This is a genomic window from Pseudocitrobacter cyperus (assembly GCF_039889165.1).
Lineage (GTDB): Bacteria > Pseudomonadota > Gammaproteobacteria > Enterobacterales > Enterobacteriaceae > Pseudocitrobacter > Pseudocitrobacter cyperus.
The window spans coordinates 1-48,789 of record NZ_JAYMYY010000012.1; the positions used below are offsets into that span (position 1 = coordinate 1).

44 protein-coding genes and 2 tRNA genes are annotated in these 48,789 nt (G+C 49.7%); 32 read left to right on the forward strand and 14 right to left on the reverse strand.

Translation table 11 applies throughout. From position 1 onward, the window contains the following. The first annotated feature begins 154 nt into the window (after positions 1 to 154). On the forward strand, positions 155 to 958 hold the full coding sequence (dkgB, locus tag VSR74_RS22185) for a 2,5-didehydrogluconate reductase DkgB (RefSeq protein WP_347796701.1): 804 nt from the start codon (positions 155 to 157) through the stop codon (positions 956 to 958). Here the strand turns inward: dkgB and yafC are convergent. Beyond that, on the reverse strand, positions 955 to 1,866 hold the full coding sequence (yafC, locus tag VSR74_RS22190) for a DNA-binding transcriptional regulator YafC (RefSeq protein WP_347796702.1): 912 nt from the start codon (positions 1,864 to 1,866) through the stop codon (positions 955 to 957). The genes dkgB and yafC overlap by 4 nt on opposite strands. 105 nt (positions 1,867 to 1,971) lie before the next feature. Between yafC and VSR74_RS22195 the strand changes: the two genes are divergently transcribed. The 3 genes from VSR74_RS22195 (at position 1,972) to VSR74_RS22205 (ending at position 4,943) form a co-directional block, all read left to right on the forward strand. After that, positions 1,972 to 3,147: an MFS transporter gene (locus VSR74_RS22195; protein WP_347796703.1), complete on the forward strand. Its 1,176-nt coding sequence runs from the start codon at positions 1,972 to 1,974 to the stop codon at positions 3,145 to 3,147. A gap of 143 nt (positions 3,148 to 3,290) precedes the next feature. Continuing rightward, positions 3,291 to 4,094, forward strand: coding sequence for an endonuclease/exonuclease/phosphatase family protein (locus tag VSR74_RS22200; RefSeq protein WP_347796704.1), 804 nt, complete (start codon positions 3,291 to 3,293; stop codon positions 4,092 to 4,094). A 78-nt stretch (positions 4,095 to 4,172) separates the two neighbouring features. Beyond that, positions 4,173 to 4,943: a class I SAM-dependent methyltransferase gene (locus VSR74_RS22205; RefSeq protein ID WP_347796705.1), complete on the forward strand. Its 771-nt coding sequence runs from the start codon at positions 4,173 to 4,175 to the stop codon at positions 4,941 to 4,943. A gap of 48 nt (positions 4,944 to 4,991) precedes the next feature. Here the strand turns inward: VSR74_RS22205 and mltD are convergent, their stop codons facing one another. Both mltD and gloB read right to left on the reverse strand, forming a co-directional pair. Next, complete coding sequence (gene mltD, locus VSR74_RS22210; protein WP_347796706.1) at positions 4,992 to 6,359, reverse strand: murein transglycosylase D; 1,368 nt, start codon at positions 6,357 to 6,359, stop codon at positions 4,992 to 4,994. Positions 6,360 to 6,430: 71 nt separating this feature from the next. Continuing rightward, positions 6,431 to 7,186, reverse strand: coding sequence for a hydroxyacylglutathione hydrolase (gloB, locus tag VSR74_RS22215; protein WP_347796707.1), 756 nt, complete (start codon positions 7,184 to 7,186; stop codon positions 6,431 to 6,433). Positions 7,187 to 7,218: 32 nt separating this feature from the next. Here gloB and VSR74_RS22220 point away from each other — a divergent pair, with 32 nt between their 5' ends. Next, positions 7,219 to 7,941, forward strand: a complete 723-nt coding sequence (locus VSR74_RS22220) for a class I SAM-dependent methyltransferase (protein WP_347796708.1) — start codon at positions 7,219 to 7,221, stop codon at positions 7,939 to 7,941. Here the strand turns inward: VSR74_RS22220 and rnhA are convergent. After that, positions 7,938 to 8,405, reverse strand: a complete 468-nt coding sequence (gene rnhA / locus VSR74_RS22225) for a ribonuclease HI (RefSeq protein WP_347796709.1) — start codon at positions 8,403 to 8,405, stop codon at positions 7,938 to 7,940. The genes VSR74_RS22220 and rnhA overlap by 4 nt on opposite strands. Positions 8,406 to 8,468: 63 nt before the next feature. Here rnhA and dnaQ point away from each other — a divergent pair, with 63 nt between their 5' ends. Both dnaQ and VSR74_RS22235 read left to right on the forward strand, forming a co-directional pair. Then, positions 8,469 to 9,200, forward strand: a complete 732-nt coding sequence (dnaQ, locus tag VSR74_RS22230) for a DNA polymerase III subunit epsilon (protein WP_347796710.1) — start codon at positions 8,469 to 8,471, stop codon at positions 9,198 to 9,200. A 131-nt stretch (positions 9,201 to 9,331) separates the two neighbouring features. Beyond that, positions 9,332 to 9,408: transfer RNA gene (locus tag VSR74_RS22235), tRNA-Asp, on the forward strand. 45 nt (positions 9,409 to 9,453) lie between these two features. On the opposite strand, the gene VSR74_RS22240 is transcribed toward VSR74_RS22235, so the two are convergent. After that, positions 9,454 to 10,224 (reverse strand): amidohydrolase, encoded by a 771-nt coding sequence (locus VSR74_RS22240; protein ID WP_347796711.1) that lies wholly within the window; start codon positions 10,222 to 10,224, stop codon positions 9,454 to 9,456. Positions 10,225 to 10,407: 183 nt separating this feature from the next. Between VSR74_RS22240 and ivy the strand changes: the two genes are divergently transcribed. Continuing rightward, positions 10,408 to 10,854 carry an Ivy family C-type lysozyme inhibitor gene (ivy, locus tag VSR74_RS22245; RefSeq protein WP_347796712.1) on the forward strand — a complete coding sequence of 149 codons (447 nt, stop codon included), beginning with the start codon at positions 10,408 to 10,410 and terminating at the stop codon, positions 10,852 to 10,854. Positions 10,855 to 10,898: 44 nt separating this feature from the next. On the opposite strand, the gene fadE is transcribed toward ivy, so the two are convergent. Further along, positions 10,899 to 13,343 (reverse strand): acyl-CoA dehydrogenase FadE, encoded by a 2,445-nt coding sequence (gene fadE / locus VSR74_RS22250; RefSeq protein WP_347796713.1) that lies wholly within the window; start codon positions 13,341 to 13,343, stop codon positions 10,899 to 10,901. A gap of 239 nt (positions 13,344 to 13,582) precedes the next feature. Between fadE and lpcA the strand changes: the two genes are divergently transcribed. Both lpcA and VSR74_RS22260 read left to right on the forward strand, forming a co-directional pair. After that, the gene (lpcA, locus tag VSR74_RS22255) at positions 13,583 to 14,164 is read left to right on the forward strand and encodes a D-sedoheptulose 7-phosphate isomerase (RefSeq protein ID WP_347796714.1); all 582 of its coding nucleotides are present in this window, start codon (positions 13,583 to 13,585) and stop codon (positions 14,162 to 14,164) included. Between the two features lie 42 nt (positions 14,165 to 14,206). Beyond that, positions 14,207 to 14,974, forward strand: coding sequence for a class II glutamine amidotransferase (locus VSR74_RS22260; RefSeq protein WP_347796715.1), 768 nt, complete (start codon positions 14,207 to 14,209; stop codon positions 14,972 to 14,974). Here VSR74_RS22260 and dpaA read toward each other — a convergent pair. After that, on the reverse strand, positions 14,945 to 15,685 hold the full coding sequence (dpaA, locus tag VSR74_RS22265) for a peptidoglycan meso-diaminopimelic acid protein amidase (RefSeq protein WP_347796716.1): 741 nt from the start codon (positions 15,683 to 15,685) through the stop codon (positions 14,945 to 14,947). The two genes, VSR74_RS22260 and dpaA, sit on opposite strands and share 30 nt — an antisense overlap. 550 nt (positions 15,686 to 16,235) lie before the next feature. Here dpaA and VSR74_RS22270 point away from each other — a divergent pair. The 9 genes from VSR74_RS22270 (at position 16,236) to VSR74_RS22310 (ending at position 23,899) form a co-directional block, all read left to right on the forward strand. Beyond that, the gene (locus tag VSR74_RS22270; protein ID WP_347796717.1) at positions 16,236 to 17,579 is read left to right on the forward strand and encodes a Na(+)-translocating NADH-quinone reductase subunit A; all 1,344 of its coding nucleotides are present in this window, start codon (positions 16,236 to 16,238) and stop codon (positions 17,577 to 17,579) included. A 3-nt stretch (positions 17,580 to 17,582) separates the two neighbouring features. After that, positions 17,583 to 18,821: an NADH:ubiquinone reductase (Na(+)-transporting) subunit B gene (locus tag VSR74_RS22275; RefSeq protein WP_347796734.1), complete on the forward strand. Its 1,239-nt coding sequence runs from the start codon at positions 17,583 to 17,585 to the stop codon at positions 18,819 to 18,821. After that, the gene (locus VSR74_RS22280; protein WP_347796718.1) at positions 18,814 to 19,608 is read left to right on the forward strand and encodes a Na(+)-translocating NADH-quinone reductase subunit C; all 795 of its coding nucleotides are present in this window, start codon (positions 18,814 to 18,816) and stop codon (positions 19,606 to 19,608) included. The genes VSR74_RS22275 and VSR74_RS22280 overlap by 8 nt, the downstream gene beginning before the upstream one ends. Next, a complete protein-coding gene (locus VSR74_RS22285; protein WP_347796719.1) occupies positions 19,601 to 20,239 on the forward strand; it encodes an NADH:ubiquinone reductase (Na(+)-transporting) subunit D in 639 nt (212 codons plus the stop codon). The genes VSR74_RS22280 and VSR74_RS22285 overlap by 8 nt, the downstream gene beginning before the upstream one ends. Positions 20,240 to 20,242: 3 nt before the next feature. Further along, complete coding sequence (gene nqrE / locus VSR74_RS22290; RefSeq protein ID WP_347796720.1) at positions 20,243 to 20,839, forward strand: NADH:ubiquinone reductase (Na(+)-transporting) subunit E; 597 nt, start codon at positions 20,243 to 20,245, stop codon at positions 20,837 to 20,839. A 12-nt stretch (positions 20,840 to 20,851) separates the two neighbouring features. Next, positions 20,852 to 22,075, forward strand: coding sequence for an NADH:ubiquinone reductase (Na(+)-transporting) subunit F (gene nqrF, locus VSR74_RS22295; protein ID WP_347796721.1), 1,224 nt, complete (start codon positions 20,852 to 20,854; stop codon positions 22,073 to 22,075). A 2-nt stretch (positions 22,076 to 22,077) separates the two neighbouring features. Further along, the gene (gene nqrM, locus VSR74_RS22300; protein WP_347796735.1) at positions 22,078 to 22,293 is read left to right on the forward strand and encodes a (Na+)-NQR maturation NqrM; all 216 of its coding nucleotides are present in this window, start codon (positions 22,078 to 22,080) and stop codon (positions 22,291 to 22,293) included. Between the two features lie 104 nt (positions 22,294 to 22,397). Further along, a complete protein-coding gene (dinB, locus tag VSR74_RS22305) occupies positions 22,398 to 23,453 on the forward strand; it encodes a DNA polymerase IV (RefSeq protein WP_347796722.1) in 1,056 nt (351 codons plus the stop codon). 2 nt (positions 23,454 to 23,455) lie between these two features. After that, positions 23,456 to 23,899, forward strand: coding sequence for a GNAT family N-acetyltransferase (locus VSR74_RS22310; protein ID WP_347796723.1), 444 nt, complete (start codon positions 23,456 to 23,458; stop codon positions 23,897 to 23,899). A gap of 37 nt (positions 23,900 to 23,936) precedes the next feature. Here VSR74_RS22310 and pepD read toward each other — a convergent pair whose 3' ends face one another. After that, entirely contained in the window at positions 23,937 to 25,394 is a 1,458-nt protein-coding gene (gene pepD / locus VSR74_RS22315) for a cytosol nonspecific dipeptidase (RefSeq protein ID WP_347796724.1), read from the reverse strand. Between the two features lie 252 nt (positions 25,395 to 25,646). Here pepD and gpt point away from each other — a divergent pair, with 252 nt between their 5' ends. From gpt to crl, 3 genes are all read left to right on the forward strand, one after another. After that, entirely contained in the window at positions 25,647 to 26,105 is a 459-nt protein-coding gene (gene gpt / locus VSR74_RS22320) for a xanthine phosphoribosyltransferase (protein WP_015965764.1), read from the forward strand. Between the two features lie 106 nt (positions 26,106 to 26,211). Next, complete coding sequence (gene frsA / locus VSR74_RS22325; RefSeq protein WP_347796725.1) at positions 26,212 to 27,456, forward strand: esterase FrsA; 1,245 nt, start codon at positions 26,212 to 26,214, stop codon at positions 27,454 to 27,456. 57 nt (positions 27,457 to 27,513) lie between these two features. Beyond that, on the forward strand, positions 27,514 to 27,915 hold the full coding sequence (gene crl / locus VSR74_RS22330) for a sigma factor-binding protein Crl (RefSeq protein ID WP_347796726.1): 402 nt from the start codon (positions 27,514 to 27,516) through the stop codon (positions 27,913 to 27,915). A 74-nt stretch (positions 27,916 to 27,989) separates the two neighbouring features. Here crl and phoE read toward each other — a convergent pair whose 3' ends face one another. Beyond that, positions 27,990 to 29,054 (reverse strand): phosphoporin PhoE, encoded by a 1,065-nt coding sequence (gene phoE / locus VSR74_RS22335; protein ID WP_347796727.1) that lies wholly within the window; start codon positions 29,052 to 29,054, stop codon positions 27,990 to 27,992. Between the two features lie 298 nt (positions 29,055 to 29,352). Here phoE and proB point away from each other — a divergent pair, with 298 nt between their 5' ends. From proB to VSR74_RS22355, 4 genes are all read left to right on the forward strand, one after another. Further along, a complete protein-coding gene (proB, locus tag VSR74_RS22340) occupies positions 29,353 to 30,456 on the forward strand; it encodes a glutamate 5-kinase (RefSeq protein ID WP_108474712.1) in 1,104 nt (367 codons plus the stop codon). Positions 30,457 to 30,466: 10 nt separating this feature from the next. After that, positions 30,467 to 31,720 (forward strand): glutamate-5-semialdehyde dehydrogenase, encoded by a 1,254-nt coding sequence (proA, locus tag VSR74_RS22345; RefSeq protein ID WP_347796728.1) that lies wholly within the window; start codon positions 30,467 to 30,469, stop codon positions 31,718 to 31,720. A gap of 115 nt (positions 31,721 to 31,835) precedes the next feature. After that, positions 31,836 to 31,911: transfer RNA gene (locus VSR74_RS22350), tRNA-Thr, on the forward strand. A gap of 87 nt (positions 31,912 to 31,998) precedes the next feature. After that, a complete protein-coding gene (locus tag VSR74_RS22355; RefSeq protein ID WP_325875180.1) occupies positions 31,999 to 33,939 on the forward strand; it encodes a site-specific integrase in 1,941 nt (646 codons plus the stop codon). A gap of 281 nt (positions 33,940 to 34,220) precedes the next feature. Here VSR74_RS22355 and VSR74_RS22360 read toward each other — a convergent pair whose 3' ends face one another. Further along, positions 34,221 to 35,075: a hypothetical protein gene (locus VSR74_RS22360; protein WP_347796729.1), complete on the reverse strand. Its 855-nt coding sequence runs from the start codon at positions 35,073 to 35,075 to the stop codon at positions 34,221 to 34,223. 341 nt (positions 35,076 to 35,416) lie between these two features. Beyond that, a complete protein-coding gene (locus VSR74_RS22365; protein WP_130028675.1) occupies positions 35,417 to 35,749 on the reverse strand; it encodes an NIPSNAP family protein in 333 nt (110 codons plus the stop codon). Positions 35,750 to 36,863: 1,114 nt separating this feature from the next. On the opposite strand from VSR74_RS22365, the gene VSR74_RS22370 reads away from it, so the two are divergent. The 4 genes from VSR74_RS22370 (at position 36,864) to VSR74_RS22380 (ending at position 41,408) form a co-directional block, all read left to right on the forward strand. After that, entirely contained in the window at positions 36,864 to 37,673 is an 810-nt protein-coding gene (locus tag VSR74_RS22370; RefSeq protein WP_001570724.1) for a DUF6602 domain-containing protein, read from the forward strand. 138 nt (positions 37,674 to 37,811) lie between these two features. After that, entirely contained in the window at positions 37,812 to 38,369 is a 558-nt protein-coding gene (locus tag VSR74_RS22375) for a recombinase family protein (protein WP_347796730.1), read from the forward strand. Between the two features lie 42 nt (positions 38,370 to 38,411). Continuing rightward, positions 38,412 to 38,615 (forward strand): recombinase family protein, encoded by a 204-nt coding sequence (locus tag VSR74_RS23285; RefSeq protein ID WP_225627637.1) that lies wholly within the window; start codon positions 38,412 to 38,414, stop codon positions 38,613 to 38,615. Positions 38,616 to 38,891: 276 nt separating this feature from the next. Beyond that, a complete protein-coding gene (locus VSR74_RS22380) occupies positions 38,892 to 41,408 on the forward strand; it encodes an AAA family ATPase (RefSeq protein WP_347796731.1) in 2,517 nt (838 codons plus the stop codon). Positions 41,409 to 41,448: 40 nt separating this feature from the next. On the opposite strand, the gene VSR74_RS22385 is transcribed toward VSR74_RS22380, so the two are convergent. Next, positions 41,449 to 41,946, reverse strand: a complete 498-nt coding sequence (locus VSR74_RS22385; RefSeq protein WP_347796732.1) for a hypothetical protein — start codon at positions 41,944 to 41,946, stop codon at positions 41,449 to 41,451. A 239-nt stretch (positions 41,947 to 42,185) separates the two neighbouring features. Between VSR74_RS22385 and VSR74_RS22390 the strand changes: the two genes are divergently transcribed. Together VSR74_RS22390 and VSR74_RS22395 are read left to right on the forward strand one after the other, a co-directional pair. Continuing rightward, on the forward strand, positions 42,186 to 42,650 hold the full coding sequence (locus VSR74_RS22390; RefSeq protein ID WP_024185272.1) for a helix-turn-helix domain-containing protein: 465 nt from the start codon (positions 42,186 to 42,188) through the stop codon (positions 42,648 to 42,650). 315 nt (positions 42,651 to 42,965) lie between these two features. After that, positions 42,966 to 43,823, forward strand: coding sequence for an HNH endonuclease (locus VSR74_RS22395; RefSeq protein WP_001358293.1), 858 nt, complete (start codon positions 42,966 to 42,968; stop codon positions 43,821 to 43,823). A gap of 213 nt (positions 43,824 to 44,036) precedes the next feature. Here the strand turns inward: VSR74_RS22395 and VSR74_RS22400 are convergent, their stop codons facing one another. Beyond that, positions 44,037 to 44,264 carry a DUF4942 domain-containing protein gene (locus tag VSR74_RS22400; protein WP_411914279.1) on the reverse strand — a complete coding sequence of 76 codons (228 nt, stop codon included), beginning with the start codon at positions 44,262 to 44,264 and terminating at the stop codon, positions 44,037 to 44,039. A gap of 442 nt (positions 44,265 to 44,706) precedes the next feature. Next, positions 44,707 to 48,717 carry a tetratricopeptide repeat protein gene (locus tag VSR74_RS22405; RefSeq protein WP_347796733.1) on the reverse strand — a complete coding sequence of 1,337 codons (4,011 nt, stop codon included), beginning with the start codon at positions 48,715 to 48,717 and terminating at the stop codon, positions 44,707 to 44,709. Positions 48,718 to 48,789 lie beyond the last annotated feature (72 nt).

Here is a 48,789-nt window from a genome sequence, read left to right on the forward strand (position 1 = left end):
AGAAGCCCTGAGTTAACGCTCAGGGCTTTTTTTCGTCTACAGATTGATTATTGCGTTCTCAGCAAAAATCCTCTGCATTTTTCACTCTTTTTCTCCCTCATCCGTATCGCCATAATCCTCTTACTATCAAAACAAAGGAATTAAGAGGAACACTATGTCTATCCCTGCATTTGGTCTTGGTACTTTTCGTCTGAAGGATGATGTAGTCATTGCTTCAGTAAAAACCGCACTGGAATTGGGTTATCGTGCTGTCGACACTGCGCAAATCTACGATAACGAAGCCGCCGTGGGTCAGGCGATTGCTGAAAGCAGCGTACCGCGTGAAGAGATCTTCATCACCACCAAGATCTGGACCGAGAATCTGAGCAAAGAAAAGCTGATCCCAAGCCTCAAAGAGAGCCTGAAAAAGCTTCGCACCGACTATGTCGATTTAACGCTGGTTCACTGGCCATCGCCAGGTGATGTCGTCTCTGTCGCCGAGTTCATGCACGCGCTGCTGGAAGCGAAAAAGCAGGGACTGACGCGCGAAATCGGTATCTCTAACTTTACAATCCCATTGATGGAGCAGGCGATAAGTGCGGTTGGCGCCGAGAATATCGCGACTAATCAGGTCGAGCTTTCTCCGTATCTGCAAAACCGGAAAGTAGTGGATTGGGCGAGTGAGCACGGTATTCACATCACCTCTTACATGACTCTGGCTTATGGTAAGGCATTGAAAGATGAGACCATTGTGCGTATTGCCACAAAACATAATGCGACGCCAGCACAGGTGATCCTGGCATGGGCGATGGGGGAAGGCTACTCAGTGATCCCATCCTCGACCAAACGCGAGAACCTGGCGAGCAACCTGTTGGCTCAGGATCTGCAACTGGATGCAGAAGACAAGAAAGCGATCGCCGCACTGGATTGCAACGATCGTCTGGTGAGCCCGGAAGGCCTAGCGCCGAACTGGGACTAACTCTCCTGTATGCGGGTGGCGAAGCTGCCCGCATGTTCACTCAGAAAGTCGATAAACGCACGAATACGCGGGCTGACTGCTTTATCGCTATAGTAGACCGCGCTGAATGGCATCTCGACCGGCACCCGCTGTTCGGCGAGCAGTTCAACAAATTCTCCCCGTTCTAACTCCTTCGCAATCATATAATCCGACAGACAGGCTATCCCATTACCGTTGAGGCACAATTGTTTGATCGTTTCTCCGCTATTGGAAGAGAGGCCGCAGGTGATCTCATGTAGCTGCCCGTCGCAGCAGGAAACAGGCCAGGTATTTAAGGTTGCGGGTTCCGTAAAACCTAAGCAGAGATGTTCCTTAAGGTCGGCGACGCTCTCAGGTTTGCCGTTTCGGGCAATATAATCCGGCGAGGCGACAATCTTGCGGTAGCTGGTAAACAGTGGTCGTGCGCGCAGGCTTGAATCGCTTAATGCCCCCGCGCGAATTGCCACATCGACCTTTCTCTCAATAAGGTTGATGAATGTCTCAGAGGAGACCAGTGAAAGGGTAATTTCCGGATAACGCTCGCGAAAAGGCTTAATTAGCGGCGTCAGAAAATTAAGCGTCACGGGCGTCGCTGCATCCACACGTAGCAGGCCACGCGGCACGCGACGTGTCTCCATGACTTCGTCTTCAGCCGCCGCCATCTCCTGAAGGATCACCTGCACTCTACGGAAGTAGCGCTCGCCTTCTTCCGTCAGGCTGAGCTGACGAGTGGTTCGGTTGAGCAGGCCAACTCCCAGCTTCGATTCCAGTTTTTTAACGGCCCGGCTGACCGCCGAGTTGGCTTGCCCGAGTTGCTCTGCAGCGCGGCTAAAGCTGCCACTCTCGACAACGGCAACGAAGATCGCGATTTCTTCTGAGGTAGCTTTCATTATTGCACCTGATGCAAAATTTAATTGATATTTTGATGGTTTTTGTTATTAAAGCATCCCGGCATACTTCGTGTCATCTTAATACTGAATGATATGGAGTTAATTATGCCTCTGGCGTTGCTTGCGTTGACCATCAGTGCCTTTGCGATAGGCACAACAGAATTTGTGATTGTGGGCCTGGTTCCGACAATCGCAGAGCAATTATCTATTTCATTACCCTCTGCCGGCCTTCTGGTTTCTATTTATGCGCTGGGCGTGGCGGTTGGCGCTCCGGTACTGACGGCGCTAACAGGAAAGTTGCCGCGCAAACAGTTGCTGCTGGGGCTAATGGTACTGTTTACACTGGGTAATCTACTGGCCTGGCAGGCTCCGGGATATGCCACGCTGGTATTGGCTCGTCTGATGACCGGTCTGGCGCATGGTGTCTTCTTCTCTATTGGCTCAACCATTGCAACCAGTCTGGTGCCGAAGGAGAAAGCGGCATCAGCCATTGCCATCATGTTTGGCGGCCTGACCGTCGCGCTGGTGACCGGTGTGCCGTTGGGTACCTTTATCGGTCAGCATTTCGGCTGGCGTGAAACATTCCTCGCGGTCTCTATGCTGGGCGTAGTTGCCTTAATCGCCAGTGCGATTCTGGTGCCGAATAACATTCCCAGCCGTGCGCCAGCCAGCCTGCGCGAACAGGTTAAGGTGCTGACGCATCCGCGTCTGCTGATGATCTATGCGGTGACCGCGCTCGGTTACGGTGGCGTATTTACGGCGTTCACTTTCCTTGCGCCGATAATGCAAAACCTGGCCGGTTTTACGCCGAGTGCGGTGAGCTGGATCTTGCTGGGATACGGGGTTTCGGTGGCAATTGGCAATATCTGGGGCGGCAAACTGGCGGACAAACATGGTGCGGTTCCGGCGCTGAAATTCATCTTTGCTGCGCTGATGGTTTTGCTGCTGGTCTTCCAGTTCACCGCCTCGATGCAGTATGCCGCGCTGGCGACGGTGCTGGTGATGGGGATATTTTCTTTCGGTAACGTTCCGGGTCTGCAGGTCTATGTGGTACAGAAAGCGGAGGAGTACACGCCTTCAGCGGTTGACGTGGCTTCCGGGCTTAACATCGCCGCCTTTAACATTGGCATCGCACTGGGTTCAATTATCGGCGGCCAAACGGTAGAGCATTATGGCCTGGCGCAAACCCCGTGGATCGGCGCAGTGATTGTTCTGGTTGCTCTGTTGCTGATTGGCCTGAGTGGACGTCTGGATAAGTCACCTCGCGCAGTATTAAGCTAATACGAAACGAGTAAGCACTTGCTTACAGAAGTTCACACAGCTTTATCGCGATTGGCGTTGAAACTGTAAGCAAAAATCCCTATAACTGAAGAACCAGTCTGGCAACAGGCCGGTTCTTTCGTTATTGAGGTTAAAAAAAGAAAGTGCGAAAAAATACCTATGCTATGCGTTACATCGCCGGACAACCTGCGGAGCGAATTTTGCCTCCGCCTGGGATGTATGCAGGTATGGGGCAGGCACTGCCCGCAGGAATGCCCTTAAGCACTGAAGAAAATATACGCGTTTTGGTGTGGAACATCTTTAAACAACAGAGGGCCGAATGGCTGTCTGTGCTGAAAAATTTTGGTAAAGATGCCCACCTGATGCTGCTTCAGGAAGCGCAAACCACCCCTGAACTGGTGAAGTTTGCAACGACTAACTATTTAGCTGCGGATCAGGTTCCTGCATTCGTTCTGCCTCAGCATCCTTCGGGGGTTATGACGCTCTCTTCCGCTCAGCCGGTCTATTGCTGCCCGTTGCGCGAGCGTGAACCTATCCTGCGCCTGGCAAAATCCGCGTTAGTGACCGTTTACCCACTTCCGGATGCGCGCCTGTTGATGGTTGTTAACATTCATGCGGTCAATTTCAGCCTCGGCGTTGACGTTTACAGTAAACAGTTGCTGCCAATTGGCGATCAGATTGCGCACCACAGCGGCCCGGTGATTATGGCCGGTGACTTTAATGCATGGAGCCGTCCCCGTATGAATGCGCTCTATCGCTTTGCCCGTGAAATGTCGCTGCGCGAAGTACGTTTTTCTGACGATCAGCGCCGTCGTGCGTTTGGTCGCCCCCTCGATTTTGTCTTCTATCGCGGCCTTAACGTGCATGATGCATCGGTACTGGTGACCCGTGCATCTGACCACAATCCGCTACTCGTCGAATTTAGTCCCGGCATACCTGTCAAATAGAGGTGCGTCAGGTCTGCCATGGGCAGACCTGATCCTTCAGCGCTGCCCTTTATCTTCCACACAACAAAGGACAGTAAAATGACAACACAATCTCACCATGACAACGTTGAAAAGCAGTTTGGCTCACAGGCGCAGGCCTATTTAACCAGCGCAGTGCACGCGTCCGGGCGCGATCTGCAACGCCTGAAACACCGGCTGGCGGATTTCCCTGAGGCTCACGTACTGGATCTGGGCTGTGGGGCGGGCCATGCGAGCTTTGCCGCCGCTGGTGAGGTGAAATCCGTCACGGCATATGACTTATCCAGTCAGATGCTGGAGGTCGTCGCACAGGCGGCAAAAGAGAAGGGGCTGGAGAATGTCTCAACCCGACAGGGCTACGCCGAATCTTTACCCTTTGATGATGCGAGTTTTGATGTGGTAATAAGCCGCTATTCTGCACATCACTGGCACGATGTCGGCCAGGCGCTGCGGGAAGTTAAACGGGTACTGAAAGCGGGCGGGACGCTGTTGATGATGGATGTGATGTCTCCGGGGCATCCCGTGCGTGATATCTGGCTGCAAACGGTGGAGGCGCTGCGTGATACTTCTCACGTTCGCAACTACGCCAGCGGTGAGTGGTTGACGATGGCGGCGGAGGCCGGTCTGGCGGTGGATAATCTGATTACCGACCGCCTGCCGCTGAATTTTGCATCCTGGGTGGCGCGTATGAGAACGCCTGCCGCATTATGTGATGCGATTCGCGTATATCAGGAGAGCGCTTCAGCGGAAGTCAAAGCGTGGTTTGAATTGCAGACTGATGGTTCCTTTACCAGCGACACCATCATGTTTGAAGCGCATAAAGCGCGATAGAAATAAAAAGGCACCGTGATAAACGGTGCCTTTTTTACGCCTTGCCGATCAGGAATCCGGACGGTCGTTGTTTTTAACGAACAGCGTTAGCTGATCGCCGGGTTTCAGGTTAGCGGTATCGTCATTCCAGCGCATCACATCTTTGATGTTCACACCGTGACGTTTAGCAATACTGGACAGTGAATCACCCTTACGCACACGATAGGTAATGCTATCGCTGTTGTTCGCAAGCTGTGCTGCGCTGCTACCTGCTCCCACCGTTAAGCTCTGACCAATCTTCAGATTGTTGCCGCGCAGGTTATTCCACTGCTTCAGGTCTTTTGCTGTGACGCCAAGGCGCGATGCAATACCTGATAGCGTGTCACCTGAGCGCACTTTATAGCTGCGGCTCTGTAACGGCGTATTATCAGCAACCAGCGTTGGCTGGACGGCTGCAATTTCACCTGAAGCCAGCGACTCACGCAACTGGTCAGCATGTTTCTGTGGCACCATCACATATTTCGGGCCACTTGCGCCCAGCGTGGAGCCTTTTACGCCCGCATTGAACGTCTTCAGCTTGGTGACTGAAATTCCTGCCATATCGGCCAGTTGTTTCATTTCAACAGGGCTATCAAGACGCACTCGCGCCAGTGCACGGCTTTCATCTGGTGTTGGCAGTCGCACACCGTAACGTTTACTGTTTTTGAGAATATCGCTCAAAGCCAGCATTTTCGGTACGTAAAGCTTAGTTTCCTGAGGCAGCGGCAGCGACCAGAAATCGGTGGGTTTACCACGCGCTTTGTTCGCTTTCATTGCCTTCATTACGCGGCCTTCACCGCTGTTGTACGCCGCCACGGTTAATAACCAGTCACCGTCAAACATTTTGTTAAGACGCTGCATCATATCCAGCGCTGCTGTTGTGGAAGCAACAACATCGCGACGTGCGTCATAACTGCGGGTCTGTTTCAGACCATAATTGCGCCCAGTGCTCGGAATGATCTGCCAGATGCCTGCGGCATTGGCGCCAGACGTTGCGTGCGGGTCAAAAGCGCTCTCCACTATGGGTAGTAATACCAGTTCCATCGGCATGTTACGTTTCTTAACTTGCCCGGCTATCCAGTACATATACGGCTCTGCCCGTAAAGTTACATCGTGGAGATAGCTCTTATTTCTTAAGTACTTCTGTTTCTGTTCGCGAATCCGGTTGTTTTCCGGAATGCCCATCTTTAGCTCGTCGCCAATGGAAGCCCACAAGTCCTGATCCTGCGCTGCGAATGTCCCATCGTCCATCCATCGCGCCTGACTTGCAAACTTACCCGCTTCTCCTTGACTAGCCGCAGAAAGGCTCTGTGCGTGCTGCTGGATATTGCCGTCGTGCTTAGACGCCTGGCAACCCACGAGCAGGACAGAGGCGAGTAATATCGCTTTTGCCTTCATGTGTATGTCAATAGTTGCTTAAAAGACGACCGATCATAACGGCGAACTTTTCAAAACGCAACCGTGAAGTATCAGAAGTTGTCTTTCTTTGCCCTTAACCATGCAAAACGCTCAGAAGGTTGTAGCAATTTTGTTTCTTTTGAAATTTCATTAATAAAATCAGCATCATCTGTGCGTAAAAAAATATTATTACGACGCTCATTTTTCAGAGTTACGGGGAGTGTCTTTTGATTTTTAGCCCGTAACTCCTTAACTTCTCGATAGTATTCATTTATTGATAAATCATGAGGCAAGATACTTAATGCAAACTTCATATTTGATAAAGTGTACTCATGTGCACAACAAATTAACGTATTGTCAGGGAGCGCGGATATTTTTTTAAGTGATTGATACATTTGAGATGCGGTGCCTTCAAAGAGCCTTCCGCAGCCGCCGGAAAACATCGTGTCGCCGCAAAATAGATAAGGCATGTTAAAGAAACAGATATGTCCTAAAGTGTGACCTGGCGTGGCGAAAATACAAAATTCATGTCCGAGAACGGACACTTTATCCCCATCAGCGACCACTTTGGTGGTTCCCTTATCTTGCGTTTCGGCAGGGCCATAGACCTCAATATGTGGAAAGTGCTGACGTAACCCGGCCACGCCGCCGACATGATCGGCATGGTGATGCGTCAGAAAAATGGCTTCCGGCTGCCAGTTGTTTTCTTTAATTGCACGGAGAACCGGTGCGGATTCGCCAGGATCGACAATCAGGCAACGGCCTGCGTCGTCGCTCAGAACCCAGATGTAGTTGTCCTGAAATGCGGGAATACTGTTAAGATTCATAAATTACCTCTTAAAACGAACGGAAGGTTGTGATGAAACCGGCAAGGATACCTCAGACAGTCGCAGCACCCGGTCATTGGGCTGAAATGCCCTGGGGTGAGTATTATCGCGAGGCGCTGGAGCGTCAACTGAAACCCTGGCTTACGAAACTCTATGGTTTTCATTTGCTTAAAATTGGGAACCTGAGCGCAGAAATTAACACAGAAGCGTGTGCTATCTCTCATCAGGTTAATGTTTCTCTTGCCGGCAACCCGATCCAGGTCAAAGCCGATCCGCTGTGCTTACCGTTTGCGGAAAAATCGGTGGATGCCTGCCTGCTGGCTCACTCCCTCCCCTGGTGTTCCGATCCCCATCGCATGTTGCGTGAAGCTGACCGGGTTTTGATTGACGATGGCTGGCTGATTATCACCAGCTTTAACCCCATGAGTCTGGTGGGGCTACGGAAGCTGGTTCCTGTGCTACGTAATAAAACGCCTTACAACAGCCGGATGTTTACCCTGACACGTCAGCTTGACTGGCTGGCGCTACTCAATTTTGAGGTTCTTCATCAGGGGAGGGTTCAGGTGCTTCCCTGGACGAAGCAAGGGGGGAAACTGCTAAGTACGCATCTCCCTGCGTTAGGGTGTGTGCAATATATCGTCGCGCGCAAGCGGACGATCCCGCTGACCCTGAACCCGATGAAGCAGAATAAAGCCAAAAGTCGCATCCCACAGGCGGTCGGGGCGACCCGGCAATATAAGAAGCCAAACGCTTAAGCGTCGGGCTGGTAGCCCTTATCTTCCTGAGTGGGGGAGGAGGCGGCGGTACGGGCCAGTTCATCGCAGCGTTCGTTTTCCGGATGTCCGGCGTGGCCCTTTACCCACATCCAGCGAATTTCATGCTGACCTAACGCCGCATCGAGACGCTTCCAGAGATCGACATTCTTTACTGGTTTTTTATCAGCGGTTTTCCAGCCGCGCTTCTTCCAGTTGTGGATCCACTGTGTGATGCCCTGGCGCACATACTGACTGTCGGTGCTTAATACCACTTCGCAATGTTCTTTCAGGGCTTCAAGCGCGACAATGGCCGCCATCAGCTCCATGCGATTGTTGGTCGTCAAATAATAGCCTTCGCTGAAGGTTTTCTCTTTCTGACGATAGCGTAAAATGGCGCCGTAGCCGCCAGGCCCTGGATTACCGAGGCAAGAACCATCGGTGAAAATTTCTACCTGTTTAAGCATCTCTGGTAGACTTCCTGTATTGAAATCGACACGTAAACGACAAGTCTGACATAAATGACCGATATGAGCACTGCAATTACACGACAGATCGTCCTCGATACCGAAACCACGGGTATGAACCAAATCGGGGCTCACTATGAAGGCCATAAGATCATCGAGATCGGCGCCGTTGAAGTGATCAACCGTCGTCTGACCGGTAATAACTTCCACGTTTACCTCAAGCCTGACCGGCTGGTGGATCCGGAAGCGTTTGGCGTTCACGGTATTGCGGATGAGTTTCTGCTGGACAAACCCACCTTTGCCGATGTCGCTGATGAATTTATCGAGTACATTCGCGGCGCAGAGCTGGTCATCCATAACGCATCGTTCGATATCGGCTTTATGGACTACGAGTTCAGCAAACTCAATCGCGGCATTCCGAAGACCAATACCTTCTGCAAAGTGACCGATAGCCTGGCGCTGGCGAGGAAAATGTTCCCCGGAAAGCGTAACAGCCTTGATGCGTTGTGCTCGCGCTATGAAATCGATAACAGCAAACGTACCCTCCACGGCGCATTACTCGATTCCCAGATCCTGGCCGATGTTTACCTGTTAATGACAGGCGGGCAAACATCAATGGCATTTTCAATGGAAGGGGAAGAGCAGCAGCAGACTGGCGATGTCGGGATTCAGCGTGTTACCCGCGCTGGAAGCAAACTCCGTGTTGTTTTTGCCTCTGACGAAGAGCTGCTGGCACATGAATCCCGCCTCGACCTGGTGCAAAAGAAGGGCGGAAGCTGCCTCTGGCGTGCGTGAAACGTCCTGTTTTTGCTGTGAAAATGGTCATGTGGGCGATTTTTGCAGCAAACGATGCAAAACGTCGTAAAAAGCGTTGACGGAGCAGAGGGGAACCCGTAATATTCGCCTCGTTCTCAAGGGAACACAGCGGAGCGGTAGTTCAGTCGGTTAGAATACCTGCCTGTCACGCAGGGGGTCGCGGGTTCGAGTCCCGTCCGTTCCGCCACTATTCAAAAGGCCTGAATCAGCAATGATTCAGGCCTTTGTCGTATTATCCCCACTCAAATCCATCCGCATCCCGCCATGCCGGAAACTTCTCTCTGTATTCCTCTAAGGCCGTCATCGACAGCTCAGCATCAATGCGCGTCGCCTGGTGTGCTTCGGCAGTAGCGATAATCTCGCCCTGCGGATTAATCACCCGACTGTCTCCGCGGTAGTGGTGGCCGTTGCCATCTGTGCCGACGCGGTTGCAGCCTGCGACATACGCCTGGTTCTCAATCGCGCGGGCGACCAGCAGCGCTTGCCAGTGCAGGGAGCGTGGCGCGGGCCAGTTGGCGACGTAAAGCGCGAGATCGTAATCGTTGCGGTTGCGCGACCACACCGGGAAACGCAGGTCGTAACACACCTGCGGCAGAATGCGCCAGCCTCGCCATTCAAATACCACACGTTCATTGCCTGCTTCATAGTGATGATGTTCATCCGCCATGCGGAACAGATGGCGCTTATCATAGAAATGTACGCTGCCTTGCGGCTCAACCAGTAAAAAACGGTTCACCGGGCCGCGCGCGGTTTGCAGCGCCGCGCTGCCTGCAATTAAAGCATCGGTACGTTGCGCCTGCTTGTGCATCCATAAAATCACCTCCTCCTCAGAGGGCGACTGTTTGGCTGCTTCCATTGCAAAACCGGTGGTAAACATCTCTGGCAGAACGATGACATCGCGCCCGGTCATTTCTTCCAGTTGCCTGTCAAAATGACGCAGGTTAGCTGGGCCATCCATCCACACTAACGGTTGCTGTAAAAGCGTAATTTTCAAACCTGGCACGGCGGGTAACTCCTGTATTGCAGGGTGATTTTATAACTTTAATACCTTATCAGGCCGCTGGCGCTTCGCGGAATATTTCGATAGAAAAAGCTGTTATTGGAAATATCTGATTTGCATTTGGCTGTGTTGCCGCTCACTCTTAAGGGGATGAACAACAAGGGCAGGATAAGCCCGGGAGGAATGATGTATAAGGCAATAACCGCTGTCGCTGCGCTGGTCTTTGCAACCAGCGCCATGGCGCAGGAAGATGTAACCATCAGCAGTCTGGCAAAAGGTGAAACGACCAAAGCGGCGTTTAACCAGATGGTAAAAGGTCACAAACTGCCGGCGTGGGTGGTCAAAGGGGGCACTTACACCCCTGCGCAAACCGTCACTCTTGGCGATGAGTCCTGGCAGGTGATGAGCGCATGCAAACCGCATGATTGTGGTACTGAACGTGTGGCGGTGCTGTGGTCTGAGAAGTCTAAGCAGATGACTGGCCTGTTCTCGACCGTCGATGAAAAAACATCGCAGGAAAAGCTGACCTGGCTGAATGTGAACGATGCGCTTTCTATCGATGGGAAAACGGTGCTGTTTGCGGCGTTGACCGGCAGCCTGGAAAACCATCCGGACGGGTTTAACTTTAAGTAACCGTCGCCATCAAAAAAACGGAGCCTTTCGGCTCCGTTTTCACATCATGCCGCTTCAATCTTGCGGACTTTCTCCGGCAACTTTACCGGTTTAGTCGCCAGCGCGTCGGCGTCGAAATCGTCCACGTTAATACTGCGCAGACGGCTCTCTTCAGCCTTAATCAGAATATCGGCTTCTTCCTGATCGATAAGCCCTTTCGCCAGCGCATTACGTGCCAGTTCATCCAGTCGGGTAAACGGCAGGTTTTTGCCAATCTCTTTGCAGATCCGCTGGTGGATAGGGTCTGCGGCCATCACGTCGATCAGCGCCTCTTCCAGCAGACCCACCGGGTTATGCTCGCTCGGCGTCAGGTACTGACCACGGCCAATACGGGAGCGCGTGGCACACGGTGTTTGCAGGATCTTCGCCACCTGATGATCCAGCTTATCCGACGGCGCATGATAATGGCGACCGGTCGGGAAAATAACCACGCTCAGCGCACCGGCCACAAAACGATTCGGGAAGTTCTTCAGCAAATCATCAATTGCCTGCTCAGCCTGATACAGCGCATCCTGTACGCCCCAGTGAACCAGCGGTAAATCGGCTTCATTACGCCCTTCGTCGTCATAGCGTTTCAGCACCGCAGAGGCAAGATAGAGTTGGCTCAGTACATCGCCCAGACGCGCGGAGATACGTTCACGGCGTTTCAGGCTGCCGCCCAGCACCGCCATTGATACGTCAGAGAGTAATGCGAGGTTAGCACTCAAACGGTTCAGATGTTGATAGTAGCGGCGCGTCTGGTCATGTGTCGGCGTGGCGCTGGTTAAGCCGCGCGTCAGGCCAAGCCAGAAGCTGCGCACCTTGTTACTGCCAACGTGGCCGATGTGTTTAAACAGCAGGTTATCAAACGCTTTCACGTCTTTATTCTGTGCGGCGGCCATTTCATCCAGCACATAGGGATGGCAGCGAATCGCGCCCTGGCCGAAGATCATCATGCTACGGGTCAGGATATTCGCGCCCTCGACGGTGATAGCAATCGGTGCGCCCTGGTAAGCTCGGGCGAGGAAGTTGCCTTCACCGAGCATAATGCCTTTACCGCCGGCGATATCCATTGCATCAATAATTGACTGCTGACCACGGTGGGTACAGTGATATTTCACAATCGCCGACAGCACCGCCGGTTTTTCGCCAAGCATAATGCCGTAGGTAATTAACGATGCAGCCGCGTCCATTACGTAGGCGTTGCCGCCAATGCGCGCCAGTGGCTCTTCAATCCCTTCCATTTTCCCGATGGAGACTTTGAACTGACGGCGGATATGCGCATACGCCCCGGTCGCCAGTGCGACGGATTTCACGCCGCCCGTCGAGTTTGACGGCAGGGTGATCCCACGGCCAACAGACAGACACTCAACCAGCATACGCCAGCCCTGTCCGGCCATTTTCGGGCCGCCGATGATGTAGTCGATAGGGACGAAGATATCCTGACCACGGGTCGGGCCGTTCTGGAACGGCACGTTCAGCGGGAAGTGGCGGCGACCAATCTCGACGCCCGGCGTGCTGGTCGGAATCAACGCACAGGTAATGCCCAGATTCTCTTCGCCGCCCAGCAGTTTATCCGGGTCGGTGAGTTTAAAGGCCAGCCCCAGCACGGTGGCGATAGGCGCCAGCGTAATGTAGCGTTTGTTCCAGGTCAGGCGCATACCGAGCACCTGCTCGCCCTGCCATTCGCCCATGCAGACGACACCGGTATCCGGAATCGCGCCCGCATCGGAACCCGCTTCCGGGCTGGTCAACGCAAAGCAGGGGATCTCCTGACCCCGCGCCAGACGTGGCAGGTAGTGATTTTTCTGCTCTTCAGTGCCGTAATGCTGTAACAGTTCACCCGGCCCTAATGAGTTCGGCACGCCCACGGTGATCGCCAGAATACCCGACACACCGGAGAGTTTTTGCAGCACGCGCGCCTGAGCATAGGCAGAGAACTCCAGCCCGCCGTACTCTTTCTTAATGATCATCGCAAAGAAGCGATGCTCTTTCAGATACGCCCACAGTTCCGGCGGTAGATCCGCCATTTCATGGGTAATTTCGAAGTCGTTTGCCATACGGCAGGCTTCTTCTACCGGGCCGTCGATAAACGCTTGTTCTTCCGCCGTCAGGCGTGGCTGCGGATAGTTATGCAGCTTTTTCCAGTCCGGATTACCGCGGAACAGGTCGCCTTCCCACCAGGTGGTGCCGGCATCAATCGCCTCTTTTTCAGTACGCGACATCGGCGGCATCACTTTGCAGAAGGTACGGAACACCGGCGCTGAGATCATCGCGCGGCGCATGGAAGGAACATTGAAAGGCACCAGAATAATGGCCAGCGGCACCAGCAGCCAGATGTTCCACAGCCCTGCCGCGCCAAGCGCCGCAGTCCAGGCCAGTAAAATCAGGCTGCTCAGAGTCAGGCTGACGCGGTGATAGAAGAGCACACCGAGTAAAGCAATGGTTGCAACAATACTCAAAATCATCATAGAGAAATGCTCCCTGTCTTGTAGGAGGTCTGACCACTTGTGATAGTATTGTTCTAGTTGATGTGATTTCTTTTAGCAATGTGATTACAAAATAATTACAACCTTGCTCACATTGTTGTCGCTTTCCCTGGCACAGAAAATCAAAAGCCACCGTTAAGTGGTGGGCTTTAGCTTCTCGCTGCTGATGCTATCCGGTACACTGTTAAAAAGTTATTTCACCCATACTGAAGGATTACCTCATGTACCAGGATCTTATTCGTAACGAATTGAACGAAGCGGCAGAAACGCTGGCTAACTTCCTGAAAGATGAAGCCAATATCCACGCGATTCAGCGTGCGGCGGTGCTGCTGGCCGATAGCTTCAAGGCGGGTGGTAAGGTGCTTTCCTGCGGCAACGGCGGTTCCCATTGTGACGCGATGCACTTTGCTGAAGAGCTTACCGGCCGCTACCGTGAAAACCGTCCAGGTTATCCGGCTATCGCGATTTCCGATGTCAGCCATATCTCCTGCGTGAGCAATGATTTCGGTTATGAATATGTTTTCTCCCGTTACGTTGAATCCGTAGGCCGCGCAGGTGACGTTCTGCTGGGGATCTCCACGTCCGGTAACTCCGGCAACGTGATTAAAGCGATCGAAGCGGCGCGCGCGCAGGGGATGAAAGTGATCACCCTGACCGGTAAAGACGGCGGTAAAATGGCCGGCTCTGCGGATGTTGAAATCCGTGTACCGCACTTTGGCTATGCTGACCGCGTACAGGAAATTCACATCAAAGTGATCCATATCCTGATTATGCTGATCGAAAAAGAGATGGTTAAGGCGTAAGAACGACGGGGCTTCGGCCCCGATAAGCTGTGGGGGTGTAGAATGTGCGAACTGCTCGGGATGAGCGCGAATGTGCCAACCGATATCTGCTTCAGTTTTACCGGGCTTGTCCAGCGCGGCGGCGGCACCGGGCCGCATAAAGATGGCTGGGGGATCACCTTTTACGAAGGCAAAGGGTGTCGCACGTTCAAAGATCCTCACCCAAGCTACCAGTCGCCTATCGCCAAACTGGTGCAGGAATATCCCATAAAATCCTGTTCGGTGGTGGCGCACATTCGCCAGGCTAACCGCGGCAACGTGGCGCTGGAAAACACGCACCCCTTCACCCGCGAATTGTGGGGGCGCAACTGGACGTATGCGCACAACGGCCAACTTGACGGTTATAAATCGCTGGAAACCGGCAACTTCCGTCCGGTCGGCGAAACCGATAGCGAAAAAGCCTTCTGCTGGTTACTGCATAAACTCACTGAGCGCTATCCGCGCACGCCGGGCAATATGCCCGCGGTATTTGAATATATCGCGACGCTTGCTGCACAACTGCGCGAAAAAGGCGTGTTCAACATGTTGTTGTCGGATGGGCGTTATGTGATGGCGTTTTGCTCCACCAACCTGTTCTGGATCACCCGTCGGGCGCCATTTGGCGTGGCAACGCTGTTGGATCAGGACGTGGAAATCGATTTTCAGCAGGAGACAACCGCCAACGACGTGGTCACCGTGATTGCGACCCAGCCGCTGACGGGCAATGAAACCTGGCAAAAGATTATGCCAGGCGAGTGGCGTTTATTTTGCCTCGGGGACAGAATAGTTTGACACCAGTTGCGGCTGCACCACTTCGTGGCTCAGCGGCTTGCTGACGACATAGCGCCCGTCGACGACAGAAACGATAGGCGGCTTATGAGTCTGCTGGAAGTAGTCATACCCCGGCTTCAGTTGCTGCCAGAAATCTTTATAGGTGGAGTATTTGTGACGTTCCATATTGGCATCGCTCATGCGGAACGGATAAATACTCACCTGTACGCTCTGCTGGCCGAAGACTAACGCTCCGGTTACGAACTGGAAGATCTCATCAATGCCTGAATCGGTCATCGCATAGCAACCCACCGACACGCATGCGCCGTGGATCATCAAATATTTCCCTTCATAACCGTGCGCGCGGTCATAGGCGTTCGGGAAACCAATGTTAATGGCTTTATAGAAGCGGCTGTCTGGTTTGAGCTGGCTGCGCTGCACGGAGTAAAACCCTTCCGGGCTTTTGAAGTCTCCCTGGCGACGTTTAGGCCCCAGGCCGCCAGAGTAATTACAGATGCGGTAGCTATCAAGGAGCTGATACGTCTCGCCCATCTTGACGTACAGGTCAAGGGTGCGCTCTTCTTTGAAGATTTGAACGTAAACCGGTGAACCCATTAACTGTTGCTTATATTCTTTACTGACCGGCGTCGTCGGGCTGTTGCTGCTCAGCAACCCGGCAAACGAGATGCACGGCATCAGAAGCATCGCAATGAAAAATGCGATTTTGCGCATACTACATGTTCCTTGATAAACAAAAATCACATGCCAGGAAGGCAAGAGAGAGACAAAATCAGAGTTATCTGTCTTTTGAGCGCTCACATTAGCATCACGGCAGTTTTTCGCAAGAGGGGACGATTGTGTTTACAATTCAGTTTTACTTAATCTGCGTCCCGCCTGACTAATAAGCGTAGCACCATCAAACATATACGTTTGAACTGCCTTTTATAGCCTATTTCTGCCCCGCATTCTCTCAGAACTTTGCGCAATAGCTCGCATTTTATGGGCGAAGTTGGAGTATCTGCTGCGAAGCAAACACATATGGTGTTAAGATTCGCCAACGTTATCATTCTGGGGTAAGTATGCCTTTAGTAAATGGCTTTCCTGTCTGATTCGTTCCCCAACGTCTGACAGACATCCTCAGGTGATAAAAGTGTAAGAAAGGATGCGTTTCTCTCATCATCGCCCATCATGGAATGAGCCGGGGGTTAATACCGTCAATCCTTTCTTTTGTATCGTTAATTACAACGCTGGCCTTAGCGCTTAACGGATACCTGCTAACAATATGATTAAAATAACAAAGGGTCTTGATATTCCCATCGCGGGTGTGCCCGACCAACAACGTATCGATGATGTCGCAGTAACACGCGTCGCGATAAAAGGTGACGATTACATCGGCCTGCGTCCTTCAATGGCCGTTCAGGAAGGCGATCGGGTACTGAAGGGGCAACTGCTTTTCGAAGATAAAAAAATTCCTGGTGTGCGTTTCACCGCCCCGGCAAGCGGCATTGTCAGTGCCATTAACCGTGGCGAGCGTCGCGTGCTCCAGTCCGTGGTGATTGATATCGACGGTGATGAAGCGGTTGAGTTCCCGCGTTTTGCTGCTGATGAACTGGCGACATTGCCGCGTGAAACCGTCGAAGCGCAACTGATTACCTCCGGATTGTGGAGCGCAATGCGCATGCGTCCTTTTAGCAAATCACCGATGCCAGGCACACAGCCTGCGGCGATTTTTGTTACCGCGATGGACTCTAATCCGCTAGCCGCCGATCCACAGCCGATTATTCTGGCTCAGCGTGACGCTTTTGATGCCGCTCTGACAGTGTTGACGCGCCTTACTGACGGTAAAGTACACGTCTGTCAGGCAAGCGGCGGCAAACTGGGCGGCCATCCGTGTGGGCAGGTGACGTTCAATCAGTTTACCGGGCCCCATCCTTCGGGGTTAGTGGGGACGCACATTCACTTCCTCGAACCGGTCAGCCTCGAAAAACAGGTGTGGCATCTGAATTATCAGGATGCGATCGCCATCGGCAAACTGTTCCTTGAAGGTGAACTCTGGACTGAGCGCGTCATCGCACTTGGCGGGCCGCAGGTGAAACAGCCGCGCCTGTTGCGCACACGTCTCGGCGCCTCGCTGGATGAGCTGGTGCAGGGGGAATTACTGGAAGGGGAGAACCGCGTGTTGTCCGGTTCTGTACTCAACGGTAGCCAGGGCGTTGGCCCGCAGGCGTTCCTTGGGCGCTTCCACTTGCAGGTCAGCGTGCTGAAAGAAGGGCGCGAAAAAGAGCTGCTCGGCTGGGTTGCGCCGGGCCGTGACAAATTCTCCATTACCCGTACCACGCTTGGCCACTTCCTGAAGCGTAAGCTCTTTAACCTTTCTACAGATACCCACGGCGGCGCACGTGCGATGGTGCCGATTGGCAGCTACGAGCGCGTGATGCCACTGGATATTCTGCCGACGATGCTCCTGCGTGACCTGTTGGCGGGTGATTCCGACAGCGCGCAGGCGCTGGGCTGCCTGGAACTGGACGAAGAAGATCTGGCGCTCTGTACCTACGTTTGTCCGGGAAAATATGAGTACGGCCCGGTGCTGCGTAGCGTGTTAACCCAAATTGAGCAGGAAGGATAAGTGATGGGCTTAAAGCATCTGGTCGAAAAACTTGAGCCGCACTTTACCCATGGCGGCAAGCTGGAAAAATATTACCCGCTGTATGAGGCGGCGGCGACGCTGCTCTATACGCCGGGGAGCGTGACGAAGGGCGCAGCGCACGTGCGTGACGCCATCGACCTTAAACGCATGATGATCCTTGTATGGTTCGCGGTATTCCCGGCGATGTTCTGGGGCATGTACAACGTTGGCCTGCAAACCATTCCGGCACTGCATAAAATGTACGGCGCGGAACAGCTCCAGCAGGTGATTGCCGGAAACTGGCACTACAGCCTTGCGCAGGCGTTGGGCGTGAGTTTCGCACCGGACGCAGGCTGGCTCAGCATGATGACGCTGGGCTCGGTCTTCTTTGTGCCGATATACGCCACCGTTTTCCTGGTTGGCGGCTTCTGGGAAGTGCTGTTTGCCATCATCCGCAAACATGAAGTGAACGAAGGCTTCTTTGTCACCTCGATTCTGTTCGCGTTGATTGTCCCTCCCACCATGCCGCTCTGGCAGGCGGCGCTGGGGATCTCTTTCGGCGTGGTCATTGCCAAAGAGATTTTCGGCGGCACCGGGCGCAACTTCCTCAACCCGGCGCTGGCCGGGCGTGCATTCCTCTTCTTCGCCTACCCGGCGCAGATCTCCGGTGACCTGGTATGGACGGCGGCGGATGGCTTCTCCGGCGCAACGCCGCTCTCCCAGTGGGCGAGCCACGGCGGTGAAACGCTGGTTAACGTCGCCACCGGGCAGCCCGTCACCTGGATGGATGCTTTCCTCGGCAACATTCCGGGTTCGATTGGCGAAGTGTCGACGCTGATGATCCTGCTTGGTGGTGCCATCATTATCTACGGGCGTGTGGCTTCCTGGCGAATTGTCGCCGGGGTGATGCTCGGCATGATTGCCAGCGCCACGCTGTTCAACGTTGTGGGTTCCGACACCAACCCGATGTTCGCCATGCCCTGGTACTGGCATCTGGTGCTCGGCGGTTTCGCGTTTGGCATGATGTTTATGGCCACCGACCCCGTATCGGCATCGTTTACTGATAAAGGCAAGTGGTGCTACGGCGCATTGATCGGCGTGATGTGTGTACTGATACGCGTGGTGAACCCGGCTTATCCGGAAGGGATGATGCTGGCGATTCTGTTCGCCAACCTCTTTGCGCCGCTGTTTGATTACCTGGTGGTGCAGGCCAACATTAAGCGGAGGAAGTCGCGTGGCTGAAGTCAAAAGTAACGATAGCATCGGCAAGACACTGCTGGTGGTGCTGGTGCTGTGCCTGGTCTGTTCCATCGTGGTCGCGGGCTCGGCGGTGGGGTTGAAATCCCGTCAGCAGGAGCAGCGCGCGCTCGACAAGCAACGCAATATTCTGGCGGTGGCTGGGCTGATGCAGCAGGGAATGCCGGCCAGTGATGTTGCCAGCATCTTTAATGAACGTATCACCCCGCGATTGCTGGATCTCAAAACCGGTAATCTGCTGGAGCGCGACCCGGCGGAGTTTAATCAGGCTCAGGCGCTGAAAGATCCGGAACAAAGCCTGCAACTCGATGGGCGCGATGACCCGGCGGGTATCAAGCGCCGCAGCAATGTAGTGGAAATCTACCTGGTGAAGGATGCGCAGCAAAAGGTACAGGAAATCGTACTGCCGGTTTACGGCAATGGCCTGTGGTCGATGATGTACGCCTTCGTAGCGCTGGATACGGATGGCCGCACGGTGAAAGGCATCACCTATTACGACCAGGGGGAAACCCCGGGTTTAGGCGGCGAGATTGAAAACCCGAACTGGCGCGCCCAGTTTATCGGCAAAAAAGTGGTTGATGAAACCGGCAAACCGGCGCTGAAGGTGGTGAAAGGCGCAGCGAGGCAAGGGGATGATTACGCCGTTGATGGTCTCTCCGGTGCGACACTCACCTCAAATGGCGTACAGCATAGTTTTGATTTCTGGATGGGCGATCTCGGTTTTGGCCCGTTCCTGAAACAGGTTCGTGAAGGAGTGCTGAATAATGGCTGAACAGGGCGATATGAAAGAAGTTAAGCGCGTGCTGGTGGGGCCGTTGATCGCCAATAACCCGATCACGCTTCAGGTTCTCGGCGTCTGCTCGGCGCTGGCGGTAACGACAAAACTGGAAACCGCGTTCGTGATGACCATAGCGGTAACGCTGGTGACGGCGTTCTCCAGCATGTTTATCTCGATGATCCGCCACCATATCCCGAACAGTGTCCGCATCATCGTGCAGATGGCGATCATCGCCTCGCTGGTGATCGTGGTCGATCAGATCCTGCGCGCGTTTGCCTATGAGATCTCTAAACAGCTCTCGGTATTTGTGGGTCTTATCATCACCAACTGTATCGTAATGGGGCGTGCGGAAGCTTATGCGATGAAAGCGCCGCCTCTGGCGAGCTTTATGGATGGCATCGGCAACGGCCTCGGCTACGGCGCCATTCTGCTGATTGTTGGCTTCCTGCGCGAGCTTATCGGTAGCGGTAAGCTTTTTGGGATAACGGTTCTGGAAACGGTGCAAAATGGTGGCTGGTATCAGCCGAACGGCCTGTTCCTGCTGGCGCCGAGCGCCTTTTTCATCATCGGCCTGCTAATTTGGGCGCTTCGTACCTGGAAGCCGGAACAGCAGGAGAAGGAGTAACCGATGGCTCACTATATCAGTCTCTTTGTGCGTGCCGTTTTTATTGAAAATATGGCGCTGGCGTTCTTCCTGGGGATGTGTACCTTCCTCGCGGTGTCAAAAAAGGTCTCAACGGCGTTTGGTCTTGGCGTGGCGGTGACGCTCGTGCTGGGGATTTCCGTTCCGGCGAATAACCTGGTCTATAACCTGGTGCTGCGCGACGGCGCATTGATGGACGGGGTTGATCTCAGCTTCCTGAGCTTTATCACGTTTATCGGCGTGATTGCGGCGCTGGTGCAAATCCTTGAGATGATCCTCGATAAATATTTCCCGGCGCTTTACACCGCACTGGGGATATTCCTGCCGCTTATCACCGTCAACTGCGCCATCTTCGGTGGCGTGTCGTTTATGGTGCAGCGCGATTATAACTTCAGTGAATCCATTGTTTATGGCTTCGGTTCCGGTATCGGCTGGATGCTGGCGATCGTCGCGATGGCAGGGCTGCGCGAAAAAATGAAGTATTCAAATGTGCCTGCGGGCTTGCAGGGTTTAGGGATCACCTTTATCACCACCGGATTGATGGCGCTTGGTTTTATGTCTTTTTCCGGCGTACAGCTATAAGGGGCGAATAAAATGGAAATTATACTTGGCGTAGCCATGTTCACCCTGATCGTTCTGGCGCTGTCGGTGCTGATCCTGTTTGCTAAATCAAAACTGGTCAACTCAGGCGATGTGGTGATTGAAATCAACAACGAAGCCGACAGGCAGATCCGAACGCCTGCGGGCGACAAACTGCTGAATACGCTCTCCAGCAACGGCATTTTTGTCTCATCGGCCTGCGGAGGCGGCGGCTCATGTGGGCAGTGCCGGGTGAAAATCAAAGAAGGCGGTGGCGATATCCTGCCGACGGAACTGTCGCACATCTCCAAACGCGATGCCAAAGAGGGCTGCCGTCTGGCCTGCCAGGTCGCGGTGAAGCAGGACATGAAAATTGAACTGCCTGAAGAGATCTTTGGCGTCAAAAAATGGGAATGCGAGGTTATCTCTAACGATAACAAAGCCACGTTTATTAAAGAGTTGAAGCTGGCTATTCCGGAAGGGGAAGTGGTGCCATTCCGCGCCGGGGGCTATATTCAGATTGAATGCCCATCGCACAAAGTGGCCTATGCTGATTTCGATGTGCCGGATGAGTATCGTTCCGACTGGGATAAATTCAATCTCTTCCGCTACGTCTCTGAAGTAAAAGAGCCGACGGTGCGCGCCTATTCGATGGCGAACTACCCGGAAGAAAAAGGCATCATCATGCTCAACGTGCGTATTGCCACACCACCGCCGAGCGTGCCAGATGCGCCGCCGGGGATTATGTCCTCTTACATCTGGTCGCTGAAGCCGGGTGATAAGGTGACAATTTCCGGGCCATTTGGGGAATTTTTCGCAAAAGAAACCGACGCCGAAATGGTCTTTATCGGCGGTGGGGCAGGGATGGCGCCGATGCGTTCGCACATTTTCGACCAGCTTAAACGCCTGCATAGCCACCGGAAAATCAGCTTCTGGTACGGCGCGCGTTCGCTGCGTGAAATGTTCTATCAGGACGAGTTCGAACAACTGGCGCGAGATAACCCGAACTTTACCTTCCATATTGCGCTTTCTGATGCGCTGCCGGAGGACAACTGGACGGGTTACACGGGCTTTATCCATAATGTCCTATATGAAAACTACCTGCGCGACCACCCGGCCCCGGAAGATTGTGAGTTCTACATGTGCGGGCCGCCGATGATGAACGCTGCGGTCATCAAAATGCTGAAAGACCTGGGTGTGGAAGATGACAACATCATGCTTGATGACTTTGGAGGCTGATGATGCTCACGGTATTTCTGGCGACGTTTGCCATTTTCGCGCTGGTGATCCTCGGTATGTCGCTGGGGTACATCATTAAGCGTAAAAGTATCCAGGGCAGTTGCGGCGGCATTTCCTCGCTGGGGCTGGAGAAAGTCTGCGACTGCCCGGAACCGTGCGATGCGCGCAAAAAGCGCATGGCGCGCGAAGCGTTGCAGAAGGAAAGGCGGATATTGTAGTGCCGGGGGGAGGGACAGGCCGGGGGTGAAAACCCGGCACGATCCCTCTTCTCACTTACTTCATTTATACTGTATACTTGTCCAGTAACATCCGGGGGCAACGTATGCGCAAAATTATCCACGTCGATATGGACTGCTTCTTCGCAGCGGTAGAGATGCGCGATAATCCCGCGTTGCGCGACATCCCCATCGCCATTGGCGGCAGCCGTGAACGACGCGGCGTCATCAGTACGGCTAACTATCCGGCACGTAAATTCGGCGTGCGCAGTGCGATGCCCACCGGCATGGCACTCAAACTCTGCCCGCACCTGACTCTGCTACCGGGCCGTTTTGATGCTTATAAAGAAGCCTCAAATCACATTCGCGAAATTTTCTCTCGCTACACCTCGCTTATCGAACCGCTATCGCTGGATGAAGCCTATCTTGACGTCAGCGACAGCGTGCATTGCCATGGCTCTGCCACGCTTATCGCGCAGGAAATTCGCCAGACTATCTTCAACGAATTGCAGCTTACTGCTTCCGCTGGCATCGCACCGGTGAAATTTCTTGCCAAAATCGCCTCCGACCTCAACAAGCCCAACGGCCAGTTTGTTCTCACGCCTGCTGATGTCCCGGCATTCCTGAAAACGCTGCCGCTGGAGAAAATTCCCGGCGTTGGGAAAGTCTCGGCGGCAAAGCTCGAAAGCATGGGGCTGAAAACCTGTGAAGATGTGCAGAAAAGCGATCTCGCCATGTTATTGAAACGCTTTGGTAAATTTGGCCGCGTATTATGGGAGCGCAGCCAGGGGATTGATGAACGGGCGATCAACAACGAGCGATTAAGAAAATCCATCGGCGTGGAACGTACACTGGCTGAAGATATCCATGACTGGTCTGACTGCGAAGCGATTATCGAACGTCTCTACCCGGAACTGGAGCGGCGGCTGGCGAAGGTCAAACCCGACCTGCTGATTGCCCGCCAGGGCGTGAAACTCAAATTTAATGACTTCCAGCTCACGACTCAGGAACACGTCTGGCCGCGTCTGAACAAAGAAGACCTGATTGCCACGGCCTACAAAACCTGGCACGAACGCCGCGCCGGGCGCGGTGTCCGGCTGGTGGGGCTGCACGTCACGCTGCTTGATCCACAACTTGAAAGACAACTGGTGTTAGGACTTTAATCATGAACATTCGCCCCTGGCAGCCGCATGAACTGCCGCAGTTGAGTCAGATTTTCCTGCGCGCGGTGTTTGAAACCGCCAGCCAGCATTATTCCCCCGCGCAAATCGCCGCCTGGGGTCAGGTGGATGACGCACAGTGGCGGCAGAAATTAGCCTCTTCCGTGGTGCTGGTCGCAGAAGTGGACGGCGAGGTTGTCGGTTTTATCACGGCCGTAGGGCATTACATCGACCTGCTTTTTGTCTCGCCAGATTACGCGCGGCAGGGGATTGCCGGGGCGTTGTTACGAGCATTGCTGGCGAAAATGCTACCCGGAAAAGTCACCGTGGCGGCGAGCATTACGGCAAAACCGTTCTTTGAAGGTCAGGGATTTGTACTGGTGCGCGAGCAAAATGTGGAGGCGAGGGGAGAGTGGTTTATTAATTACCTGATGGCGCGCGACGTATAAAAAAGCCGGGCGGTGACTGCGCCCGGCTTGCAGGGTATTACTTCGCCGGAATGGCTTTCAGCAGTTCAGTCAGCAGCGTCCAGTAGTGGCCCACGCTTTCGATATGAACTTGCTCATCCGGGGAGTGAGGGCCAGTGATGGTTGGCCCGATGGAAACCATGTCCATTTCCGGATACGGTTTTTTGAACAGACCGCATTCCAGGCCTGCGTGGATAACCTGAATGTTCGGGGTCTTATTGAACAGACGCTGATAAGTTTCACGCACCAGGTGCATTACCGGTGAGTTTGCATCCGGCTGCCAGCCAGGATAGCTGCCTTTGGCTTCGGTTTTCGCACCAGCCAGCTTACCCAGTGAATCCAGCATGCTGACCACGTACTCTTTACCGGTGTCGATAAGCGAACGAATCAGACAGTGGATTTCCACGTTGTCATCAGTCATGGTCACAACGCCGACGTTCAGAGAGGTTTCCACCACGCCTTTTGCCACGTCAGAGTTGCGGATCACGCCATTCGGCGTGGCGTTCAGCAGGCGAACGAAAGCATCGCGAGACTGTGCGGTCAGCGCGGCTTTATCGTTGCTTACCGGCTCCAGCAGTACAGTCAGGTTTTTCTCTTTCTCAGCCAGTTCGTTTTTCAGGATGTCCTGATATTTACCGACCAGCGCTTTCAGAGCATCCACTTTGCCAGCGTCAACTGCAACGGTTGAGAACGCTTCGCGTGGAATGGCGTTACGCAGCGTACCGCCGTTGAAATCAACCAGGCGCAGATCCAGTTCTGCCGCGTGTCCCGCCAGGAAACGTACCAACAGTTTGTTGGCGTTGCCCAGGCCGACGTGAATTTCGCCGCCGGAGTGGCCGCCTTTCAGGCCTTTCAGCGTCAGCTTAAAGCTCTGGAAGCCCGCCGGAATCGCTTCGCGATCGAGATGCAGGTTGGAGGTGAAATCGATACCGCCCGCACAACCCATGTAGATTTCACCCTCTTCTTCAGAGTCGGTGTTAATCAGAATATCCGCCTGCAGCCAGTTGGCTTTCAGGCCAAACGCGCCGTCCATGCCGGCTTCTTCGGTCATGGTCAACAGCACTTCCAGCGGGCCGTGCTCGACGTTATCGTCAGCCAGCACCGCCAGCGCGGAGGCCATACCGATACCGTTATCCGCCCCCAGGGTGGTGCCGCGTGCTTTCACCCACTCGCCATCGATGTATGGCTGAATCGGGTCTTTGGTGAAATCATGAACGGTATCGTTGTTTTTCTGCGGCACCATATCGAGGTGCGCCTGCAGAACGACCGGTTTGCGGTTTTCCATTCCGGCGGTTGCGCCTTTACGAATCAGGATGTTACCGACTTCGTCGCGTTCCGTATGTAAACCTTTTTCTTTTGCCCAGCCGATGATGTGTTCAGCCAGTTGCTCTTCGTGATAAGACGGGTGAGGAATCGAACAAATTTTGGCAAAAATATCCCACAACGGTTGCGGGGAGAGTTGAGACAGTTCCGACACGATGAGTCTCCTTACGGCGTTAAGCATCTTAAATTAGGTGATAGGTAGCAAAAAAGACACCACAAGCAGCGCTTGCGAGATAAGGTCGAGAATACCACTTTCTGCCCTCTCTGCCAGAACAAACCGCGGAAAAAGAGGGGCAGAGTCCGCTTAAGGCTGGTTTTTAGCGCGTCAGATCTCTATAATCTCGCGCAACCTATTTCCCCCTTGAACACTTTTTAAGCCGTATAACACAGGCTGGGATACTTTCACATGAGCGAAAAATACGTCGTCACCTGGGACATGTTGCAGATTCACGCCCGCAAACTGGCAAGCCGTCTGTTACCTGTTGAACAGTGGAAAGGCATCATTGCCGTTAGCCGTGGGGGTCTGGTACCAGGCGCTCTGCTGGCACGTGAACTGGGCATTCGTCATGTTGATACCGTTTGCATCTCCAGCTACGACCACGACAACCAGCGTGAGCTGACCGTCCTGAAACGCGCCGAAGGCGACGGTGAAGGCTTTATCGTGATCGACGACCTGGTTGATACCGGCGGCACCGCAGTGGCTATCCGCGAAATGTATCCTAAAGCACATTTCGTCACCATCTTCGCTAAACCGGCAGGTCGCCCGCTGGTTGACGATTATGTCATTGATATCCCGCAGGATACCTGGATTGAACAGCCGTGGGATATGGGCGTTGTCTTCGTACCGCCGATTGCCGGCCGTTAATTCCTGCAATTAATGCGATTCCAGCGCCCGGCAATGCCGGGCGTTGTTCTTTTTACCGCTATGCGCGGTACAATAGTCCAAAGCTCGTATTCATGGAGACTGTGCGATGTCAGAGGCGAATCTCAGCGAAACCCTGTTCAAACCGCGTTTCAAACACCCTGAAACCTCTACGCTGGTGCGTCGATTCAATCACGGGAGCGATCCTGCGGTGCAGTCTGCGCTTGATGGTAAAACCGTCCCGCACTGGTATCGCATGATTAACCGCCTGATGTGGATCTGGCGTGGCATCTCGCCGCAGGAAATTCTTGATGTGCAGGCGCGCATCGTAATGAGCAAGGCTGAACGTACCGACGAGGGAATGCTTGATACGGTGGTGGGCTATCGCGGCGGCAACTGGATCTACGAGTGGTCGACGCAGGCGATGCAGTGGCAGCAAAAAGCCGCTCAGGAAGACGATCCGTTGCTAAGCGGTCGCCACTGGCTGCATGCCTCCAATCTCTACAGTATTGCGGCCTATCCGCATCTGAAAGGCGATGAACTTGCTGAACAAGCGCAGGTGCTGGCTAATCGCGCCTATGCGGAAGCGGCGAAACGTCTGCCAGGTGAAATGCGTGAACTGGAAATCGCCATTCCTGGCGGCTCGCCAGTTAGCGCGTTCCTGCATATGCCCGGGGGCGATGGCCCGTTCCCGACGGTGCTGATGTGCGGTGGGCTCGATGGCCTGCAAATTGATTACTACAGCTTATATGAGCACTACTTCGCGCCACTAGGCATCGCTATGCTCACGCTGGATATGCCATCAATTGGCGGTTCGTCGAAGTGGAAACTCAGCCAGGACTCCAGCCAGTTGCATCAACATCTGCTGCGTGAACTGCCGAATATTCCGTGGGTTGACCATACGCGCGTGGCGGCCTTTGGCTTCCGCTTTGGCGCGAACGTCGCGGTACGGCTGGCCTACCTCGAATCTCAGCGCCTGCGTGCTGTCGCTTGTCTGGGGCCAATTGTGCACTGCCTGCTGAGCGACCCGCTGCGTCAGGGGCGCGTGCCGGAAATGTATCTTGATGTGCTCGCCTCGCGTCTTGGTATGCACGATGCTTCTGATGACGCGCTGCGTATCGAACTGAACCGTTACTCGCTGAAAACACAGGGGTTACTGGGGCGCCGCTGCCCAACGCCGATGCTTTCCGGCTACTGGAAGGATGATCCGTTCAGTCCGGAAGAGGAGTCGCGCCTGATTGTCTCTTCCTCGTCAGAAGGCAAGCTGCTAAATGTGCCGTTTAACCCGGTGTATCAGAATTTCGACAAGGCACTCAAAGAAATTGCAGGGTGGATCAATAATAGATTTAGTTAATAGATTGCTAAATTTTATTGATTTGGTAAAACAGTTGCATCACTAAAGGAGATCGCAATGACGTTACCGAGTGGACACCCGAAGAGTAGACTGATTAAGAAACTCACTGCGCTGGGCCCTTACATCCGTGAAGAGCAGTGTGAAGAGAACCGCTTCTTTTTCGATTGCCTTGCTGTATGTGTGAACGTTAAGCCGGCGCCTGAGCTCCGTGAATTTTGGGGCTGGTGGATGGAAATGGAAGCGGAAGAAGACCGTTTCACCTACAGCTATCAGTTTGGCCTGTTTAATAAAGACGGAAAATGGCAGGCCAGCGCGATTAATGACCCTGAAGTTAACGAGCGCGTAGAGCAATCGTTACGCAGTTTTCATGAGCGAGCGCGTGAACTGCTGGCGACATTAGATCTGAAACTGGAACCGGCCGAGGGTTTTAACGATGAGCCGATGCGTTTATCGGCATAAATTAATGTGATTTTGGGCCAGTCAATCGTCCGGCAATTCGCGCCCACCAGTCCATTACTGGTGGGCGCTTTTAATCAGAACTGATAGGTCATCCCCAGCGCGACGATATCATCGTCATTGATGCCGAGTTTATTATCGCTGTCGATTTGGTTGATACGGTAATCCACAAACGCGGACATGTTCTTATTGAAGTAATACGTCGCCCCCACATCAATGTAATTCACCAGGTCTTCGCTGCCGACGCCTTCAATATCCTTGCCTTTAGATAATACGTAACCCAGTGATGGGCGGAAGCCATTATCGAACTGGTATTGCGCCACCACTTCGACGTTCTGCGCTTTATTGGCAAAACCACCCGAAATCGGCGTCATATTGCGGGTCTCAGAGTAGAAGGTCGCCAGATAAATATTGTTGGCGTCATATTTCAGACCCGTCGCCCAGGCTTCGGCTTTATTGCCCTGACCGCGCGGCGCCAGTGCTGCATTTTGCTGATCTGCCGTGCGGTCGGAAGCGGTATACGCGCCGCTGATGGCGAAATCGCTGCCAGCAAAATCATAAGCCAGTGATGTACCGAAGCCGTCGCCATTCTGCTTCTTGACCTCGCGGCCTTCGTTTTTCCCCTGATATTGCAGGGTTAAATCGAGACCATCCACGACGCCGAAGAAATCCATGTTACGGTAGGTTGCCAGACCGCTCGCGCGTTTGGTCATAAAGTTATCGGTTTGCGCGGAGGAGTCTCCACCAAATTCCGGAAACATATCGGTCCAGGCTTCAACATCGTACAGAGCCCCCAGATTACGACCATAATCAAAAGAACCAAAATTCTTTAATTTCAAACCAGCAAATGCCAGACGTGTTTTTTGTGAAGAGTCGCTTTCGGTTTTATTGCCGGAAAATTCAGATTCCCAGCGACCATAGCCGGTTAAATCTTCGTTGATCTGCGTCTCGCCCTTAATCCCAAACCGGACATAGGTCTGATCGCCATCTTTACTGTCGTAATCACTGATATAATGCATGGCTTTTACTTTGCCATACACGTCCAGTTTATTACCGTTCTTGTTATACACTTCCGCAGCCTGCACAGCAGAAACTGAGGTTAACGCGCTAATCATCATCAATGCCAGAGTGCTTTTTTTCATTTCCATTTCCTGATTTTTTAATAAGACAAAATTTATAAAAATGTATCCACATGAAAAAACAGGAAGGGTTGTAACGTTTATCAATGAAAGATTTATGACAATATCTAAGGAATGTCGGAATTATATTAAAAAAGTGTTTTTGTTCAGCGTTGTCATAAAATAGCCAAAAAGCATGGTTAAGCTTACTGATCGCGCGCAATAAAATTCCATGCTTTCCCTGCTGCCTGTTGGCAAGCGGGCTGACTCCTGCTACAACGTTCGTTTGGTACAAAAACTTCATTTTTAACGGCAGAGAATCATGAGTGATAGTCAGACGCTGGTGGTCAAACTGGGCACCAGTGTTTTAACGGGCGGATCGCGCCGCCTGAATCGCGCGCATATCGTTGAACTGGTTCGCCAGTGTGCTCAGCTCCATGCAGCCGGGCATCGTATTGTCATTGTAACGTCAGGAGCAATTGCCGCCGGGCGTGAGCATCTGGGTTATCCTGAACTGCCCGCGACTATCGCTTCGAAACAACTGCTCGCCGCCGTCGGCCAGAGCCGCCTCATTCAGTTGTGGGAACAACTGTTCTCTATCTACGGCATCCACGTCGGGCAGATGTTGCTGACCCGCGCGGATATGGAAGACAGAGAGCGTTTCCTCAACGCCCGCGATACCCTGCGCGCGCTGCTTGATAACAACATCGTACCGGTGATTAACGAAAATGATGCGGTCGCCACCGCGGAAATCAAAGTGGGTGATAACGACAACCTGTCGGCGCTGGCGGCGATTCTGGCGGGTGCCGATAAGCTGCTGCTGCTGACCGACCAGCAGGGTCTCTTCACCGCAGATCCGCGCAGCAACCCTGACGCCAAACTGATTACCGACGTGCACGGCATTGATGATGCGCTGCGCGCCGTCGCGGGGGACAGCGTCTCTGGCCTCGGCACAGGCGGAATGGGCACCAAATTGCAGGCCGCTGACGTTGCCTGCCGTGCGGGAATTGAAACGATTATCGCCGCAGGCAGCCGTCCAGGCGTCATTGGCGATGTGATGGCGGAAGTCTCCGTCGGCACCCGTTTTCACGCTCAGGATACACCGCTGGAGAACCGTAAACGTTGGATCTTTGGCGCACCGCCTGCTGGTGAAATTACCGTTGATGAGGGCGCGACCTCTGCCATTCTGGAACGCGGGAGTTCATTACTTCCAAAAGGCATTAAAAACGTGACAGGTAACTTCTCTCGTGGTGAAGTGATCCGCATCCGTAGTCTCGAAGGGCGAGATATCGCGCACGGCGTCAGCCGCTACAACAGCGACGCGCTACGCCTTATCGCCGGGCATCACTCACAGCAAATCGATGCTATTCTCGGCTATGAGTACGGCCCGGTTGCCGTCCACCGTGACGATATGATCACCCGCTAAGGAGTTTACCATGCTCGAACAAATGGGCATTGCTGCCAAACAGGCTTCCTACAAGCTGGCACAGCTATCGAGCCGTGAAAAGAATCAGGCTCTGGAAAAAATAGCTGATTATCTGGAAGCATTCAGCGCGGAGATCCTCGATGCTAACCAGCAGGATCTGGCTGATGCGCGCGCGAATGGTCTGAGCGAGGCGATGCTCGACAGGCTGGCGCTCACTCCCGCACGTCTCTCTGCTATCGCCAGCGATGTACGTCAGGTCTGCACTTTGGCGGATCCGGTCGGGCAGGTGATTGACGGCGGGCTGCTCGACAGCGGCCTGCGCATTGAACGTCGCCGCGTCCCGCTCGGCGTGATTGGCGTGATTTATGAAGCGCGCCCCAACGTCACTGTGGATGTCGCCAGCCTGTGCCTGAAAACCGGCAACGCGGCGATTCTGCGTGGCGGGAAAGAGACACATCGCACCAACGCCGCCACGGTGAAGGTCATCCAAAAAGCGTTGCAGGAGTGCGGCTTACCGGCGGGCGCCGTGCAGGCGATCGATAATCCGGATCGTGCGCTGGTCAGTGAAATGCTGCGCATGGACAAATATATCGACATGCTGATCCCTCGCGGCGGCGCGGGGCTGCATAAACTGTGCCGTGAGCAGTCGACTATCCCCGTGATCACCGGCGGGATTGGCGTGTGTCATATCTATGTTGATGAAAGTGCGGAAATCGCCCCGGCGCTGAAGATTCTGGTGAATGCCAAAACCCAGCGCCCGAGTACCTGTAACACTGTCGAGACGTTGCTGGTTAACCAGCACATTGCTGAACGTTTCCTGCCCGCGCTGAGCAAGCAAATGGCGGAAAGCGGCGTAACCCTGCATGCCGATGAGCGTGCGATGGGGCTGCTTCAGGATGGCCCGGCGCAGGTTGTGACGGTTAAAGCGCAAGAGTATGACAACGAATTTCTGTCTCTCGATCTCAACGTGAAGGTGGTGTCCGACCTGGACGATGCTGTTGCGCATATCCGTGAGCATGGCACTCAGCACTCCGATGCCATTCTGACGCGCACTCTGAGCAATGCTAACCGCTTTGTGAACGAGGTCGACTCCTCGGCAGTTTACGTGAACGCTTCCACGCGCTTCACCGACGGCGGCCAGTTCGGCCTGGGCGCGGAAGTGGCTGTCAGCACACAAAAACTGCATGCGCGTGGGCCTATGGGTCTCGAAGCACTGACCACCTACAAGTGGGTTGGCTTTGGTGACGATACCATTCGTGCCTAATTAACCCCGGGTGGTGCAAAAGTAGCCATTTGATTCTCAAGGCCATTGACGCATCGCCCGGATAGTTTTAACCTTCTTCACCGTGATTCGCGCCCGCGAACACGTCCTTTTCAGGGCCGATATAGCTCAGTTGGTAGAGCAGCGCATTCGTAATGCGAAGGTCGTAGGTTCGACTCCTATTATCGGCACCAGTCACTTATATCTTATTGATTTAATTAACATTAAATTCGTTCGGAGTGAAATCGCGTAGCCTCTACTACATAGAGGTCATACAGCCGATGGCTCAACGTGATAATCTGTATCGCCGTAGCAGCGGTATTTATGTTGTCCGTATTGCAGTTCCCGCCCGATACCGTCTCTACACGGGACAGCGTGAGATTCACGCTTCAACAGAAACAAACGACATCAGAAAAGCGCGAGCGATTGCCGCAGTCCTATTGGCTGCCTGGCAGCGATGTTTGGGTGAGTATCAAAAATTGGATAGAGAAAAGTTGGTGAGCAGTGCGCCTGCTTTGGCGGGCGAAGGAATGATCAGCCTTGCTGAATTTTGCGGTTTAACGAGTGCTTCCCTGCAACAAGTTGCTCAGCGCCTGCTTGATACGAATATCCCGCTGTTTTGGCTTGCTGATGGGCGTCCTGCTTACTATGTGGAAGACCTTTCACTCGTTGATAAAGACGATCCTGAGGTTTCTGGATTTATCATCGATAGTGCCATTAACATCGGGATCAGAGGTTCTCTGAGCGGTTATGTTCAGCCTTTGGTTTCATCACGTATATTACGTCAGATGATCGCTGGCGAGCCGCTGGATGCAGAAACCGCATTTAAATCCTCAGAGGCTTCATCCAAAGCCGCTTGGTTCGTTGACTTTCCCGGTGTCGAAATCTCGCCTAATTCATTGATGATTCATCGTGTTCAAGCCGAGCGCTTACGATTATTTTGGCTGTCACATAGCACCGCAGTTTCTCCAGTCATGCCAGAGAAACCAAAAGCAATTACCCCTGTATTATTGCCCTCATCAATACCGGATAATGAATATGTAAATCGTAAATACTACTCAGTGAAAATGAGCGAGTTATGTGAAAAATATATTCGCTACAAGCGCGGGGGGAAATTCACGGAAAAGGCAGAGAATCGAGTTCGGGAAGGGTTTGGTTTATTCCTTGAAGTCATGGGTGATTCAACGCTTGAAAAAGTTGACCGTGACTTCCTCCGTAAGTATGAGAGCTTACTAAGGTCGATACCTGCAAGGCGCGATCTGGCAAAAATAAGATATAAAATCAATGATGTTCATGAATTGATTGTAAAGGCCAAAGAGAATGGCGACCCTCTAATGAGCGATAATGCCGTTCGTAAATATATGCGAATTCTCTTCGAGGCTTTCCAGTGGGCTGATGGAGAGGGCATTTTTATTAAGTCTCCTGCGAATAAATTCTTTGCACCTGTTGAAAATGAAAAGATGGATCAGGATTTCAAATCTGATTTCACTGATGGGGATTTAAACGCTATTTTTGGTATGCCTTGGTATAAACGTGGAACTGTCGATAAAAACAGTCAGGGGCAATTCCATCATTATCGTGCATTTCATTACTGGCTACCGCTAATTGGCTTTTTTACCGGAGCGAGGATAAATGAATTATGTCAGCTTTATCTTGACGATATTAAGCAGGATACTGTCGGTTTTTATTTCTTCGAAATCAGCAATGAGCGTGCAGATCAGTCGCTAAAAACTATTCATTCGCGACGAAAAATACCGTTGCATCCGACATTGATCAAACTTGGATTAGTCCGCTATTGCGAAGCATTGAAGAAAGCAGGCCATGAACGTTTATTTCCCGAGCTTCCTTACCACCCTGTAAAAGGATATGGCGATAAAGCTTCGGACTGGTTTAACCGCTCGTTGCTCAAAGAACGGTTAGGCTTTGAAAAAGAGAGCAAAAAATCTTTCCATTCATTCCGTCACACGTTTTCTACTAGGCTCAAACAAGCAGGAATCGACAGCGAGACGCGTGCGCAGTTTGTTGGACATATCCGTGGTTCTGGCGAGACAGAGAACCGGTATAGCAAAGATCATCCACCAGCGGCTCTCTATGCTGTTCTTGAGAGCGTTACGCTAGGTCTACCGGAAGTTGCTCCATTTGTTTGCGAAGATGGTGTGGTTGCTGTAGCTGATGCGCTACGGATTAAGCAGAACAACAAATCGCGAAAAGAACCGCAATAGTCTGACTTTCTCTCTTGCTCTAACGCGCTCAGAACGATTCTGGCGCGTTTTTTATTAAGGGTGGTGGATTGCATAGTGCCAAATTTGGAGGCGCTTAAAATGCGTCTGGTGAGACTTGATTTGCATTAGCTCAGAATTGATCTCACGATTTTCTCTGACAGCATACAATCAAGTCTAACAGTCCACCTTGAGCGAAGAGCAGACGAACATTTGACAAGCACATGTTTTTCTTTTCTCAATGATCACATGCTTATTGTTAAGACATAATGTCCTATGAAATATCAATGTCCAACGATGTAAATAGGAATCCAGTTCTTTGGGAAGTTATGTTGCTTCCAGGTCTCCATAAACCTATTTTTACCCATAAAATCTTGAGTTACATAAAAAACAGCATAGAAAAATGAATAATTGAAATCATTGGTGTATCCTTGTGTATCAGATACTACCTCTTCAATGTTCTTGTTCAATCTATCTTTGCTATTCGCATACTTATATTCAATTGCAGCTTTTAGTTCAGGCACTAAAATATCAGGTTTATATTGTTTATTGGGCTTCAAAAAAACACTACCTGCATTAGATGAGGAAGGAAAAATAACATTGACAACCTGTTTTATAGGTTGATAAACATCTGCTTCCTTTATGGGGTTTATCCCTAATGCGTTAAGATAAGATTCAGTTCCGTGAAGTATATTTTCAAGATAAATTAATCCTGTTTCTTTTCTATTAGAATCGATAAATCCAAAAGGACTTAAAAATTGGGTCGTCTTTGATAAGAACGTGTTATTGAACTCCCCAGTCCAATAGTCATCACAATTAAACTCATTATAATACTTGCATTTTTCATAGTCTTCTCCAAAAATCCTATGAAAAATAGATAGATAGTTAGGGGTGTTATTTTTCTCCACATAAAGAGATACACTTAAATAAATAGACTTTAAAATATCAAAAAATGGCCTCTCATATTTATCATGACCTTCACTAACCCATTCTTGATAATCAGGATATAAATCTGGGGAATTAGACCACTTACTTTCATCTGTCTGATGTTTTATAACTAACGGTAATAACTCATAAGCTTTACTTAGCAAGTCAATGATGTTTTCTTCTAAATATTTCAAAATTAATTCCTTTTTCATTCGTTAATTACTGACAACTATATCGTAGTTATAACAGCAATATGAAATAAATTTCGCACCCAAATTCCCAACAAGCCCTATTCCTATCAACTACGGTAATATATATAACTTAATCAGACCTGAGCGATTTTCAATCAGCAAGTCCTGATGAAGTGACGCCAAAAGGTGTTTAAACTGAATCGGCAAGCATCATATAGTCAGTTCCGTCCCGCTCTACACCTGCTGACAATCCTCCTTATTGTTTGTAATGTCCACTTTTGGCACAAAGCTGCCTATCAGATTAGGTTTGGCTATCTGCCTTAGCTGTTTTAGATCAAATCTAAGCTAATACACTTGATTACCTACGATTGCACCCGCAGCCCTTTCACACTTTCTGATGGTAGGTTAATCACTGTCTTAATGCAGTTCTCTATGCTGCCAACGATGTCTTCGCGTGGGCCGCTTTGCCAGTCTGCGCTTGCGTAAAAAGCATCGAGAACCGCAGTCATGCTTTCAGCACTGTCAAAGGCGCGAATCAAGTAGTAGCAATCCAGGTCATGAAGCGAGTTGCCAAACGAAACAACATCGATCCCGTGGCTTTGGTGTAGGGGAACACTGATTCCCTGCATTATGGCGTGAAAAGCGGCACCGCTGCCTTTGCGTAAGGTGTATTGCAGTATTTCGACGGTTCTCAAGCGTTATCTCCGTGTTGCCCTTGAGCAGCTACTAGTTGATAGCAATAAAGTAAACCGGACTGGGCCGTGAAGTTACTGCTAATCAGACCGTCATCCGTAAGCAGAAGCTGAGATATGCTGTTCAAACGCGCTGTAAGGCTCTCTGGCGAGTGTTTTAAAGAAGGTAGTCAAATCATGGTGCAGAATTCGCGGCGCTCTCATAGAGTGACTGGCGAAGCCAGTTGAAACAAGCGTAGCGGAGTTCGAGCAATCAATGAGAAATCTGGGCGAGCTTTAGCTTTACCGCGTCGCTTAACATTGGAGGCTGATTGCCTCTATAAGGACTGTCTCACCGCCACGGAAATTTTCGGATGCAATGCTTAAGAGGGGCGCTTCCAAACCTAGGGCATCCACTTTTTCGCTCCCAACTTATCTGGCTGCATTTACACCGCGAACACGTTGAACGTTAGCAGCTTCTGGTTCGTGTTTGGTTGTTACGCAGGTAAGGTAAAAACGGCAGGTTTACTTTTGACGGGAACGCCATAAGACGCCAAACAGCAGAGAAGTGTAATTGTTAAAAATGTTAAAACATAACTTGTTCTTTAAGATGTAAACCCTTCCTCGGGGGGGAAGCCGGACATATCAACCCTAAGGCCATCTGAGAAGATAGCCTGTAGGTTTGCTCGGTTCCCCTTGCCAGATGAAGATCAAGTCTTCCTCGTGGTGTGACGACCTTTCTTGAAAGATGCATTATGCGCAAAAGAAGCTACTCAAGAATCCGCCGATAGCTACTTTCACCCTCTGCTTGGCTGCATCAAACGCTTGCGCGCCCTACCTACCACAATCAACGTTACACAGAGTTCCCATCCTGACGTTTTACGCAAAAGAGCGGTAATGCTCCACCTATCCGGACCGGTTTACCGCATGAGATAGATGTCACGACCAAAATAGCATAGGCTTAACTTCAATAAAAGTGTTATATATCAGTGAAGTGCGTTCATATTTTGAAAGCACTTCACTGATATAGAACAACACATAGCATCAGTATCGGTATAATTGATTGTCGACACCGTAGTCGGTTTGGCTTGCCATTATAATTAATTAACATTAATACAACAGGTTAACAGGTGGCTCAATGTTATTAGCTCATATGTCGGCAGTGGAAGAACAACTTCTTGCCACTTCTAAAATCCCTGCAAACTCTGGTCACTCTTTGCACAAAGGAACGCCGAGAGAAGCTTTCATCAGAGAATTTTTAGAGGCCCACTTACCTTCAACACTTGCCATTGGCACAGGTGAAATAATCGACAGTGAGTCCTCGCCAAATTCGGCACGACGGCAGTTTGATATTGTGATTTATAAACGTAACCTTCCTAAGCTTGATTTTGGTGGTGGTGTGAGTGGCTTTCTTGTGGAGTCAGTGATCGCAACGATAGAAGTTAAGTCCACCCTTGATAAAGCTGGAATGGAGCAAGCTATTACTGCTGCCTACCAGGCAAAGAAGCTTAAAAAAAATGAACAATGGTCTTTCAGTAGTGGTTATATCCCTCCAGCCATTCTCAACTTTGTTGTAGCTTATGATGGGCCTCAGCAGATGGATACGGTTCTTGGTTGGATCATCGAAATAGAGAATAAATTAGGTTTTGCTGGAAACGATTTACCTTTAGGAGAGCAGAGAATACGCGTCCCAAGTGAATCGATTGATGGAGTATTTTTACTAGATAGAGGCTTTGTTACATTCGATAATTTTCCAATCGGATTTTTGAATGATGAAGCTCGAGGAAAGATGCCGAAAGCTAAGTGGGTCGCTGCAACTGTGCAGAGAGGAAGCTTGCTATGGCTTTTCCAAATGTTGACTCAAGCTTCTATGAACATCAGTGGAACTTTTTTGAATTTAGTTCCGTATATGGAAAAGCTGAAAGTTGATATCCGCACTGGTGGGTAAGTTAGTGCCAACAAACGACCGTTTTCCGGCACCCCTTCGCAGGTATCTTCCGGGATGTTGAAAAATTAGCCTTGGCAATTGTTGGCAGGCGTCCTATTGTTGACACCGTTTTCTGACAGGTATTGAGAGGTGTTGAGAATGGCGATTTTCGGCTACGGGCGTGTCTCTACCGCTCAGCAAGATACGGAGAACCAGAGGTTGGAGCTTGAGCAAGCTGGTTGGATGTTTGACTTTTGGTTTGCCGATATTGTTAGCGGGAAAGTTCAGGCAATTCAGCGTAAGGCGTTTGCTGAAATGCTTGGCAAAATTCGAACCGGTGAAACACTGGTAGTGGCAAAACTCGACCGTTTGGGGCGTGATGCTATTGACGTGCTCCAGACAGTCCGATTGTTATCTGATCGCGGCATCAAGGTGATCGTCCACCAGCTTGGAACAACTGACCTCACTTCTGCTGCCGGTAAGCTTCTATTGTCGATGTTAGCAGCGGTTGCGGAGATGGAGCGTGATCTACTGATTGAACGCACTCAGGCAGGTTTGTCGCGAGCAAAAGCCGAAGGCAAGAAATTGGGTAGACCTTCTAAAATCGCACCAAAAGCCCGTAGAGCGATTATAGAGAAAAAGAGTAGCGGAATCAGTGTCAGTGCGTTAGCGCGTGAATACGGCGTTTCCAGAGCAACTATAGCCGCGTTGCTTTAAACGTTTATTGCTTCTCGAAGCTCTTGGGCGACAACTCGTTGTATAGCGGTTCTAACTTTCAGACCGCAGGGCTTATCTCAGAGAAAGATTGCCAATGCACTTAATCATTTGGGCATAACTACGCCTCATGGTGGAACTTGGCGATTGTCTCAGGTTCATGGAATAATCAGTAGGTTAGAAGAAAATGTGAAAGAAGAGACTCAGTTTAAAATGCTTTCAGTTGCGTTAAATGAATTCTTCACTTAAAACATAACGGTGTCGCATATGTCGATGTTTATGAGAGAGTTAAGTTAAATTGAAGAGCGTGTTCTTCTTTGTTCCAATGTCTTCGGTGGATGCGATACAGTCTAACCTTATGAATTGCTTATGAAATCTCCTATCAACGCTATTATATGACAGATAGGAGGCAATTCTTATCTATAAAAATAATTGTTAGAGGCTATCATGGATGTCTTACAGGAAATATTGAAATGGTCTAGTTCCGAGCTACCCCTCTGGGCAAGAGACTGCTTAAGGAGACAATTGGCTTCTCCCTCATTGGAGGATAGTGATTATGAAGAATTATTGGAATTGATAAAGATAGAAAATAAAATATTGCCCTCCGATAAATTAGAATCTCTCCCCTTAAATAAGGATCATATTCCGGTTTCAGCGGTTAATGATCAAGTCATTAAGATTAAAGAACTAAGTAGTCTTGTTCACGTGAATAGGATTGCGCCTGACCAAAAAATTGCATTCTGTGATAATGGGATTACCATCATTTATGGTATGAATGGTGCGGGCAAATCAGGATACGGGCGAGTTCTCAAGCATGCATGTAGAGCACGAGATAAAGGTGGTGCGATACTCCCTAATGTAAACCTGCCTGGCTATTCATCCAATATACCTAACGGGAAATTTAAAATTTCTCTGAATGGGAAAGAACACGATTTACAATGGTCTTATAATTCACCATCCCCAGAATTGTTGTCCTCAATTAGTGTTTTTGATACTCTTTGTGCATCATCATATCTGAAAGAAGGCGAGGCTGCTTATTTACCTCGTGGTCTCGATATTCTTGAAGAATTTGCAAATATAATAATTCCTAAATTAGCAGAAAAAGTTTTAGCCGAGGCTAAGGCTATAGATGTGAATAAAGATATAACTCAAATTTTTACAGATGGCACTAGTGTATCTGATATATGTAAAGTATTGGACCATAAAACAGATGTCGTAAAATTAAGAGATTTAGCCACTTTAAGTGATTCCGAGCTAAGTAGGGATAAAGAGCTAGATAGAGTTCTGGCAGAAAAAAATCCTGAGGAAAAGTATAAAGAATTACTAAGAAGTGTATCGCACATAAAAGAGCTTTGCGTTAGGATCAATAATCAAAGTAAGTTTATAAATAACGCGGCCATGACAAAGCTTAAGTCGTTGATCGAAGGCGTTACTAATGCAGAAAAGGCATTAAATGAGTCAGCTCAAAAACTTGCGGCCGGAGATGATTTATTGCCTAACACTGGTGAAAGTATCTGGAGAGATTTGTTTCTGTCTGCCAAAAAATACTCGCTCAGTTGTGCTTACCCAGGCCATGATTTTCCCTCCGTTGGTCGTGATGCAAAATGCGTTTTATGCCAGCAACCTATATCCGAAGCAACTGACAGAATGTTACGCTTCAATGAGTTTATTAATGATGATATATCTAAATTATTAGATGAAAGAAAATCTTCTCTAAAAACAGCTAGAGAAAAAATATATACTGCTACCCTTGATTTTAGTTTTAATGCTGCAATACATATTGAAATTGGCAATGAGCATAGCGAATTAATTGAAAGAGTTAATAAGTATCAAGAAGATATTATCAATACAAAGACTGCGATGCTTTCAATGATTGATAGTAAGAACTTCGCGAATATCGAATTTGATTATAATCCAATTTCAGAGCTAAGACTTCTGGCTGCTAGCAAGTTACGTGAAGCAAGGTTATATAAGCAAGCATCCAAAAAAAGAAAGATTGACGCTCTAATAAAGGAAAGTAAAGAACTCAAAGCACGAATTATGCTTGCGGAAAAATTAGAAGGCTTAATTTCTTTAGTTGATAGGTTGAAGTTATATAACACTCTTAACTCAATTAGCTTTTCAGCATTATCAAAAAAAGTATCAGATAAATCTAAGTTGTTTGCAAATTCAATAATAAGTAATGCTTTAAAAAAAGATTTGGATGAAGAATTTTCTAAATTGGGTGTTTCTCATATAAAAACAGTTCTCAAACCAAGAGTTTCTAAGGGGAAGGTTTTTTATAGTTTGCTTTTGGATATACCTATCTCAAATAAGGTGGATTTAATTTTGAGTGAAGGGGAACAGAGGGCTGTATCGTTAGCATCTTTTTTAGCTGAATTAAAACTTGCCAACCATTCATGTGGGATCATTTTTGATGATCCAGTATCTTCTCTTGATCATCATAGAAGAAGACGGGTAGCAACAAGATTGGTTGAAGAAGCAAAAAATCGGCAGGTAATAATCCTCACGCATGATATCGCTTTTTTGAGCGAGTTAATATTTGCTACCGAGAAAAATAATGTCGATAGCTTAATACATCACCTGCAATGGACTGGAGATTTTTCAGGCTGCGTTTATGATGGTTTACCTTGGGATAAGGTCAGCTATAAAACCAGAGTTGAAAAGTTAAAACAAGAATCTCGGCAATTAGATCCTTGGCCTGTATATCCCAGTGCTGAGCAAGACAACTCGATGCGAAGATTATATAGCCGTATGAGATCAACGGTTGAGAAAATGGTTGAAGATGTGATATTCGCTGGGATTGTGGTTAGATTCAGTGAAATTATAGGAGTTGGCAGTTTACATAAATTAAGTGGGCTTGAGCGAGAATGTTGTATTGCGATTTCTGAACTCTGGTCAAAATGCCATCGTATTACTGATGCTCATGATCAACCTGCATACAAACAGACAGCGTTACCAAGCCCTGATGAATTTCGAGCAGATTTAGAGCTTATTTTAGATTTAGCAAAAAAAGCAGCAGCGACTCAGATTAAAAAATAGTTAATCTTTAAGCATTCAGGGAAGAATTCTCTGAATGCTTTCATTCAAATGAAGCCGCGATGACTTCCCCAGTGTTGGCGTTAAAAACACAAAAGTATTGCAATGGTATCAGCATATTCATGCTGTTAATGGCCTTAGCCTGTTGTCCAAATGCTTGAATCGTTCTCTTTTTCTCGTCGTGCCATAAGTAAGTTCCGAAAATCGGTTGAGCTTCACTTTCCTGCCACACATGGCGAAACGTCGCTTTATTGTCCATTACCTGCTTGCACTGTCTGACGGGGTTGTGGTGCGCTTTTGCATAGCATTCCGGTGTATTATCTGAGCAAGCAGCACCTTGCTTTTCTGTTGTGTGTTCTGCACTCACAGCAGAAAACGCACACACTCCCAGCACCAAAGCGAGAGTTCCCAAAATGCCCCATGATATTGCTCGTAGGCTGCTGATCTGCCGTTTTATTGAAACGTGAGCAACTATGCTGTAACTGGCCCAGCTAAGCACGGCTCCCGCTGCCATCGGTAATATAAAGCCTGATTCCGTCATGATTCCCTCATTTGCCAAACAACATCACAGCTTGTAGTGAGTGCTGGAGACACTTAACCAGTGATGACCATCATACGGTTTTGATTTTATTTGTCACTATTGGTATTCATTTTGAATCTATTTGGTGTAGTGATACAGGCTTCTTGCGAAGGAGATTGTGCTCACAAATAGAGTTTTTAGATTCAAAATGTCTCATATGGAGCGTGGCCTTACAGTGGTCAAAACTGCACATTCAGTGCATGAAAAAGACCTTGAGAATACAGTTTGGCGAGCGGGTAAAAGAACTGCGCATTGCCACCGGAATGAGCCAGGAAGCCTTTGCTGATCGGTGTGGGTTTGCTCGTAGTTATATGAGTCGTATTGAACGTGGTGGCTCCAACGCGTCTCTTGATGCGATTGAGGTGCTGGCTAACGCTCTGAGTGTTGAGCCATGGCAGTTATTAGCGTCTGACTCATCTAAAGATGACGACCCGGAACTGTTGGTTCCATACGCGGCCGATGGCTCGTGCTTTAATCCTGGACTTGCGAGTAGTCGCGATGGTTCGTTTGGCGTAGGTGATAAAGCGGCTCAGAAGCGTTTTGGCACGTTTTCCGAAGCACTTGAGTATCTACGTAGCATGGAGACCGCAAAGTGGCGTAGGCCTAATGCCAGTGGCAATTGGGGCATTGTGTCAGCGGTGCGATGGGACAAACTGAGAAGGTAGAGCAAGTATAAGTTTAAGAATTCCGATGCTGTATGGATGAACAGTGTTTATTGGGTGCTAATATTTTACCGTTTCATCAGCCTTTTGTTTCTATAAGAGTGAATGAAACACCAAAATTCAGGTGCATTACGTAGGCGTTACGGTGGCGTTTTTTCAAGGCTAAGTCAAAGTAAGTGTAATAAAAGTCATATATAACATAGGCTTGGTGGGGTGGCCTTGAAAGTGACTGATATTCATTTGTCCTTTCGGAATTTGAACGCAGTTGCATTTCCGGTTTGAGTGAGTAACGGCAGTATTTAACCTTAGGAAAAATCATTGAACGAATCCGCTCCACTCTTAAAACCGCGCCACACACTACAAGTTGTGCGTATTCCTTCTTCAGAAGTTCAGAATTTGGGTTTTACTTCATTTTATAGCTGGCTCAATAGCTTAGGGTATGACACGACCAATCATAGTAATCAGCGAGCTGATTGGGCGAGAGATGGTGGCTGGCACTTGAAGGCATGTAAGAATAAGGTCAGTAACCAAGAAGATTTCTGGTTAATTTCATTTGATGGAAAAGGCGGTGTTTTACTTTCTGAAAAGTCCCAACAAGACTACCGAAGTGCTTATCGTCGCTTGATTAAAGAGGGCTATCAGCCCGCACGAATCGAAGCAATGACGAGAGGAGAGCTTTACTCGACTTACAACGAGGTTAGAGGATCAGCACGAAGCCACCCTCACTTAAAACCGAGTCAGGTTGATCAAGCTGATTTCGAGCTACATCCCGATCAGATACGGCATATGGTGAATAGCTCAATGATTAAGACCTATAACACATATAGTCGCTTCGGTCAGGCTCGCTTCCGTAATGCAGTATTGCTGAATTCCTTGAATGTGTGTGCTGTAACTGGTGTTGAGTATCGTGCCGCATTGGATGCTGCGCATATACACCCGCATAGTAATGGAGGTGCGATGAAAGTAGCGAATGGGATTGCTCTTCGAAAAGACCTTCATGCTGTTTTTGATCGCGGTGATATGGCAGTCAACCCGGAAACCCTCACGATTCATTTTAGTGAGCGAGCAATTGATAGCTACCTCGATTTTGAAGGACACGTAATTCAAACAGTGCTGTCACTTGATAAAATTGCCTTGGTCGCTCGCTGGGAAGAGTTCTGTTCTCGTGTAAAGTAAAATCTAAATGTCATCAGGAGAGAGCTGTAAAAGAGTTTAAGGTCTTTCGGAGTAAGACTACTTCATCATGTAGCATCTACTACAAATGCGTCCTACAATCGAACCCCACAAACTCATGTGGTTACGCGAGTTTCGGTAATGCGAAGGTCGTAGGTTCGACTCCTATTATCGGCACCATTAAAATCAATAAGTTACATTCAGTATCGCTATCGTTTACACCAGTAACTCTTTCCTATGTAACGGCTGATGTAAGTGATTTACATCAACGAAAATCAACATTCTTTCCCTGCCAGCATCTCCGGATAGTGTTTTTGCGATAATGTTGTTCATCGTCTTAGTCAGGTCGAGACGCTTGAACGTGATATGCCCCGATCCATTCTGGAAGTATCGTATTGAAAGATACTCATCTTCATATACGGCAACTGTGTTGCTTGCTGATATGGTCTGCTAACCTGATGCTGAGATCGCGGCGGTTTTCGGGAAGAGGCTTTCCATCAAGCAGATTTAGCATGCGATGCACATCTGCTAGCCGATGCAGCAGATTGTTATTCTCGAGGGGTATGCGTAGTGGTGCACTCTAGTGAAAGGCAATGCTTCGAAGAAGCATAACCTATGCGGAGAAAGGGTTGCTTTGAATCCAGAAACACATAGTTCTGTGAAACACGGGGCTGTTCCTGCTTCCATTAACTGGGTTTACATCAGCAATGGGCGCAGAATGCTGCCCTGTTGCTGTATGTTTATCGACACCTTTCTGTGTTCAACTGGTCCATGTCTTTCAGCGCCTCACCCAACAAGACTTCAATTCTATCACTAATTATAACGACAGACTGCCACCAGACAATCTGGTACTGCATAAGTTGTTCTTACAATTACAATAAAAAGCCTATTGTTTTTTATCTCTAATGCATTTAAGCAGCATCATTAATTCGCCCGATACGCTGATATCCAGATAAGGTTCAGCAATGATTAATATTGAGGCAACTTTCTCTAATCCTGAATACTCACTGCCAAGACAAGCCCTTTCAATTTGAGTTGCTGAAATCCTTGGTGCGCTGAACAAGAACTTCTGCTGCTGTGAAGCAAAAAGCCATCGTTTTACAAGCAACGCTTCCAGTGCTGTCTCTGTATAGTTCTTCACCAGCCTTGACACCTCTAATAACCGGCATGAATTTTTCCATAGCTGAACAGGTGTTAACGAATTGCTCTGTAATGCCAGCAGTGCAGATGCTGCCTGTTGGTATATATTATTCCCAGGCATTTCTCCATGCAAAACAGCAATAAGTCCTTTGAAGTCCGTAGAAGGTTCAGCGATATGCTCAAGTGCATCGCTCCATGAATTTAAAAGCGAAGGCAACACAGAACTTTCCGAAAAACTTGTTATACAGGCGGCAAGAACTATTTGGCTATTTAATACCCATGGTGCTTCATCCTTCCAGTAATCCTCTGGAACTGGAGGTATCTCCCCAACCTGATGGGTGTCAATATTATTTTGTTCAACGGTTTTCATGTAGGACATACCTTCATGCACCCCGATAAGGTTCGGAATTAATTTATCAAATGTTTTTTCTCTAAATAGTGACTCCAGCGCCAACATCCGACCGTAAAATACCGAATTTAATGGCATTCTTCCTTTTGTTGCCATATGAGCGCGTTTAGTAATTTTATCTCCCAAGGATAAAAAATCCTCGGTCGCTGCCAACAATCCCCACGAACCACTAATATCAATGAGTCGGTGATCAATAATTTTTTCATGGGGTTCCTGATTGCTGCACATTCCTGGTAGGGGCACTACTAAGTCATGTTCAGAATATCCTATCGTTTCAAAATGAACCCATGCGATACAGTGCCTAACCGTGGCATGTAAGTGGTGGGCTCGAATATCATCCTTGGTTTCAATAGACGGCAGACAATCCAACACGTCAGAAAAGAGAAGCAGGCATTCTTTTTTCTTATCTGAACGCCATAAGGAAACAGCAGCATCCGCCATCAAACCAACTCTTATTCTTATTTGGATCTTTGATTGCCCGGTAATTTCCGCACCTTTTTGGAAAAAAACGGCTGACTCTGACCAGTTGTTCAATTTAGCAAAAGCAATGCCCATATACCGGCAGGCAAAGACATAATCCACATTACCAAAATCAGGCAAGAGCAAGGCTTTCTGGAAAGAATGTATCGCATCTGAGTAACGCTCTGCGTGAAACAGTACCTTGGCGCGCTGGTTGCTCAAAGTAGCATCATCTTTAAATTCCTTACCCGCTTTGTCCAGCACAGATAAAGCCTCATCGACTGAGTGCTCATATTCATCATAAATGACTGAAATATTGGACAAACAAGCTTTATAGAGTCTTCTCGCTCCCCACTTGCGGGCTTTTGTTTCTGTAAGTCGGAGTATATGCAGCGCTTTCTGAATGTCCAGGGAACTGTCTTTTTCTTCTTTCCAGCAAGATTGGTTAATTAAAACATTCGAAAAATCAGTATCAATGTCACAAACAGCAAGAAGCCTATTTCTTTTATCTTCTTCAAGGAGGTCAAGCGAAGTAATAAGCTCAAGGAGATCATCCAGCCCATTTATTCTAACTGCCTGATGAGAAAATAGAAGTGTTACCGGATCGTTTGTATCTATAGAATATTCTCCGGGATAAGGAGAAAAAGACACATTATCTACGACTCCACTGTCCAGGGCATCCATCATAGAACTTAGTAATCTGACCACAGTTAATGACGGAATATGTACCCTTATATTAGCCAATATACTGCCATAGGCCATTAAGGTTGAGAGATGCTTCTGCTCTTCAGGCGTAATTGAAGCAACGATTCCTTCTATTTTAAGAATACTCGTCAATACCTTCGCTTCTTGTGACGAAGACACAAGAAGCTTGAATTGAAGTAAACGAAGTAGCAATTCAGTCATTGCTTCATCATCAATAATCGTTTGGCCCGGATTCAAGGCTACCTCTACAAACCAAGACATTGAATCACGAAGATAACTCAAATGTTTATCGCTCTCTCGAATAAGCTGGCTCGCTAGAGAAATAAGTATCGTTTTTTCTTTCGCTAAGAATGCGTGCAGGAATGCATTCGCCACATCGTACTGGTTGAGTTCTTTTTCATTAACAATACTGTGCGCAATTTTGATATGAACGGCGTTAATCTCGTCTTCAGGCAAAGTATCGTTAGCTGCTCCTACCAACAAAGGGGATACTCGATAAAGGTCGCTACCTTCCTTTTCAATCCAAGGGCCGACGAGTGTATCAAAAATCTCGCCAGGCAATCGAATGGGAGGCGGTGCTCCCGCAATGGCGGTAACAATATTACGCCGGAAAGATCCTGAAACGAGACTAAGTCTATAAGCCAAAACCCTGGCAGCATCAGAAGGGAACTCCCTGACAAGACGGCTGCGGGCTTCTTCTTTTATACGCTCAACATCCTCCGTTTGTAAGATGTCATCAATCGTTGCAGACCACCCTCGACTGCTTAACGTTCTGACCCTTGCATGCACTAGTTGTGGATGTCCTCGGGTGGAGTAATAAATCCCCCGCCCAGTTTGAACGACTTTTTTCGGATCATGGAGCCCGTGTATTTTAATTAACGCTCCAATCTCCTGCTCGTTAAAATAGGGAATGGCTTGTTCGCTCTCCTGAGAAAGCCAAAGCTTAGGGAACAACGGCATGGGAGGCGGCTTCTGACCTGTCACGATAACCCTGCCTTTATTTTGCACTACAGTGAAAATCAGCGTGATAAGTTCACTCTCAAAGTCTGCAATGTCACTCAAATCCAGATCGTCCAGTACCAACTGGATTGGCAGGGCGGATGTATTGACTTCTATTGCTGCACGGGAAAGCATTTCCCTGATTTGATCAGTGGATCGTCCCCGAAAACTTCCCCATCCCCAACGGCCACCCATTTTGTCAGAAAGCAAGGCCGCAAGGTTTGTTTTACCCGTTCCGCTGCTGCCGTGTAAAAAAAGCACTTGAGAAGACAAAAGCTGCCGTTCTAACTTTTCGACAAGGATAGTTCGACGCACGGCACCGTCCACAACCGGCAGTGGCCTTCCAATCGTAGGCACGCGCGCAAGCAGTCTTGCTATTTCACTAATTTCTGCATTATCCATGAACTGCTGCAAGCTGCTGTTCCTTCGCAAGCCATCCAGCTCATTTTTAGGAACAGACTCCATGGTGGCCGACTCGAATGCATCCCAAAAAACTGTTTGAAAAAGTGGCTTTGAACCTTTTGTAGAAAGTAAATCTGCGACGTGTTTAAGGAGATGCGGTAGCGCTTGACGTGAATAATGCGTATTAATCCCGAGTTTTGAACCATGCAATTTGAGCTTATCTTCAATGACCAGCTGCAACGCATCTTTTTTCTTATTTCCCAAATCCCACTCAATTCTATTGATGAATTTGTGGTAGAGAATATCCACGGTCGCAGACTTCACGAATTCCATAAGCGCGGGGTTCAGTGGGAGCGTTATAAGAAATGAACGCAATGGCTCAACCTGCTCAGTGTTTGGCTGGCACTTCTTCCAGTATTCAAGTCCTTTTTGATTTTTCCCAAAGGGGGCGCCTTTTTCATCGGCTGCTGAGGCTGTCGTTAAAAACCGCAAGGTAACATTGTGATGGGGATTGTTCTGCTGCAAAGACCAGAAGTTATTAAGCGTCTCGACAATTTCAGGAGAACGCAGTGTTAGATTGCTGGATAAATCTTTGACTTGAGTACTAATGACGGACTGCCCTGAACAGATATCAAAGTCTTCAGCGCATTCAAGGAACAAAATTTCACTTTCATTGAGATTGATCCATGCAAGGACACTCTGATAAATCTGGTAAACGTATCCGCGAATACTGTCGGTAGCATCGCGCTTTGCATCTGTTTTATGGCTTGGCGTCGCAGTCATTTAGGCACCATCAATTATCCCTATACCAAAAGTATACCTCAGCTGATTGTGCAATTCTTCTTGTTAGTCATC

Bases quoted from the DNA above. Each gene is read 5' to 3' on its own strand.
- dkgB (WP_347796701.1), top strand. From the start codon at position 155: ATGTCTATCCCTGCATTTGGTCTTGGTACTTTTCGTCTGAAGGATGAT.
- yafC (WP_347796702.1), bottom strand. From the start codon at position 1,866: ATGAAAGCTACCTCAGAAGAAATCGCGATCTTCGTTGCCGTTGTCGAG.
- VSR74_RS22195 (WP_347796703.1), top strand. From the start codon at position 1,972: ATGCCTCTGGCGTTGCTTGCGTTGACCATCAGTGCCTTTGCGATAGGC.
- VSR74_RS22205 (WP_347796705.1), top strand. From the start codon at position 4,173: ATGACAACACAATCTCACCATGACAACGTTGAAAAGCAGTTTGGCTCA.
- mltD (WP_347796706.1), bottom strand. From the start codon at position 6,359: ATGAAGGCAAAAGCGATATTACTCGCCTCTGTCCTGCTCGTGGGTTGC.
- gloB (WP_347796707.1), bottom strand. From the start codon at position 7,186: ATGAATCTTAACAGTATTCCCGCATTTCAGGACAACTACATCTGGGTT.
- VSR74_RS22220 (WP_347796708.1), top strand. From the start codon at position 7,219: ATGAAACCGGCAAGGATACCTCAGACAGTCGCAGCACCCGGTCATTGG.
- rnhA (WP_347796709.1), bottom strand. From the start codon at position 8,405: ATGCTTAAACAGGTAGAAATTTTCACCGATGGTTCTTGCCTCGGTAAT.
- dnaQ (WP_347796710.1), top strand. From the start codon at position 8,469: ATGAGCACTGCAATTACACGACAGATCGTCCTCGATACCGAAACCACG.
- ivy (WP_347796712.1), top strand. From the start codon at position 10,408: ATGTATAAGGCAATAACCGCTGTCGCTGCGCTGGTCTTTGCAACCAGC.
- fadE (WP_347796713.1), bottom strand. From the start codon at position 13,343: ATGATGATTTTGAGTATTGTTGCAACCATTGCTTTACTCGGTGTGCTC.
- lpcA (WP_347796714.1), top strand. From the start codon at position 13,583: ATGTACCAGGATCTTATTCGTAACGAATTGAACGAAGCGGCAGAAACG.
- VSR74_RS22260 (WP_347796715.1), top strand. From the start codon at position 14,207: ATGTGCGAACTGCTCGGGATGAGCGCGAATGTGCCAACCGATATCTGC.
- dpaA (WP_347796716.1), bottom strand. From the start codon at position 15,685: ATGCGCAAAATCGCATTTTTCATTGCGATGCTTCTGATGCCGTGCATC.
- VSR74_RS22270 (WP_347796717.1), top strand. From the start codon at position 16,236: ATGATTAAAATAACAAAGGGTCTTGATATTCCCATCGCGGGTGTGCCC.
- VSR74_RS22275 (WP_347796734.1), top strand. From the start codon at position 17,583: ATGGGCTTAAAGCATCTGGTCGAAAAACTTGAGCCGCACTTTACCCAT.
- VSR74_RS22285 (WP_347796719.1), top strand. From the start codon at position 19,601: ATGGCTGAACAGGGCGATATGAAAGAAGTTAAGCGCGTGCTGGTGGGG.
- nqrE (WP_347796720.1), top strand. From the start codon at position 20,243: ATGGCTCACTATATCAGTCTCTTTGTGCGTGCCGTTTTTATTGAAAAT.
- nqrF (WP_347796721.1), top strand. From the start codon at position 20,852: ATGGAAATTATACTTGGCGTAGCCATGTTCACCCTGATCGTTCTGGCG.
- nqrM (WP_347796735.1), top strand. From the start codon at position 22,078: ATGCTCACGGTATTTCTGGCGACGTTTGCCATTTTCGCGCTGGTGATC.
- dinB (WP_347796722.1), top strand. From the start codon at position 22,398: ATGCGCAAAATTATCCACGTCGATATGGACTGCTTCTTCGCAGCGGTA.
- VSR74_RS22310 (WP_347796723.1), top strand. From the start codon at position 23,456: ATGAACATTCGCCCCTGGCAGCCGCATGAACTGCCGCAGTTGAGTCAG.
- gpt (WP_015965764.1), top strand. From the start codon at position 25,647: ATGAGCGAAAAATACGTCGTCACCTGGGACATGTTGCAGATTCACGCC.
- frsA (WP_347796725.1), top strand. From the start codon at position 26,212: ATGTCAGAGGCGAATCTCAGCGAAACCCTGTTCAAACCGCGTTTCAAA.
- crl (WP_347796726.1), top strand. From the start codon at position 27,514: ATGACGTTACCGAGTGGACACCCGAAGAGTAGACTGATTAAGAAACTC.
- phoE (WP_347796727.1), bottom strand. From the start codon at position 29,054: ATGAAAAAAAGCACTCTGGCATTGATGATGATTAGCGCGTTAACCTCA.
- proB (WP_108474712.1), top strand. From the start codon at position 29,353: ATGAGTGATAGTCAGACGCTGGTGGTCAAACTGGGCACCAGTGTTTTA.
- proA (WP_347796728.1), top strand. From the start codon at position 30,467: ATGCTCGAACAAATGGGCATTGCTGCCAAACAGGCTTCCTACAAGCTG.
- VSR74_RS22355 (WP_325875180.1), top strand. From the start codon at position 31,999: ATGGCTCAACGTGATAATCTGTATCGCCGTAGCAGCGGTATTTATGTT.
- VSR74_RS22360 (WP_347796729.1), bottom strand. From the start codon at position 35,075: ATGAAAAAGGAATTAATTTTGAAATATTTAGAAGAAAACATCATTGAC.
- VSR74_RS22370 (WP_001570724.1), top strand. From the start codon at position 36,864: ATGTTATTAGCTCATATGTCGGCAGTGGAAGAACAACTTCTTGCCACT.
- VSR74_RS22375 (WP_347796730.1), top strand. From the start codon at position 37,812: ATGGCGATTTTCGGCTACGGGCGTGTCTCTACCGCTCAGCAAGATACG.
- VSR74_RS22385 (WP_347796732.1), bottom strand. From the start codon at position 41,946: ATGACGGAATCAGGCTTTATATTACCGATGGCAGCGGGAGCCGTGCTT.
- VSR74_RS22390 (WP_024185272.1), top strand. From the start codon at position 42,186: ATGAAAAAGACCTTGAGAATACAGTTTGGCGAGCGGGTAAAAGAACTG.
- VSR74_RS22405 (WP_347796733.1), bottom strand. From the start codon at position 48,717: ATGACTGCGACGCCAAGCCATAAAACAGATGCAAAGCGCGATGCTACC.